Source organism: Streptomyces melanogenes, assembly GCF_014649795.1.
GTDB lineage: Bacteria > Actinomycetota > Actinomycetes > Streptomycetales > Streptomycetaceae > Streptomyces > Streptomyces noboritoensis.
In genome coordinates this window covers 1-46,189 of sequence record NZ_BMTS01000011.1, presented here as the reverse complement: position 1 = coordinate 46,189, position 46,189 = coordinate 1, and the positions used below count along the sequence as shown (strand labels likewise).

Genomic DNA, 46,189 nt, shown 5'->3' with positions numbered 1-46,189 from the left:
GGCAAGGAGTACGACACCAAGGAGTGGAAGCCGGAGAACGCCAACGCCAACATGGAGGGCGCGATCTCGGCCCTGGGCAAGGACAAGATCATCGGCGTGTACTCGGCCAACGACGGCATGGCGGGCGGCATCATCACCGCCCTCAAGGCCGCCGGCCTGCCCAAGCTCCCCCCGGTCACCGGCCAGGACGCCGAACTCGCCGGAGTCCAGCGCATCGTCGCGGGCGAGCAGTTCATGAGCGTCTACAAGCCCTACGTCCAGGAAGGCCCGATCGCGGCCGAGATGGCCGTCGCGCTGGCCAAGGGTGAGAAGCTGGACTCGATCGCGAAGTCCAAGGTCGACAGCCCGACCACCAAGGGCGTCCCGTCGGTGATCCTCCCGGTCGTGTCGCTGACCAAGGACAACATCAAGGACACCGTCATCAAGGACGGCATCTACAAGGTCGACGAGATCTGCACCTCGAACTACAAGGCCGCCTGCGACGCGCTCGGCCTGAAGTAGTCCCCCGCCGGAACCCGCGCACCCGCGGTGCGCGGGGCCCCGGCCCCCGAAGCCCCTCCGGCGCCCCGCCCTCCTTCTCAGCCCCCGCTATCGGGCGGGGTGCCGGACGGAACGCTTCTTCTCCCCGTTCTCTTCTGCTCAACCTCCGCGCCCCCCTCCTCGGGCGCGGCATCCCCGCCGGTCAGGCGGCGAAGGAGATGGTTCACGTGTCCGCTACGCCCGTGCTGGCGTTGCGCGGGGTCTCCAAGCGGTTCGGTGCCGTTCAGGCGCTCACCGACGTAGAGCTTGAGGTCCACGCCGGTGAGGTGGTCGCCCTGGTGGGCGACAACGGAGCCGGAAAGTCCACGCTGGTCAAGACGATCGCAGGGGTGCACCCCATCGATGACGGCGTCATCGAGTGGGAGGGCCGCGGCGTACAGATCAACAAGCCGCACGACGCCCAGGCGCTCGGCATCGCGACCGTCTACCAGGACCTCGCGCTGTGCGACAACATCGACGTCGTAGGCAACCTCTACCTGGGCCGGGAGCTGCGCAAGCGCGGCATCCTGGACGAGGTCGAGATGGAGCGCCGCTCGCGCGAGCTGCTCACCACGCTGTCGATCCGCATCCCCAGCGTCCGCATCCCGATCGCGTCGCTCTCCGGCGGCCAGCGCCAGACCGTCGCCATCGCCCGTTCGATGCTCGGCGAGCCCAAGCTCGTCATCCTCGACGAGCCGACCGCGGCCCTCGGCGTCGAGCAGACCGCGCAGGTCCTCGACCTGGTCGAGCGGCTGCGCGAGCGCGGCCACGCCGTCATCCTCATCAGCCACAACATGGCCGATGTGAAGGCCGTCGCGGACAAGGTCGCCGTGCTGCGCCTGGGCCGCAACAACGGCGTCTTCGACGTCAAGACCACCTCGCAGGAAGAGATCATCTCCGCCATCACCGGCGCCACGGACAACGCCGTGACCCGCCGTGCGGCGCGCAACGCGGAGGTTCAGAAGTGAGCACCGACAAGACCTCCCCCGCGGACAAGGCCGACCCGACCGAGCCCATCCACCTGGACAAGCCGCACGAGGCCCCCGTGGACGCGCCGCCCGCCGCGGGCGAGGCGGTCACCGCCGTCGACCCCCGCCTGCTCGTGCGCGAGCAGGGCTTCGCGGGCTACCTGTCCGAGTTCAAGCGCAAGATGAAGGCGGGCGACCTCGGGTCGCTGCCGGTCGTCGTCGGCCTGATCGTCATCATGGCGATCTTCCAGAGCCTGAACTCGAACTTCCTGACCGCCGGCAACCTCTCCGACATCAGCGTCGCCATGGTCGGCACCGGCATGATCGCCACCGGCATCGTCTTCGTGCTGCTGCTAGGCGAGATCGACCTGTCGGTCGGCTCGGTCAGCGGTGTCGCGGGCGCCACCTTCGCGGTGCTCAACGTCACGCACGGCATGTCCGAGTGGCTGGCCCTGGTCCTGGCGATCCTGACCGGTACGGTCGCGGGCGCCATCCACGGCTTCGTCTTCGCCCGGATCGGCGTCCCCGCGTTCGCCGTGACCCTGGCCGGTCTGCTGTTCTGGAACGGCTTCATGCTCCAGGTCCTGGGCAGCAACGGCACGATCAACCTGGACTCCGAGGGCCTGGTCGCCAAGCTGACCAGCTACTACTTCAGCGATGTGGCGGCCGCCTACGGCCTGGCCGCGGTCGCGGTGGTGGCCTTCTTCCTCACCTCGTTCCTCGACAGCCGGCGCCGCGAGGCGGCCGGCGTGCCGTCCCGGCCGCTCAGCGAGATCGTGCTGCGCACGGTGCTGCTCGCCGTCCCGGCCGTCGGCGCCGCCGCCGTCTACAACCAGTACAAGGGCCTCCCGCTCGCCGTGGTGCTCTTCCTGGCGGTCCTGGTGCTCACCGACTTCGTGCTCCGGCGCACCGCGTACGGCCGCAAGGTCTTCGCGCTCGGCGGCTCCATCGAGGCCTCCCGCCGGGCCGGCATCAACGTGGTGATGATCCGCACCTCGATCTACGCCATCTCCGGCACCTTCGCGGCCATCGGCGGCCTCTTCCTCGCCTCGAAGATCACCGCGGCCAACCAGGGCGCGGGCAGCGGCGAGCTCCTGATGAACGCCATCGCGGCGGCCGTCATCGGCGGCACCAGCCTCTTCGGCGGCCGCGGCCGCACCTGGAACGCGCTGCTCGGTGTGCTGGTGATCACCTCGATCCAGTACGGCCTGGCCCTGCAGGGCATCGCCTCGCCGATCCAGTACATGATCACGGGTGGCGTACTGCTCGCGACCGTCGTGATCGACGCGGTCACCCGCAAGACCCAGAAGTCCGCGGGTCGCGCCTGACCCGCGGCCCCCACCTCCTCGCGCCCCTTGCGGGGCAAGGGGAGGAACCCCGGACGTGCCCGGTGCCCTCGCGGCGCCGGGCACGTCCGTGCGCGGGCGCGGATGTCAGCCATTCGCGTGACGCGGAACGCACCGCCCGATGACCGCCGTCGGAGTAGGAACATTAGACTCGGCTGAATCGGCATGCTCGACCAGCACGGATGCAAGGAGGCACGGGTGCCGCTGCTTACCCGTATCAGGGGACCGCGCGATCTCGACCGGCTCAGCCCGGAGCAGCTGGACCAGCTGGCCGCTGAGATCCGGACCTTTCTCGTCGACGCGGTCTCCAAGACCGGCGGGCACCTCGGCCCCAACCTGGGCGTCGTGGAGCTCACCATCGCGCTGCACCGCGTCTTCGAGTCGCCCAAGGACAAGGTCCTGTGGGACACCGGCCACCAGAGCTATGTGCACAAGCTGCTCACCGGCCGCCAGGACTTCGCCAAGCTGAAGATGAAGGGCGGCCTCTCCGGCTACCCCTCGCAGGCCGAGTCCGAGCACGACGTCATCGAGAACAGCCACGCCTCCACCGTGCTGGGTTGGGCCGACGGCCTGGCCAAGGCCAACGAGGTCCTCAAGAAGGACGACCACGTCGTCGCGGTGATCGGCGACGGCGCGCTCACCGGCGGCATGGCCTGGGAGGCGCTGAACAACATCGCCGCCGCCAAGGACCGCCCGCTGGTCATCGTGGTCAATGACAACGAGCGCTCCTACGCGCCGACCATCGGCGGCCTCGCCAACCACCTGGCGACCCTGCGCACCACCGACGGCTACGAGCGCTTCCTGGCCAAGGGCAAGGACCTCCTGGAGCGCACCCCGGTCGTCGGCAAGCCGCTCTACGAGACGCTGCACGGCGCCAAGAAGGGCCTCAAGGACTTCATCGCCCCGCAGGGCATGTTCGAGGACCTGGGCCTGAAGTACGTCGGCCCGATCGACGGCCACGACATCGAGGCCCTGGAGTCCGCCCTGACGCGCGCCAAGCGCTTCGGCGGCCCGGTCATCGTGCACTGCCTCACCGAGAAGGGCCGCGGCTACCAGCCCGCCCTGGCGGACGAGGCCGACCGCTTCCACGCCGTCGGCAAGATCCACCCCGACACCGGCCTGCCGGTCTCCACCTCGGGCCTGGACTGGACCTCGGTCTTCGGCGAGGAGATGGTCAAGCTCGGCAAGGAGCGCGCCGACATCGTCGCGATCACCGCGGCCATGCTCCAGCCGGTCGGCCTCGACAAGTTCGCCAAGGCCTTCCCCGAGCGGGTCTACGACGTGGGCATCGCCGAGCAGCACGCCGCGGTCTCCGCGGCGGGCCTGGCCACCGGCGGGCTGCACCCCGTCTTCGCCGTCTACGCCACCTTCCTCAACCGCGCCTTCGACCAGGTCCTGATGGACGTGGCCCTGCACAAGTGCGGCGTGACGTTCGTCCTGGACCGGGCCGGGGTCACCGGCACCGACGGCGCCTCGCACAACGGCATGTGGGACATGTCGATCCTCCAGGTCGTCCCGGGCCTCAGGATCGCGGCCCCGCGCGACGCCGACCAGGTGCGCGCCCAGCTGCGCGAGGCCGTCGAGGTCGAGGACGCCCCGACCGTCGTGCGCTTCTCCAAGGGCGCGGTCGGCCCGGCGGTCCAGGCCGTCGGCCGGATCGGCGGCATGGACGTGTTGCGCCGCGCCGAGGCCGAGCGGCCGGACGTGCTGCTGGTCTCGGTGGGCGCGCTCGCCCCGATGTGCCTGGAGATCGCCGACCTGCTGGACGCCCAGGGCATCTCGACCACCGTGGTCGACCCGCGCTGGGTCAAGCCGGTCGACGAGGCGCTGGCGCCGCTCGCCGAGACGCACCGGGTCGTCGTCACCGTCGAGGACAACAGCCGCGTCGGCGGGGTCGGCTCGGCCGTCGCCCAGGCGCTGCGCGACGCGGGCGTCGACGTGCCGCTGCGCGACTTCGGTATCCCGCCGCGCTTCCTCGACCACGCCTCCCGCAAGGAGGTCATGGCCGAGATCGGGCTGACCGCGCCGGACATCGCGCGCCAGGTCACCGGCCTGGTCGCCAAGCTCGGCGGGCTGGAGAGCGAGAGCGCCGTGGAGCCCGCGCGCGACTGACGAAGGCGCCGGTGAACATCCGGCGACCGGTCAATGGGCCGGTCCGATCGCCCTGTACGGGTGGTTGGACCGGCCCATCCGCGTGAATTACCGCCGCAGCCCGGTACCCGTACCGCCCCTCGTCCCGATCATGGCGGGGACATGAGCTAGCGGAGGTGCACAAGGTGGCTGGTACCGGTCTCTTTCGGACCAAATCAATCGAGAAGTCCATCGCGGACACAGAGGAGCCGGAGCACGCACTCAAGAAGTCGCTGTCCGCGCTCGATCTGACGGTCTTCGGCGTCGGCGTCATCATCGGCACCGGCATCTTCGTCCTCACGGGCAAGGTCGCCAAGGAGAACGCGGGCCCGGCGGTCTCCCTCGCGTTCGTGGCGGCCGGCGTCGCCTGTGCGCTGGCGGCTCTCTGCTACGCGGAGTTCGCCTGCACGGTCCCGGTGGCCGGGTCCGCCTACACGTTCTCCTACGCCTCGCTCGGCGAGCTGCCCGCCTGGACCATCGGGTGGGACCTGGTGCTCGAATTCGCCCTGGGCACGGCGGTGGTGGCCGTCGGCTGGTCGGGGTACGTGCGCTCGCTGATGGACAACGCGGGCTGGCACCTGCCGGACGCGCTGGGCGGGCGCGAGGGCGCCGACGGCTTCGGCTTCGACATCCTCGCCGCCGCCCTCGTCCTGGTGTTGACCGCGATCCTGGTCCTCGGGATGAAGCTCTCCGCACGCGTGACCTCGGTCGTCGTGGCCATCAAGGTCACCGTCGTCCTCATCGTGATCATCGCGGGCGCCTTCTTCATCAAGTCCGAGAACTACAAGCCGTTCATCCCCAAGGCGCAGCCGCAGAAGGCGGGGGGCAGCCTCCAGGCGCCGCTCATCGAGCTGATGTCGGGGTACGCGCCCACCAACTTCGGCGTGATGGGCATCTTCACCGCCGCCTCCGTCGTCTTCTTCGCCTTCATCGGCTTCGACATCGTGGCGACCGCCGCCGAGGAGACCAAGAACCCGCAGCGGGACATGCCGCGCGGCATCCTGGGCTCGCTCTTCATCTGCACCGCGCTGTACGTGGCGGTCTCGATCGTCGTCACCGGCATGCAGCACTACTCCGAGCTCTCCATCGACGCCCCGCTCGCCGACGCCTTCAAGGCCACCGGGCACCCCTTCTACGCCGGTGTCATCAGCTTCGGCGCCGCCGTCGGCCTCACCACGGTCTGCATGATCCTGCTGCTCGGCCAGACCCGGGTGTTCTTCGCGATGAGCCGCGACGGGCTGCTGCCCCGCTTCTTCTCCCGCGTCCACCCCAAGTTCCGCACTCCGCACCGCCCGACCATCCTGCTCGGCGGGATCATCGCGATCCTCGCGGGCTTCACCAGCCTCAGCGAACTCGCCGAGCTGGTGAACATCGGCACCCTCTTCGCCTTCGTCATCGTCGCGATCAGCGTGATCATCCTGCGCCGCACCCGGCCCGATCTGCACCGCGCCTTCCGCACCCCGCTGGTGCCCTGGGTGCCGATCCTGTCGGTGGCCGCCTCGCTGTGGCTGATGCTCAACCTGCCCGCCGAGACCTGGCTGCGGTTCGGGATCTGGATGGTGATCGGCTTCGTCGTCTACTTCCTGTACGGGCGGTCCCACAGCCGCATCGACGTGGAGTGACGTCCAGCGCTTCCCGGAGTTGATCGCACGGCCCCGTATGTCCCGCTTCGATGGGAACTGCGGGGCCGGATAGCGTGCACCCCGTGCACCGTACGCCCACCGACTCCCTCGCCCCGTCACCCTCCGTACGCACGTCACGGGTGCCGCGGCCGCGTGCGGAGCCGGTGCCCGGGCGCGGCAGCGGGTACTGGACGCGGCTGCTGCCCGCGCTCGCCGCCCTGGCCGTACTGACCCGGCTGCCCTCCTTCCGGCATCCCCTGTGGAACCCCGACGAGGGCTATCTCGCCGTCCAGGCCCGCCAACTCGCCGCCGGGGGAGCGCTGTACGACACGGTCGTCGACCGCAAGCCGCCCCTGCTGCCCTGGCTGTACGAGGCCGCCTTCGCGGTGTTCGGCGACACCTCGCTCGGCCCGCTGCGGGTCGCCGCGGTCGGCGCGCAGCTGCTCACCGCCGTGCTCCTCGCCTCCACCGCCCGCCGCCGCTGGGGCGACCGGGCGGGCCGGGTCGCGGGCGTGCTGCACCTGCTCGTCTCCGTCGGCCTCAACCCCGAGGACACCCAGGCGGCCACCTTCGAGGTGTTCATGCTGCCGTTCACGGTCGCCGCCGTGCGCTGCGCCGACCGGCGCCAGTGGGCCCGCGCGGGCCTCGCCGTCGGCGGGGCCTTCCTCACCAAGCAGACCGGCGGCGCGGCGCTCGTCCCGGTGCTGTGGCTGATGTGGCGCTCGGCCACGCCGCGCCGCTCCGCCCTGCTGCGCACCGGCGCCGGGCTCTGCGGCCCGGTGCTGCTCGGCGCGCTGCTCACCGGCCCGGCCCGGTTCCTGTTCTGGACGGTCACCGGCTCCGGCGCCTACGCCTCCTTCACCGGCTCCGAACTCCACGTCCTGGCCAGGGGGTTGGCCAACACCGCACTCCTCGCGTTCGCCTGCGCCGGGCTGCTGCCACCGGTGGTGCGGGTGCTGCGGATCGCCAGGACCGGCGCCGCGGACGTATGGCTGTGGCTCGCCTCCTCGGCCGGAGCCGTCCTCGTGGGCTTCCACTTCTTCGGCCACTACTACCTCCAGCTCGTCCCGCCGCTGGTGCTGCTCGCGGCGGCCGCGCTCCAGATCCTCCCACCGCACCGGCTGACCGGCGCGCTCCTCGCCTCCGCCTGCGCCTGCGCGCTCTTCCTCGTCTGGGGCCTGCTCGCCCCGCGCCCCGAACTGGCCCACGCCGAGCGCCTGGCGGCCGCCGTACGGGCGCGCTCGGCGCCGCACGACCCGGTCCTGGTGTGGGGCATACACCCCGAGACGTACTGGCTCTCCGGCCGTGCCCCCGCCACCCGCTATCTGACCGCCGGACTCCTCACCAACTTCAGCGGCGGTCGCGACGGCCCCCAGGTGGGCGAGAAGTACGGCGTGGAGGGCTCCTGGCCGGTCTTCCGCACCGAACTGGCCGCGCGGCCACCCGTGCTGATCGTCGACGACTCCCGGGGCGCCCCCTACGCCCCCGAACGCCTGCCGAGCCTGCGCCGCCTGCTCGCGGCCCGCTACGAGCCGCTGGTGGGGACGGTCGACGGGGCGGTGTTCTACGTACGGACTCAGCCGTCCGCGTCCTCCGCCTCCCCGGCGGGGTGACGCACCGCCCGCGGCCCCACGCACCGCGCCCCGTGCGCCTCCACCCGGCGGCGCAGCTCGCGGTCGGCCGTCACCACCAGGCAGGGGCGGTCCGGGGCGCGCCCGGCGGCCAGCTCCACGATCCGGTCGTCGCCGCTGCCGGGCGCGGCATCCACCCGTACGCCCGCCACCGGCGCCACCCCGCGGGCCGCGCCCTCGACCACCAGGACCAGCTCGACGGGGCCGGGAAAGCCCGGGAGCCCGGCCTCGGCGTACCCCACCAGGCGGTCACGCAGGCGTTCGGCGGCGCCGTGCCGGTCGCGCCACCAGCCGTCCGGCACCGAGCCCACCACATTGGCCGCGTCCACGATCACCAGCGAGGTCGTCCCCATCCCGGCAGCGTGCCACGGGAGTCGGGAAAATCGCACGTCGGGCCGGGGAAATCCCGCGAAATCCGGGCCCGGGACCGAGTGTTATTGTCGCTGGGTCTCATGGTGTGTCGCATCTTGCCGCTCATCGCGGATCTGGTAGGGAAAGGCGGTCGGTGAGCCATGGCGTTCAAGCCTGCGCGTGCGTCGAAGGGGCAGGCGGGCCCGGAGCACGAGACCCCCACCGCCGCACCCGCCGCCGTCAGCGCGCCCGGCCTCGTCCCCTCGCCCGCCCTGCCCGACGGCTCCCCGGCGGTCACCGGCTGGCTGCTGCGCGGCAAGGACGGACGGCTGACCGCGTACGCGCCGGGCGCGGGCGGTGTGCTGCGCTGGACCGAGACGCACCCCGGCGGCCCCGAGTGGACCGGACCCGAGCTGGTCGTCCCGGCGCCCGGGCTCGGCCCGCGCCTCACCGTGGCCCAGGGCGCCGACGGGTACGTCCACTTCCTCGCGCTGCAGCAGAACAAGACGGCCGCCGGTGACCCGCACTACGACGTCGTCCACGCCGTCCAGTACCAGTCGGGCCGCCCGGTCAAGGACTGGTATCCGCTGGGCACCCCCTACCGCGACCAGACCAGGGCCGCCAAGGTCGGCCACCCGGCCGCCGTCGTCGACTCCGCCGACAACCTGAACGTCTTCATCCGCAACGCCGGGACCGGCCTGTGCGCCCGCGTCCAGCAGACGTCGGGCAGGTGGAGCAACTGGCTCGACCTGGACGGCTCCGGCTCGTACGGCGCGGTCTGCGCGGGCGCGGCCGAAGACGGCAGGGTCGACGTCGTGATGCCGGCCAAGCGCGGGGTGATGCGCTGGACGCGGGCCGCCGGGAGCGCCACGTACGAGCGGGTCTCCGACCTGGAGATCCAGGTGGCGGACGGCTCGGTGAGCGCCCAGCACACCGGCGAGGGCCGGATCACCTTCTTCTGGCGCGAGGCCGAGGGCGACGACGTGCACGCCTTCCGCGCCGACGACCCCGCCGTACCGCTCGGCGGCGCCGCGAGCGGCCCGGTCGCCGTGCTGCGCACGCCGGTGGATGGCCACGACTGCACCCTGCTGGCCCAGCGCGGCCCAGACGGCCGCCCGGCGCTCGCCGCCTACCCCACGGAGGCCGAGTCGGCCGGTGCGGTGTGGGCCTCCACGGGCGAGGTCTGCGAGGGCGTACCGGCGCTCGCCACCGACGCCGCAGGGCGGGTCGTCCTCGCCGCCTTCGGCACCGACGGACGGCTGCGCGTCACCCGCCAGAAGACCAGCGAGCCCGGCCTGGCCCTGGAGCCCTGGACGGTCGTCTGACGCCCGCCCGCCCCCCGGCGGGCCCGAACACGCCAGAAGGCCCCCCGCCGCTGCGGGGGGCCTTCTGCGTACTGCTAGGGGCGTTACGCCGGGACGCTCGCCACGCCCTGCGCCAGGAACTTCTTCCCGTTCACGCGCTCCGAGACGCCCTCGCGGTCCAGGTACGGCGTGATGCCGCCCAGGTGGAAGGGCCAGCCGGCGCCGGTGATGAGGCAGAGGTCGATGTCCTGGGCCTCGGCCACGACACCCTCCTGAAGCATCAGACCGATCTCCTGCGCCACCGCGTCCAGGACGCGGGCGCGGGTCTGCTCCTCGGTCAGGACGACATCGCCCTGCTTGAGGAGGGCCGCGACCTCCGGGTCCAGCTCCGGCTTGCCGGAGTCGTACACGTAGAAGCCGCGCTTGCCCGCCTTCACGACGGCCGCGAGGTTCTCGGAGACCGTGAACCGCTCCGGGAAGGCGCGGTTGAGGGTCTCGGACACGTGCAGACCGATGGCCGGGCCGACCAGCTCCAGGAGCACCAGCGGCGACATCGGCAGACCCAGCGGCTCGACCGCCTTCTCGGCGACCTCGACCGGGGTGCCCTCGTCGATGACGTTCTGGATCTCGCCCATGAAGCGGGTCAGGATGCGGTTGACGACGAACGCCGGGGCGTCCTTCACCAGGACCGCGGTCTTCTTCAGCTTCCTGGCGACGCCGAACGCCGTGGCCAGCGCCGCGTCGTCGGTCTGCTCGCCGCGCACGATCTCCAGGAGCGGGAGGATCGCGACCGGGTTGAAGAAGTGGAAGCCGACGACCCGCTCGGGGTGCTTCAGCTTCGACGCCATCTCGGAGACCGACAGCGAGGAGGTGTTGGTGGCGAGGATCGCGTGCGCCGGGGCGACCGCCTCGACCTCCGCGAACACCTGCTGCTTGACGCCGATCTCCTCGAAGACCGCCTCGATGATGAAGTCGGCGTCGGAGAAGCCCTCGGCCTTGTCCAGCACACCGGAGACCAGGCCCTTGAGGCGGTTGGCCTTGTCCTGGTTGATACGGGACTTGGCGAGCAGCTTGTCGATCTCGGCGTGGACGTAGCCCACACCCTTGTCGACGCGCTCCTGGTCGATGTCGGTCAGCACGACCGGCACCTCCAGGCGGCGCAGGAACAGCAGCGCGAGCTGCGAGGCCATCAGGCCCGCGCCCACCACGCCGACCTTGGTGACCGGGCGCGCGAGCGACTTGTCGGGCGCACCCGCCGGACGCTTGGCGCGCTTCTGCACCAGGTTGAACGCGTAGATGCCGCTGCGGAGTTCGCCACCCATGATCAGGTCGGCGAGCGCCTTGTCCTCGGCGTCGAACCCGGCCTGGAGGTCGCCGTCCTTGGCCGCCTCGATGATGTCGAGCGCGCGGTAGGCGGCCGGGGCCGCGCCGTGCACCTTGGAGTCGGCGATGAACCGGCCCTTGGCGACGGCCTGGTCCCAGGCCTCGCCGCGGTCGACCTCGGGGCGCTCGACGGTGACGTCGCCCTTGAGGACGTTCGCGGTCCAGATCAGCGACTGCTCCAGGAAGTCCGCGCCCTCGAAGATCGCGTCCGCGATGCCGAGTTCGAAGACCTGCTTGCCCTTGAGCTGGCGGTTCTGGTTCAGCGAGTTCTCGATGATGACCGAGACCGCGCGCTCCGCGCCGATCAGGTTCGGGAGCAGGGCGCAGCCGCCCCAGCCCGGGACCAGACCGAGGAAGACCTCGGGCAGCGAGAAGGCCGGGATGGCCTTGGAGACGGTGCGGTACGAGCAGTGCAGACCGACCTCGACACCGCCGCCCATGGCCGCGCCGTTGTAGTACGCGAAGGTCGGCACGGCCAGCGCGGCGAGGCGCTTGAAGACCTCGTGGCCGCTCTTGCCGATGGCGAGCGCGTCCTCGTGCTTCTTGAGGATCTCGACGCCCTTGAGGTCGGCGCCGACGGCGAAGATGAACGGCTTGCCGGTGACACCGACGCCGACGATCGCGCCCTCGGCCGCCTCCTTCTCCACCTGGTCGACAGCGGCGTTCAGGTTCGCCAGCGAGCCCGGGCCGAAGGTGGTCGGCTTGGTGTGGTCGAAGCCGTTGTCCAGCGTGATCAGCGCGAACCTGCCCGCGCCGAACGGCAGGTCGAGGTGGCGCACGTGCGCCGAGGTGACGACCTCGTCCGGGAACAGCTCGGCCGCACCCTTCAAAAGCTCAGCGGTGGTGCTCACTTGCTGCCTCCGGCGTCCTTGTGGTGCGGGTTCTCCCAGATGACCGTGGCGCCCATGCCGAAGCCGACGCACATGGTGGTGAGGCCGTAGCGGACCTCCGGCTGCTCCTCGAACTGCCGCGCCAGCTGCGTCATCAGGCGTACGCCGGAGGAGGCGAGCGGGTGGCCGAACGCGATGGCGCCGCCGTACTGGTTGACGCGGGCGTCGTCGTCGGCGATGCCGTAGTGGTCCAGGAAGGAGAGGACCTGGACGGCGAAGGCCTCGTTGATCTCGAAGAGGTTGATGTCCTCGATCGACAGACCGGCCTTGGCCAGCGCCTTCTCGGTCGCCGGGATCGGGCCGTAGCCCATCACCTCGGGCTCGACGCCCGCGAAGGCGTACGAGACCAGGCGCATCTTGACCGGCAGGCCGTTCTCGCGCGCGAACTCCTCGGACGCGATGATCGACGCGGTGGCGCCGTCGTTGAGGCCGGCCGCGTTGCCCGCGGTGACGTTGCCGTGGACGCGGAACGGCGTCTTCAGGCTCGCCAGGCTCTCCAGCGTGGTGCCCGGGCGCATCGGCTCGTCGGCGGTGACCAGGCCCCAGCCGGTCTCGCCCACCTCGGCGTTGGTGTTGCGCACCGAGATCGGGACGAGGTCCTGCTGGATCTTCCCGTTCGCGTACGCCTTGGCCGCCTTCTCCTGCGAGCGCACGGCGTACTCGTCGGCGCGCTGCTTGGTGATGTGCGGGTAGCGGTCGTGCAGGTTCTCCGCGGTCATGCCCATGAACAGGGCGGACTCGTCGACCAGCTTCTCGCTGACGAAGCGCGGGTTCGGGTCGACGCCCTCGCCCATCGGGTGGCGGCCCATGTGCTCGACGCCACCGGCGATCACCGCGTCGTACGCGCCGAAGGCGATGGAACCGGCGACCGAGGTCACGGCGGTCAGCGCGCCCGCGCACATACGGTCGATGGAGTAGCCCGGCACGGACTGCGGCAGACCCGCGAGGATGCCGGCGGTGCGGCCGAGGGTCAGACCCTGGTCGCCGATCTGCGTGGTCGCGGCGATGGCGACCTCGTCGATCTTCTTGGGGTCGAGGGCCGGGTTGCGGCGCAGCAGCTCCCGGATCGCCTTGACGACGAGATCGTCGGCCCGGGTCTCGTGGTAGATGCCCTTCGGGCCCGCCTTGCCGAACGGGGTGCGGACGCCGTCGACGAAGACGACGTCCCTGACGGTACGAGGCACGATGGCTCTCCTCCAGGGTGCGGGGTGGCACTGCTGCGCGTGGCGCACTCGCCTGAGCGCGCGCTCACCCCGCCATGCTACTTGCGGGTAACCAAACTGCCCAGTCCCCCCGGCAGGAGCGGCGAAGGTCACACTCCGCCGGGCCCTCTCATGGCCGTACCCCCTGATGACCGAGGTCGTCAGGGGGTACGTGGGTGCCGTGCGGCTCAGCTGTTGGCGGCCAGCGCGGCCGCGAGCAGCGGCGTCACCTGCTCGACCTGCCAGCGCCGCGCGCCGTACGCGGTGAGCGCCTCGGCCACCGCGGCCTCGGACCGGTCGCCCGGCGGCTCCCAGCACACCCGGCGGACGGTGTCCGGGGTGATCAGGTTCTCCTGCGGCATGTTCAGCCGCTCGGCCAGCTCCGAGACCGCCGCCCGCGCGGCGGAGAGCCGGGCCGCGGCGGCCGGGTCCTTGTCCGCCCACGAGCGCGGCGGCGGCGGGCCAGCGACCGGCTGCCCGGGCTGCGGAAGCCCGGAGTCCGGCAGCGCCCGCGCCCGGTCGACGGCCGCCTGCCACTGCTCCAGCTGGCGCCGCCCCATCCGGTGCCCGTAGCCGGGCAGGGCCATCAGGGCCTGCACGTTCAGCGGCATCGCCAGCGACGCCTCGATGATCGCGGAGTCGCTGAGCACCTTGCCCGGCGAGACGTCACGGCGCTGGGCGACCTTGTCCCGGGCCGTCCACAGCTCGCGCACGGCGGCCATCTGACGGCGTCGGCGGACCTTGTGCATGCCGGAGGTGCGCCGCCAGGGCTCCTTGCGCGGCGGCGCGGGCGGCGCCGCGGCGATCGCGTCGAACTCCTGGCGGGCCCAGTCGAGCTTGCCCTGCCGGTCGAGCTCCTTCTCCAGCGCGTCGCGCAGGTCGACGAGGAGCTCCACGTCGAGCGCCGCGTACCGCAGCCAGGGCTCGGGCAGCGGCCGGGTCGACCAGTCCACCGCGGAGTGGCCCTTCTCCAGGGCGTACCCGAGGACGCTCTCGACCATCGCGCCCAGGCCCACGCGCGGGAAGCCCGCGAGGCGCCCGGCGAGCTCCGTGTCGAAGAGCCGGGACGGCACCATGCCTATTTCCCGCAGGCACGGCAGGTCCTGGGTGGCGGCGTGCAGGATCCACTCGGTGTCGGCGAGGGCGTCGCCGAGCGCGGAGAGGTCGGGGCAGCCCACCGGGTCGATGAGCGCGCTGCCCGCGCCCTCGCGGCGGAGCTGGACGAGGTAGGCGCGCTGGCCGTACCGGTAGCCGGAGGCGCGCTCGGCGTCCACGGCCACGGGGCCGGTGCCGGCCGCGAACGCGGCGACGACTCCGGCGAGCTCTTCGTCGGTGGCTACGACGGGCGGAATGCCGTCACGCGGCTCCAGCAGGGGAGTCGGCTGCCCATCGACCGGGACGTCGTCGTCCGGGGGGGCGCCCCCGGTGGTTCGCAGTGCTGTCTCTGCTGCGGTCTTTTGGGCGTCGGTCACCTGTCAAGGGTACTTGTGTATATGCCGCGCCCGTCGACGGAACGTTCCGTCGACGGGCGCGCGAGGGGCGCACGGCGCCTTGTGGGGGGAGCATGCCCCTCGGGACCCCTGGGTCAGTGGATGATTCCGGTGCGCAGGGCGACGGCCACCATCCCGGCCCGGTCGCCCGTGCCGAGCTTGCGCGCGATCCGGGCGAGGTGGCTCTTCACGGTCAGCGCGGAGAGCCCCATGGACACCCCGATCGCCTTGTTGGACTGGCCCTCGGCGACCAGCCGCAGCACCTCGACCTCGCGCCCGGAGAGCTCGCGGTAGCCGCCCGGGTGGCTCGGGGCACCCGGGGGGCGGCGGTGCATACGGGCCGCCGCGGCGCCGATGGGCGCGGCGCCGGGGCGGGTGGGGTGGCCGATGTTCGTCCGCGTACCGGTGACGACATAGCCCTTCACGCCGCCCGCGAGGGCGTTGCGCACGGCGCCGATGTCGTCGGCGGCCGACAGGGCCAGACCGTTGGGCCAGCCCGCCGCGCGGGTCTCGGACAGCAGGGTGAGCCCGGAACCGTCGGGCAGATGGACGTCGGCAACGCAGATGTCGCGCGGGTTGCCGACGCGGGGACGTGCCTCCGCGATGGACGACGCCTCGATGACGTCCCGTACTCCGAGGGCCCACAGGTGGCGCGTGACGGTGGAGCGGACTCGGGGGTCGGCGACGACGACCATGGCCGTCGGCTTGTTCGGGCGGTAGGCGACCAGGCTTGCGGGCTGCTCAAGAAGAACGGACACCAGGCCTCCTGGGGGGGAAGGTGCGGGACGGAGCCGGCTCGGGGATGAAGCCGGGGCGAACCGTGCAGATAGGGTCACAGACCTCTTCGGCAGGGTGCCCGCCCGGCTTTAGGGAATGATCACGATTTGGTGAGAAACATTTAGGGCAATTCGGACTGGTGGTCGAGCGGGGCGCGACCGGTCGATAGGGACCGACTTTCTGTCTTTCGACAGAGGGCCGCACCTCACGTCCCTGGACGGCCCCGCACCCCTAGGGGCGCGGGGCTGTGACATGTGCGGCTCCGCCGCGTGGGCGCGACCAGCCACAGACGGTCCGCAGACGAACGAACGCACCCCGAATCGCTCAGCGAGGATCCCGCCGCTGAGGCAGACTCACCACACCCGCGTCAGCCGCAGGCACCGGCGGCAACCCAGCGACCTGGCACAACAGATCGCACCACGCGGCCAGGTGCGAGGCCGTGTCCGGCACCCCCCCGTGCCCCTCGCGCGGCGTCCACGACGCCCGGATCTCGATCTGCGTCGCGGGCAGCCGCTGGGCGAGCCCGCCGAAGTAGTACGAGCCCGCCCGCGTCACCGTGCCGCTCGACTCCCCGTACGAGAGCCCGCGCGCCTCCAGCGCACCCGTCAGCCAGGACCAGCACACCTCGGGCAGCAGCGGGTCCGCCGCCATCTCCGGCTCCAGCTCCGCCCGTACGAGCGTGACCAGGCGGAACGTTCCCTGCCAGGCGTCGTGCCCGGCCGGGTCGTGCAGCAGCACAAGGCGGCCGTCCGCGAGGTCCTGGTCGTTCTCGACGACCGCCGCCTCCAGCGCGTACGCGTGCGGCGCCAGGCGCTGCGGCGGCCTGGTCGGGTCGACCTCGATCTCGGGGCGCAGCCGCGCGCCCCGCAGCCCGTCGACCGCCTGGCGGAAGGCGAGCGGAACGGTCCTGCCGTCCGCACTGTCCGTGCCGCCGGCGCCATCCGAAGTTCGTCCCTGAGCGGCAGCCATGCGGGGAAGACTAGGCGGAACGGGCGCCCGGCGCCGGTAGGGACACCCGGGCCCGGCCGTCGGCTTCCGGGCACGTGCGAAGATTCTGGGCGTGAACGCCAACGTACGCCCCTCGGGCCCGCCGACACAGACCTACGACTCCGCCTTCCTCAAGGCCTGCCGCCGCGAGCCGGTGCCGCACACGCCGGTCTGGTTCATGCGGCAGGCGGGGCGCTCGCTGCCGGAGTACCTGAAGGTCCGCGAGGGCATCCCCATGCTGGAGTCGTGCATGCGGCCCGAGCTGGTCACCGAGATCACGCTCCAGCCGGTGCGCCGCCACAAGGTGGACGCGGCGATCTACTTCAGCGACATCGTGGTCCCGCTCAAGGCCATCGGCGTCGACCTCGACATCAAGCCCGGCGTCGGCCCGGTCGTCGCGGAGCCGATCCGCACCCGCGCCGACCTGGAGCGGCTGCGCGACCTCACGCCCGAGGACGTCCACTACGTCACCGAGGCCATCGGCATGCTGACCGCCGAGCTCGGCGAGACGCCGCTGATCGGCTTCGCGGGCGCGCCCTTCACCCTGGCGAGCTACCTCGTGGAGGGCGGCCCGTCCCGCAACCACGAGCACACCAAGGCGCTGATGTACGGCGACCCGCAGCTGTGGGCCGACCTGCTCGACCGCCTCGCCGAGATCACCGGCGCCTTCCTGAAGGTCCAGATCGAGGCGGGCGCCTCGGCCGTCCAGCTCTTCGACTCCTGGGTGGGCGCGCTGGCCCCCGCCGACTACCGCCGCTCGGTGATGCCCGCCTCCGCGAAGGTGTTCCGCGAGGTCGAGAAGTACGGCGTGCCGCGCATCCACTTCGGCGTCGGCACCGGTGAACTGCTCGGCCTGATGGGCGAGGCCGGGGCGGACGTCGTCGGCGTCGACTGGCGCGTCCCGCTCGACGAGGCCGCGCGCCGCGTCGGCCCCGGCAAGGCGCTCCAGGGCAACCTGGACCCCGCGGTCCTCTTCTCGACGCCCGAGGCGGTCGAGACGAAGACCCGCGAGGTCCTGGACGCGGCGGCGGGCCTGGAGGGCCACGTCTTCAACCTGGGCCACGGCGTCCTGCCGACGACCGACCCGGACGCGCTGACCCGTCTCGTGGACTACGTCCACACGCAGACGGCACGCTGAAGCTAGTTCCCCGCCGCCCGCACCGCCGACACGGCCTTGCGGGCGGCGACCAGGACCGGGTCCCAGACCGGTGAGAACGGCGGGGCGTACCCCAGGTCCAGCGTGACCACCTGCTCCACGGTCATGCCCGCCGTCAGCGCGACGGCCGCGATGTCGACGCGCTTGGCGGCGCCCTCGCGGCCGACGATCTGGACGCCGAGCAGCCGTCCCGTACGCCGCTCGGCGAGCATCTTCACCGTCATCAGGGCGGCCCCGGGGTAGTACCCCGCGCTGTTGGTGGACTTGATCGTCGCGGTGACGAACTGGAGCCCCGCCTCGCGCGCCTCGCGCTCGCGCAGCCCCGTGCGGGCGATCTCCAGGTCGCAGACCTTGCTCACCGCCGTACCGACGACGCCCGGGAACGTCGCGTAGCCGCCGCCCACGCCCGAGCCGATGATCTGGCCGTGCTTGTTGGCGTGCGTGCCGAGCGCGATGTGGCGCTCGCGGCCCGACACCAGGTCGAGGACCTCCACGCAGTCGCCGCCCGCCCAGATGTCGTCGTGGCCGCGCACCCGCATCGCCAGGTCCGTGAGCAGCCCGCCGTGCTCGCCGAGCGGCAGCCCGGCCTTGCGGGCCAAATCGGTGCGCGGCTCGACGCCGATGCCGAGGACCACGACGTCCGCCGGGTACTCGGCGTCCTTCGTCGCCACGCCCCGCACCCTGCCGTCCTCCCCGGTGAGGATCTCGGTGACCTCGGCGCCGGTGACCGTGGTGATGCCCATGCCGTCCATCGCCTCGTGGACCAGCCGGCCCATGTCCGGGTCGAGCGTGGACATCGGCTCCCTGCCCCGGGTCACCACCGTCACCTCGTAGTCGCGGTGCAGCAGCGCCTCGGCCATCTCCACGCCGATGTAGCCCGCGCCCACGATCACCGCGCGGCGGCCTCCGGTCGCGTTCAGCGTGTCGAGCAGGGCCTGTCCGTCGTCGAGGGTCTGCACCCCGTGGACGCCCGGCGCGTCGATCCCCGGCAGCTGTGGCCGCACCGGCCGGGCGCCGGTGGCGACGACGAGCTTGTCGTACGCCGTCCACGACTCCTCGCCCGACTCCAGGTCGCGGGCGCGCACCCGCCGCCCGGCCGTGTCGATCTCCAGCGCCTCGGTGCGCATCCGCAGGTCGATGCCGCGCTCGCGGTGCTCCTCGGGGGTGCGCGCGATCAGCTCGTCGCGCTCCGCCACGTCGCCGCCCACCCAGTAGGGAATGCCGCAGGCGGAGTACGAGGTGAAGTGGCCGCGCTCGAACACCACGATCTCCAGGTCGTCCGGCCCCTTCATCCTGCGGGCCTGCGACGCGGCGGACATCCCCGCCGCGTCGCCCCCGATGACCACCAGTCGCTCCGCCGCCATTGCGCACCCCTCGCTCGGTCCGTCCCGCTCTTCCTTCGGAAGATACGTGCGGGAGCGCCCGGGGATTCCCCGGGCGCGCCACTCGGCGCGGGGCTGTCCGTGGGGTCTGAGAGAGTGGACGCATGGACAACTCGGCCGTCAGCGCACCGCACATCGTCGTCGTCGGAGGCGGCATCTCCGGGCTCGCCGCCGCCCACCGCCTGCTGGAGTCCGGCGCGCGCGTGACGGTCCTGGAGGCCACCGACCGCCTCGGCGGCAAGCTGTACGCGGGCGAGGTCGCGGGCGCGCGCGTGGACCTCGGCGCCGAGTCCATGCTGGCGCGCCGCCCCGAAGGCGTCGGCCTCGCGCGCGAGGTCGGCCTCGGCGACCAGTTGCGGCCGCCCGCCGCGACGGCGGCGATCTGGACCCGGGGCGCGCTGCGCCCGATGCCCAAGGGGCATCTGATGGGCGTCCCGGCCGACCCCGCCTCGCTCGCCGGGATCGTCTCCGCCGAGGGCCTGGCGCGCATCGCCCAGGACCGCGAACTGCCGCCGACCGAGGTCGGGGACGACATCGGCGTCGGCGAGTTCGTCGCGAGCCGCGTCGGCCGCGAGGTCGTCGACCGGATGGTGGAACCGCTCCTGGGCGGGGTGTACGCGGGCGACGCCTACCGGATCTCGATGCGCGCCGCCGTGCCCCAGCTCTTCGCCGCCGCGCGCGACAACGCCTCGCTGCTCGACGGCGTCGCCCGGATCCAGGCGAAGGCCGCCGCCGCGCCGCAGGACGGCGGCCCGGTCTTCCTGGGCCTCGACGGCGGCATGGGCACCCTGCCGCTCGCGGTCGCGGACGCGGTCCGGGCCAAGGGCGGCTCGATCCGCACCGAGACGCCGGTGCTCGCCCTGACCCGCACGGCCACCGGCTGGCTGGTCCGGACGGACTCGCCACAGGCGCCCGCGATCGAGGCGGACGGGGTGATCCTGGCGTCCCCCGCCTGGTCCGCGTCCGCGCTGCTCGCCGCCGAGTCCCCGGCCGCAGCGGCCGAGTTGGCCACCGTGGAGTACGCCTCGATGGCCCTGGTCACCATGGCCTTCCGGCGTACGGACCTGGAGCGCCTGGAGCGCAGCTCCGGCTTCCTGGTGCCGTCCGTCGACGGCCGCACGATCAAGGCGTCCACCTTCTCCTCGTACAAGTGGCAGTGGGTCACCGACCGGGCCCCCGACCTCTTCGTGCTGCGCACCTCCATCGGGCGGTACGGCGAGGAGGAGCACCTGGAGCGCGACGACGCCGACCTGGTCGACCTGTCGCTGGGCGACCTCGGGGAGGCGGTGGGCCTCGCCGCCAAGCCGGTCGCGACCGAGGTGACGCGCTGGATCGGCGGCCTGCCGCAGTACCCGGTGGGCCACCTCGCGCGCGTGGCCCGGGTCCGCGCCGCCGTCGCGAAGCTGCCCGGGCTGCGGGTCTGCGGGGCCGCCTACGACGGCGTCGGCATCCCGGCGTGCATCTCCGGGGCCCGTCTCGCCGCGGACGAGATCATCGCCACGTCGACCCTGGCGCAGAACACTCAGCGTGACGCGGGACAATAGCCACATGAGTGCACCGGAAAAGATCCCGAACGCAGGGAAGAAGGCGAAGGACCTCAACGAGGTCATCCGCTACACGCTGTGGTCCGTCTTCAAGCTGCGCGACGTGCTGCCCGAGGACCGCTCCGGCTTCGCCGACGAGGTCCAGGAGCTGTTCGACCAGCTCGCCGCCAAGGACATCACCGTCCGCGGCACCTACGACCTCTCCGGGTTGCGGGCCGACGCCGACCTCATGATCTGGTGGCACGCGGAGACGGCCGACGAGCTCCAGAGCGCGTACAACCTCTTCCGCCGCACCAAGCTGGGCCGCGCCCTGGAGCCGGTCTGGTCGAACATGGCGCTGCACCGCCCCGCCGAGTTCAACAAGTCGCACATCCCGGCGTTCCTCGCCGACGAGACCCCGCGCGACTACGTGTCGGTGTACCCCTTCGTGCGCAGCTACGACTGGTACCTGCTGCCCGACGAGGACCGCCGCCGCATGCTCGCCGACCACGGCAAGATGGCCCGCGGCTTCCCGGACGTGCGCGCCAACACGGTCGCCTCGTTCTCGCTCGGCGACTACGAGTGGCTGCTCGCCTTCGAGGCCGACGAGCTGTACCGCATCGTCGACCTCATGCGTCATCTGCGCGCCTCCGAGGCCCGGATGCACGTCCGCGAGGAGGTCCCGTTCTACACGGGTAGGAGGAAGTCCGTTGCGGATCTCGTCGCCGGGCTCGCCTGACGGCCCCCGGCCGGGGGTCCGGGGGTTGTCCCCCGGGAGATGCAGCACGGGCCGCCGCAAGTCGGTCGCGGACCTGGTGGCGGGCCTGGCCTGACGGCCGCCCCCACCGCGTATGCCCGGTGACCGGGCCCGCCCAGAGCGGGCCCGGATCCACCCCTGACCCGGAAGATCAGAGAGCGGACGGCCGCTGCCCAGCCCTGGGCGCCGACCGCTCGTCCAGCGACACCGGGTTCGGCTCCGGGTGCGGCGCGCACGCAGCGCGCCGCACCGGCGTCCGTCCGTTCAGCAGGTAGTCCACCAGGTAGCCGTTCACGCACTGGTTGGGACCGCCGCCGATGCCGTGCGTACCGGCGTCCTTCTCGGTCACCAGGACCGACCCCGGCAGTCTGCGCTGGAGCTCCAGCGCCCCCGGGTACGGCGTCGCCGCGTCCCGCTCGGCCGCCAGGATCAGCGTCGGCGGTAGCGCCCCGTGCTCCGCCCGTACGTCCACCGGCTTCTGCCGGGGTGCCGGCCAGTAGGCGCACGGCAGGTTCATCCACGCGTTGTCCCACGTCTCGAACGGGGCGATCTCCGCGAGCTCGCTGTTGTCGCGGTCCCAGGTGGCCCAGTCCGTCGGCCAGGGCGCGTCGTTGCACTCGACCGCCGTGTACACCGCGTTCCCGTTCTCGTCGTCCCACGCCCCCTCCGGGCGCGGCGCCGCCTGCGCGATCAGCGGCTTGGGGTCGCCCTTGAGGTACGCCGAGAGCGCGGTCGCCCGCATCGCCCAGTAGTCGTCGTAGTACCCGGCTTTGAGGAACGCGCCCTGGAGCTGGGCCGGTCCGACCTTGCCGCCCGCGGGCTCCTCGGCCAGCCTGGCGCGCACCTTCTCGAAGTTCTCCAGGACCTGCTCGGCCGTGGTGCCCAGGTGGTAGACGCCGTCGTGCCGGGCGACCCAGGCGCGGAAGTCCTCCCAGCGGCTCTCGAACGCCAGCGACTGGTCGAGGTTGTTGCGGTACCAGATCTGCGCCGGGGCGGGGTCGACCGCCGAGTCGAAGACCATCCGGCGCACGTGGGAGGGGAAGAGCGTGGCGTACACCGCGCCGAAGTACGTCCCGTAGGAGGCGCCGACGAACGTCAGCTTCCGCTCGCCGAGCGCGGCCCGCAGCACATCGAGGTCGCGCGCGTTGTTGAGGCTCGTGTAGTGCCGCAGCGCCGCGCCCGCGTTCCGCGCACAGCCCTGCGCGTACGCCTTGGCCTGCGCGATCCGCTCCATCTTGTACGAGGGCGAGGGGTCGGTCGGGGACTGCGTGGGCGCCTTGGTGAAGTCCTTCGGGTCCTGGCAGGACAGCGGCGCGGAGCGGCCCACCCCGCGCGGGGCGTAGCCGACCAGGTCGTACGCCCCCGCGATCCGCTTCCACTCGGGCAGGTTCGCGACCATCGGGAAGTACATGCTGGAGGCGCCCGGGCCGCCGGGGTTGTAGACCAGGGAGCCCTGGCGCACGGCCCGCTTGCCGGTGGACCGCACCCGGCTGACGGTGAGGGAGATCTGACGGCCCCTCGGTTTGGCGTAGTCGAGCGGGACCCGGACCGTGCCGCACTGGACGGAGTCGGGGAGCATCTCCACTTTGGGGCAGCGGCCGAAGGCGATCCCGGTGGCGGCCGCGCGCTGGGCGGCGACCACGGTGCCGCGTGCCTCGGCGGTGAGCGGATCCACGCCGCCGGCCGGTGCGGCGGCCAGGGTGGAAAGAACGAGGGAACCGAGCGTTCCGTACAGCGCTGCTGCTCTCATCGCACATCCCTTTGCGGTCCATCCGGCACGACAGGCCCGGTATAAAAGGGATGATTAGCGGAGTAATTGATGAAGTAAAGCACCGGCGTGCGGTGCGCCGGGATCAAAGTCCGAGATCACCGGCGTCGAGCGACGTGCGGGTCAGGCCGCCCGTCGGCCGCTCAGGGCGGTCCGTAACGCCGGGTCGTCCACCGCGCTCACGCCTCGTACCGCGACGGCGGTGAGCGGGTCGCCGGCCGGGTCGATCCGGCCGAGCAGGCGCTGGCCGTCGGGGGAGGCCCAGCGGGTGTGCGGATGGACCTCGAAGCGGGCGATGAAGAGGCAGCCCAGCGTCAGGACCAGCGGCAGCGAGAACCAGGCGGCGATCTCGGCCTGGGTGGCGCGGTCCTGACCGGGCATCAGGAAGGCGATCACGCCCAGGGCGAGGGTGAGCGCCGCCGCGCCGCGCACGGCCCGTACGGAGGCCGTGACGCCCGTCCTGGTCGCGTCCGGCACGGCGAGCCCGGCGGCCGCCAGCCGGTCGGCCAGGGCGTGCACCGCGTCGGCGGCGGCCGTGGCCGACCGGATCGACGCTATCCGGGCCTGTCCGCCCGGGCCGATCGCGCCGATCACCGACCGCTCCAGGTCGTCGCGGCCCTCCGGGTCGACGACCGTGGCCCAGCCGGTGTGCGCGAGCAGCAGCCGGCGGGCGCGGTGCATGGTGACCAGGGTCAGATCGGTGACCCGGAACGGGCCGCCCGCCAGGAACGCCGCCTCGTACAGCGAGAGGCCGAGTTCCGGGTCCCGGGTGACCGGACCCTGGTCGGCCGCCGCGGACGCGGCGAGGCAGAGCCGCGCGCACGAGAGCGCGGACGCGAGGCACGCGGCGACCAGGAAAAGTACCCAGAACATGGCCGAGTTGTATGCGAAGCGGTCAGCTCGGCGCCATGCCTTTCCCATGATGTGGACATGGAGTTATCGGTTCGTTACGGAGTGTCGGTGGGGTTGGCGCGGCTGGCGGCGGGCGGCAGCGGGAACGACGGGGTGACCGGTACGGGGGAGGCGGGAGTGGCGCCCGGCGTGGGCGGGGGCGGTCCGCTCGGGGACGCGGTGGTGTTCGCGACGCTGTCCCGGGCCAGCGCGTCGAAGTCGACGAGGCCGGTCGCCTCCAGCATCCGGATGTGGTCCAGGACCGTCGTGTTGGCGTCGTCGGCGAGCGCGCGCACCAGCGAGTTGCGGGTGTTGGCGCGGACCTGCGCGACCAGCGAGAACACCTTCCCATGCGCCGAGCGCAGGATGTTGGCGAAGTCCTTCTCGTACGTGCTGCCGCTCTCCGACGTCAAGGTCCGCAGCCACCCCTGCTGTTGGGCGTTGGGCTGGTCGGGCAGCTCCATCCCGAGCTGGGCCGCGACCTCGCGCACGCGCGCGTCGAGGAAGGCGTGCCCGTCGACGAGGTGGTGCCCGGCGGCCGTCACGGCCGCGCTGGGCGCCCGCTCGACGGCCTGCTGCCCGGCGGGCAGCTCCCACAGCCCGGCCAGTCTGACCCGTACGACGAAGTCCCGGTCGGCGGCCGACAGCGGCCCCCAGCGGGTGGGCACGGACCCGGCGTTGAGATTGGCGAGCCCGGTGCCCGAGCGGTCGGCGTAGGACCAGACGGGGAAGAGCAGGGCGGCGATGGTCGCGGTCAGGGCGACGACGACCAGGCCGGTACCGGAAAGGATTATCCGACGCATGAAAGCCTCCAAGTGCGGTGCGCACGGTAATGCGGAGGCGGGTGATCCGGGGAGTCTTTTGAGGAAAACAGTGACGGGACCGTGTGGGAGGCATCACGAGTTGGACGAGGCGGCCACGGGGGGTGGCGGCGGCTGGTACTTTGCCCGCCCTCGTCTAGGCGGCCCTCACGAGCCCCTTCAGGAAGCGGGCGGCGCGCCCCTGCGGGCGGGTGCCGGCGCGCTCCTTCCACCACCGCCCCAACTGCCGTGCGACGTCGGTGTCGAGGCCGTCCTCCTTGAGCAGCGACTCCACGAAGTCGAGGGCGTCGCGACGGTAGCCGTCGCGCATCGGGCGGCTCCTGGCGTACGCGAGATACGCCGGCCGGTACGCGTCCCCGAGGATCCGGGGCAGCTCCGGCGCCACCTTCGCGACGACGTCGGCGCGCTTGGCGGCGAGGGCGCGGGCCTGGACGCGGAGCCGGGTGGGGTCGAACCCTTGGGGGACGGGGGTGCCGGCGACGAGGGCGGAGAGGAGGGAGGTCTGAGCGAGAGCGACCCGAAGCCGGGCGTCGGCCCCGGCGGATTTTCCCCCACCCCGCCCCTTCCCGGCTGTGACATGTGCGGCTCCGCCGCGTGGCCTCTGGCGGGCAGCCTCGTTTGTCGGCTGCGAGCCGGTGGGGGCTGGTCGCGCAGTTCCCCGCGCCCCTAGGTGTCTCCGGCCCGGGCGGCACGGAAATTCAGCCCCTCCGGCGTTTGAGGAGCGGGGTCCGGGGCGGAGCCCCGAGCGGGGTGCAGGGGCCGCAGGCCCCGCTGGGGGTGCAGGGGGCGTAGCCCCCGGCAGACCTTCCTCAGCCACTCCCCACCCCCGGAGGGTTTCGGGAAGGGGTGGGATGGGGGAATTCCCCGCCAGCACGGCGCGGATCGCCCCCAGTTCCCCCGCCAGCTCCGCCTCCGGCGGAAACGCCTCGTCCCGCTCCAGCAGCACCCCCGGAGGCGAAACCCGCGACACCAGCTCGGCCAACACATCGAGCACCTCCACCCCCACCGGATGCGCATGCGTGTCGTGCCACACCCCGTCCTTCTCGACGCCCCCGGCGACATGCACGTACGCGATCGCCTCCACCGGCAGCTCGGCGAGGGCCTTCACCGGGTCCTCCCCCCGGTTCACCCGGTTCGTGTGGAGGTTCGCCACGTCGATGAGGAGCCGCACCCCCGTACGCTCCACCAGCTCCGCGAGGAACTGGCCCTCCGTCATGTCCTCGTCCGGCCAGTTCACCAGCGCCGCTATGTTCTCCAGGGCGAGCGGCACCGGCAGGCCGTCCTGCGCGATGCGGACGTTCTCGCAGAGCACCTCCAGCGCGTCCCAGGTGCGCGGCACCGGCAGCAGGTGACCGGCCTCCAGGCGCGGCGACGCGGTGAGGGCGCCCCCGGCCCGTACGAACGCGATGTGCTCGGTGACCAGCGGAGCCGACAGCGCCTCCGCCCGCGCGGCCAGGTCTGCCAGGCGCCCCGGGTCGGGCCGGTCGGCGCCGCCGAGGCCGAGCGAGACGCCGTGCGGCACGACCGTGACCCCGCGCCGCCGCAGCCGTACCAGCGACTCGGGAAGGTGGCCGGGGCAGAGGTTCTCGGCGACCACCTCCACCCAGTCGACGCCCGGCAGCCGCTCGACGGCGTCGGCGATCTCGGGCCGCCAGCCGATACCGATGCCCAGCTCCATGGTTCGCCCCCCGGCGGTTCGAAGTCGAAGTCGATGTCGTGGCGTCGTCGACGACGTGTGGTGGAGTGGTCATGGCCCCGCCACGCCCGCGCCAACCCGCCGTGCCCCACCTTCAGAGCTTCATTTGAGGTTGGCGCGGCCAAACCAAGCCAGGCCGAGCCGACCACGGCCAGGGCTGCCTCTGCCTACTTCTGCGTCACCAGCGCGTCGTAATCCACCATCCCTGTCGCCTCCAGCATGTTGATGTGGTCCAGCACGGTCTGGTTGGCGTCCTGCGCCAGGTCCCGTACGAGGGAGTTGCGGGTGTTGGCACGCACCTCGGCGACCAGGTTGAAGACCTTGCCGTGGGCGCGCCGCAGCAGGTTCGCGAACTTGACCTCGTAGTCGCGCCCCTGCGCCGCCGTCAGCTCCTTGAGCCACCCCTGCTGCTGCTCGTTGGGCTGGTTGGGCAACTCGACGCCCAGCTGCGCGGCGACGTCCCGGACGTGCTTGTCGAGCGCGGTGTGGCCGGTCACGAGGTGGTCCCCGGCCATCTTGACCGCCATGCTGGGCGCCCGCTCCTGCGCCTGCTGCCCGGCGGGCAGCTCCCACAGCCCGGCCAGGCGCACCTTGGTCACGAACTCCCGGTCGGTGGGCGAGAGCGGGCCCCAGCGGGTCGACACGGACGCCGCGTCAAGGTTCGACTTGTCCGTGCCGAGCCGGTCGGCGTACGACCAGACGGGGAAGGCCAGCGCCCCGATGGTGGCGGCGAGCGCCACGATGATCAGTGCCGTTCCGTTGAACCGGCCGAGGATCCCGACTCCTTCGGTCCGGTCCGTCCGTCGGATGCGTCCCACAACATGCCTCCCAGGCAGGCAACTTGGCAGTACCGGGAGGTACGGACGGGACGCGTGTTGCGTTCAGCCCTTTCGGACGATCCGCGATCAGCGGCCCCGCAGCCCCGGATGGTCCGCCACCACCGTGCAGGACCCCGGCGCGATCTCCGTGAACCCCGCGTCCCGCACCACCGGCAGCCCACTGGCCGTCAGCGCCGCCCACTCCCCGCGCGGCGCCACCCGTACCGAAAGCGCGAAGTCCGCCTCCCGCCACGCCGTGCGCTGCTCCTGCGACAGCTCCCACCACGCGAGCTGCGCCCCGTGCCCGGCCTGGGCCATCGCCTTGCCCGCCGACATGTCGAGCTCGGGGTTGAGCCACAGCACAGGCGCGAGCAGGTCGGGCGCGCCCGGCTCGGCCGGGTCGTCCAGGTCCGTGCCGGAGACCTGGAGCTTGACCAGCTCCTTGGGCCAGCCGTCGAGCGGGACCGGCGGGAAGACCCGCACTTCGGCGGACTTCCCGGTGACCGTGATGCCCGGCAGCGCCGAGGCCTTGCGCCACTCCGCGCCGCGCGCCCGCCGCACCACCTTGCGGATCCTGGCGTCCTGCCAGTCCCGCATCGCCGCCGCCCACTCCCCGTCGCCGAGCGAGCGCTCGTCGCTGAGCATCACCAGCACGGCCCGGGCCGCCGTCTCCAGTGCGTCGGTGCGGGCCGGCGGCTCCGCCTTCTCGATGCGGACGACCATCGGGAGGACGTACTGAGGGGCCTCGTCGCGAGGGTTCGGCTCCTGGTGGAACGGGCTCGTCGCGGGGGTCACGGGGGTCTCTTCACTGCTCACCCGACCAGTCTGCCAGCCGTCGATTCCCGGATTCTTGGCGGAAGGAACTGTTCCGGGACAGGATGCCTGCCATGAAGAGCGATCTTTTCTCATCGGAGCACATGGCGCAGCCGGCCACCGAGGCCGGAATGACCCTGCAGAACGCCAAGTCCATCAAGTACGCGGTCAACGGCGAGATGCTCGCGCGCCAGGGTGCGATGATCGCCTACCGCGGAAACCTCCAGTTCGAGCGCCGCGGCCAGGGCATAGGCGGCATGCTCAAGCGCGCCGTCACCGGCGAGGGCCTGCCGCTGATGGCCGTCAAGGGCCAGGGCGAGGCGTGGTTCGCGCACGAGGCGCAGAACTGCTTCGTCGTCGACATCGAGCAGGGCGACGTCCTGACGGTCAACGGCCGCAACGTCCTCTGCTTCGACGCGTCCCTCTCGTACGAGATCAAGACCGTCAAGGGCTCCGGCATCGCCGGTGGCGGCCTCTTCAACAGCGTCTTCACCGGCTGGGGCCGCCTCGGCCTGGTCTGCGAGGGCAACCCGCTGGTCATCCCGGTCACCGCGCAGCAGCCGGTGTACGTCGACACCGACGCGGTGGTCGGCTGGACCGCGAACCTCAGCACCTCGCTGCACCGCTCGCAGTCCATCGGCTCGATGATCCGCGGTGGCTCCGGCGAGGCCGTGCAGCTGATGCTCCAGGGCGACGGCTACGTCATCGTCCGCCCGAGCGAGGTGACCCCGAAGAAGGCGGAGCAGCACTGAGCCCCGCAGCAGGACCGAACGCCGTACGCACCCTGAGCTCGGTGGGCCGCCGGTACGGGATCGGCGGCCCCTGGGTGCTGCGCGGGGTCGACCTGGAGCTGGCCGTGGGCACCCTGGTCCGGGTGGAGGGCACCAACGGCACCGGCAAGTCGACCCTGCTGCGCCTGCTGGCGGGGATCGACGCGCCCACCGAGGGCCGCGCCCTCGGCCGCCCGCGCACCGCGTACGTCCCCGAGCGCTTCCCCGCCGCCCTGCCGTTCACGGCGGTGGGCTACCTCACCCACCTCGGGCGCATACACGGCCTGTCCCGGCGGACCGCGGCCACGCGCGCGGGGGAGTGGCTGGAGCGGTTCGGGGCGGGCGCCCACGCTCGTACCCCGCTCGCCGAGCTCTCCAAGGGCACCAGCCAGAAGGTCGCCGCCGCCCAGGCCCTGGTCGCCGCGCCCGAACTCCTCGTGCTCGACGAGGCCTGGACCGGCCTGGACACGGCGGCCCGCGCCGAACTGGACCGCGCGGTCGCCGAACGCGTCGCGGACGGCGCGGCGGTCGTCTTCGTCGACCACGACCCCCGGCGGCTGGTGGACGCGGTGGACACGCGGTACGCGGTCGAGCGCGGCGGCCTGGTCCGCCGTACGGAAGCGGCGCACCCGGCGGTGAGCCCGCTGGTCCGCGTCCACGTCGTCGGACCCGTGCCTCCCGAGGGGCTGCCCGGCGCGCCCACGCTGACCCCGGGCCCGGACGGCGCGCACACGCACACGCTCACGGTCGCGGCCGCGCACTCCGACGCGCTGCTGCGCGCGCTCCTCACCGCACAACCGCCCTGGCACATCCGAGGGGTGTCGCGCCCATGAGCGCGCTCGTCCGCTACCAGACCGCCCTGCTGCTGCGCTCCCAGCGCTGGCTCGCGCCCGTCCTCTTGTACGTGGCCTTCGTCGCCGTCGGCGTCCAGCCGGGCAACCCGGTCCTCGACTCGCTGGGGTACGCGGCCGCCGGGCTGCTCCCCGTCGGCGCCTGGCTCGCCCGGCTCTGCGTCACCCAGGAACCGGCCGCCGCCCGTGAGTGCGCGGCCGCGGCGGCGGGCCCCGGCCGGGTCCACCTCGCGGCCCTCGCCACCGCGCTCGGGACGACCGTGCTGCTGGGGGCCGCCGGGACGCTGTACGTCGTGGCGGTGGGGGATCCGGCCAGTGCCGACCACCGGGTCGCGGTGCCGCTCGGCCCCGCCATGGCGGCCGGGCTGCTGGCGAGCGCGGTGTGCGCGCTGCTCGGCGCGGCGGTCGGAGCGCTCGGCAGCCGCCCGCTGCTGCACGCGCGCGGCTGGTCGCTCTGCCTCACCGCGCTGGCGGCGCTGCTCGCCCTGGTGGCCAAGGGGTCACCCGCCAGGTACGCCGTCAACGGCCTGGTCAACGGGTCGCGGACCGGTGACGTGCACCTGGCGGTGGTCCCGCTGATCGCGGCGGCGGCGCTGACCGCCGCGGCCTGGGCGGCCGTCTGCGCGCTCACTTCCCGGCGCGGGTGACTAGCCTCGTAGATATGGACGACGACGAGACGTACTGCGCGCCCGCCCCCGAGCGGCCCGCCCCGGCCGACGGGCCTCCGTACGCCGAGTGTGTGCTGTGCCGTGAGCCGACCGAGTATCCGGAGTCGGTCGTGGGCATCACGCTCTGCCCGGTGTGCGAGTGGCAGGAGGCCCAGCGCACCGCCTGCTCCGGCTGACGACGGGCCCGGGGGCTACTTCTTGGCGGCCGAGCCGATCAGGTCGGACACCTTCACGAAGCGGTAGCCGCGCTTGCGCAGCTCCGGCACGATCCGCTGGATCGCCCGGTCGGTGACCGGCGCCGCGCTGCGGGTGCAGTGCATGACCACCAGCGAGCCCGGCTTCACCCCGGCGAGCACCTGCTCGGCCACCGCGTCCGCGTCGTGCGCGAACGCGTCGCCGCTCACCACGTCCCACTGCACCGCCGTCATCTTCAGCGGGGCCAGCGTCCGCAGCACCTCGTCGTTGTAGCAGCCGCCCGGGAAGCGGAAGTACGGCACCGCGTTGCGCACCCCCGCCTTGGCGAAGGAGGCGGTCGCCTTCTCGACGTCGGCGCGCATCTCGTCCCTGGCGACGACCGGCAGCCCGTAGCAGGGGGACTTGAAGGCGTAGTGGCTGTACGAGTGATTGGCGACCTCGAAGTTCGGGTCGGTCCCGATCGCGCGCGCCTCGGCCGGGTACTCGTCGGCCCAGCGGCCCGTCATGAAAATCGTGGCGGGCACCTTGAGCCGCCGCAGATCGGCGATGAGCGCGGGGTTGTCGAAGCGCTCGCCGCCCGCCGCGCGCGGCCCCTGGTCGGCGGTCATGTCGGCGTCGAAGGTGAGCGCGACGACCTTCTCCGCGCCCTTGCCGCCCTTGGGGGCGCGGCTGAAGACGGGGGTGAGACCGCCGGGGCCGGGCGCGAGGGTGGGCGCCTGGGCGGGGGCGCGCGGAGTGGCGGAGGCGGGGGGCGCCGAGGGCGCGGTGGACGGCTTGCTCGCGCCCGGCGCCGCCTTCGCGCCACGGTCGGCGGGGGCGGGATCGGAGCTGCAGCCCGCGAGCGCGGCACCGAGAACGGCAACCGCCAGCAGCTTTCGTACAGAAATGGTCACTTGCGGAAGCTATCCGATCATTCGCTGAGCAGAGGTGTGCGCCGCCGTGGGGCCGCATACGTTTCCGGCCAATGAGTGAACCGGACGGAACCGGTCCGAGAACCCGGCGCAAGGGAGCGTATTCGGGGGCGTCGAGTCGCCTCGGCGGGGTGCCCGGGCCCGGCCGCGCGCTGCCGTCCGCCCTGCGCGCGCCGGGTCCGGTTCGCCGCCGGGAAGGTGAATATGCCGGAGCGGGCGCACGATCCGGCGTGTTCGGACGGGGTGTTCGCCGCAGCGAAGCAGGGGAGCGGGATCCGGCCGACGGCTCCGGTCGCGCAGGACGCGCTCATTCCCCTTGTCCCGCACCGCAGTTGGTAAGAGCCGCCGCCCGCGCGGGAACCCGTACAGAGCAATCGGTTTCTTTGCCGAGCGCTTACAGAGTTCAATTCCGGCCTCGACGGCAGAGCCCTTGTCGCTCCGGCGGACCCGTGGTTAGGCTCCCGCTCGCTTCAATTCCTGCACACTTTCTTCGCAACCTGACCAACTGTGGGGTGGCTGTGCGTGAACCAGGGTTTCCGGCGTGCGCGGGGCTGTTACGGCCGTTACCGCAGTCGCCGGAGTTAGCTCTGTCGCCCGTGGGGCGCTGATGGGTTCCGCCACCGAGGCGCCCGGCAAGGCCGTCGTCCGTCGGCCGCTGTCCCGGGACGTCCGGCTGTTCTGGTGCGCGAGCGCCACCGACGCGCTCGGCTCCCAGGCCTCCGGCGTCGTGCTGCCGCTGCTGCTCCTGGGCCTCGGCCACTCGGCCGCGACCGTCGGGCTCGTCGCGGGCGTGTCCACCGCCGCCGGGCTGCTCCTCGCCCCGATCGCCGCCGTGCCCGCCGACCGGGGTGCGCGCAAACCGGTGATGCTCTGGTCCGCACTGGTCTCGGCCCTCGCCATGGGCGGGGTGGCAGTCGCCGCCACGGGCCGCCCGCCGGTCGCCCTGCTCCTGGGCGCCGTCCTGGTGGAACGATTCTCCACCGCCGTGTACGAGGCGGCCGCAGCCGGCACCGTGGCCCTGATCGCCCCGCCCGCCGACAGTCCCCGGGTGGTGGCCGGGCTCTCGGCCGCCGACCAGGGCGCGCTCGTCGTCGGCCCGGCCCTGGGCGGCGCCCTCTACCAGGCCTCCCGCGCCCTGCCCTTCGTCGCGGACGCGGTGTCGTACACGGTCGCGGCGGTCTGCGTGGGCGCGCTGAAGTCGGACCTGCGGCCGGGGGAAGAGGCGGTGGCTGTCGGGGGAGCGGCCCAGCAGCCGAAGCAGGGCGCGCCCGGCGCCCAGGGCCCGGCCGACCCCCGCCCAAGCCGCCCGCCCCGCCCCGCCCTCCGCGCCGAACTGGGCGCCGGGCTCGCCCTCGTCCGCACCTCGCCCTTCCTCCGGCTCGTCCTGATCTGGACGACCACCGTCAACGGCGTGATCGTCGCGCTGTACTACGGCGCCGTCTTCACCCTCCAGAAGGGCGGCCACGGCGGCGCCCCGATGGGTCTTGTCCTCGCGCTCTCCGGCGCCGCCGGGCTCGTCGGGTCGCTGGCCGCGCCGCACCTCGCGGGCCGGATCAGCGCCGCCCGGCTCCTGGTCACCGTCTCGTGGCTGCTGGTGCCGCTCGCCGCCGCGCTCGCCACGGTGCGGGGGCCTTGGGCGTACGGCGGTCTGTTCGGGGTGTTCTGCCTGCTGATGCCGCTGGTCACCGTGGTGCTCCAGTCCCGGGCGATCCAGGAGACCCCGCCCGCCCTCCAGGCCCGTACCGGCGCGGTCCTCTCCTCCGCCGTCGGCGGCTCCGCCGCCCTCGCGCCCGTCGTCGCGGGAGTGTGCGCCTCCCGCGCGGGCACCGCCGCGCCCGCCGTCGCGAGCGCGGCGGTGCTGACGCTGCTCGCCTGCTGGACGACGTACGTACGGGTCCCGGCGCGGGAGGTCGCCGTATGACCGGCCGCTACCAGGTCTACCGGGCCGCCCTGCCCGAGGTGTGCGCCGCCGACCCGGCGCGGATGGCGTTCACCGCCGACGCCGAGGGCCGCTGCGAGGTCTTCACCTGGGACGCGCGGACCGGACGGACCCGCCAGGTCACCGACCGCCCGCAGGGCACCTTCCACCACGCGATCGACCGCGACGGCCAGGTGTGGTGGTTCGACGAGGACGAACACGGCGCCGGGCACTGGCGGTTCCAGCCCTTCGACGGCGGCGCCGACCGCCCCGGCCTGACCGGACCGGCCCCGGGCGAGCCGCGCGGCCTCGCCGTCGGCGACAACGCGACGGTCGCGATGGGCCTCGGGGACGCCCGCACCACCGCCGTCCACATCGGCCCGCGCGGCGGCCCGGCCCGCGAGGTGACGCGCGTCGACGGCCATGTCACCCTCTCCGGCATCACCCCCGACGGCCGCCTCCTCGCCGTCAGCGGCGCGGCGGGCTCGGCGCGCGCCGTGACCGTCCTCGCCGACGACGGCACCACGCGCGCGGTGCTGCCCGGCGACGGCGAGCACGGCAGGCTCTGGTCCCTGGGCTTCGCCCCCACCGGCGACCGCGCCGAACTGCTCCTCGTCCGCGAGGCCGACGACCGCTATCTGCTGGCGAGCTGGCGCCCGGAACACGAGCCCCACGGTCCCCAGGCAGGCCCGGCTGCCGCGTCCGGCATCACCACCCACACCTGGTGCGCCTTCGACACCGAGATCACCGCCCGCTGGCACCCCGACGGCCGCTCCGTCCTGGTCCGCCAGGACCGCCACGGCCGCAGCACCCTGCACCGCGTCGACCTGGGCGCACGCACGGTCGAGCCGGTGCCGGTGCCGCGCGGCACCCTCCTGGACGCCGCGCCCCGCGCCGGGACCGACGTCCACTACCTCTGGACGGACACCGCGAACCCGCCCCGGATGGGCTCCACCGCCGGGACGCCGCTGCCGCCCACGCACGGCATCCCCGCCCCGGTGCCCGGCGAGCACCGCGACCTGTGGACGCCCGGCCCCGACGGCCCGGTGCACAGCCTGCTCAGCCTGCCCGAGGGCCGCCGGGGCGCCGTCCCCGCGGTGTTCCTGGTGCACGGCGGGCCCGCCGACCACGACCGGGACGCCTACGACGGCGTGGTCCACTCGCTGGTCGCCTCCGGCTTCGCCGTCGTCCGCGTCAACTACCGCGGCTCCACCGGCTACGGGCCGCGCTGGCGCCGCGCGTTCGGCCAGGGCGTCGGGCTCACCCAGGTCGACGACCTGGCCGCGGTGCGCGCGGACCTCGTGGCGCGCGGCGTCGTCCGCGCCGACGCGGCCGGGCTGTGGGGCACCTCCTGGGGCGGCTACCTCGTCCTGCTCGCCCTCGGCGTGCGCCCGGACCTGTGGCAGGCGGGCGTCGCCGTGAAGCCCGTGGCCGACTGCGCCGCCGCCTACCGCACCAGCACCCCGGCCCTGCGCGCCCTGGACGAGCGGCTGTTCGGCGGCACCCCCGACGAGGTGCCCGAGCGGTACGAGCGCAGCTCGCCCCTGCGGTACGCGGCCGCCGTGCGCGCCCCGCTGCTGGTGGCCGCCGCGACCCGGGACGCCAAGTGCCCGCCCGGCCAGGTGCGCGACTACCTCGCCGCCCTGCGCCACGCGCGCGTACCGCACGAGTCGATGTGGCTGGAGACCGGCCACGACGGCTACCAGGCGGACGACCACGTGGCGGTCCTGCGCCGCGCCGTGGTCTTCCTCGACCGCGAGCTGCGCGGCCCCGGCCGCACGGCCGCCCCCAAGACTCCCCGCTCGGACCGGAGCGGGGATTCCGGACGGGTCCGCACCACGGCCCCCGCCGGAACAGGCACCACCCGACACGATGAGAGGAGTTCCCATGCAGAAGGACATCATCCAGAACGACCCGCTCGCGGGTGACGAGGAGAACCGCAAGCCCAGCGTCGGCGTGACCATCAAGGTTCCGTTCCGTAACGCCGAGGACGGCGAAGAGGACTGATCCTCGCCGGTCGGCCCGGCGGTCTCCTCGACCGCCGGGCCGGCCGGTGCCCCGCTGTCCCACCTCTTGCGCACCCTTACCGCTCTTACTCCCTTACGTCGCCGTACCCGCGAGGAGCCCACATGCGTGTTCTGCTGGTCAACATGCCCTGGTCGCCCATCGACCTGCCGTCGCTGGCCCTGGGAATCCTCAAGCGCAGCGTCGACGAACGCGTGCCGGGCGCCAAGGCGGAAGTGCTGCACGCCAATCTCGAATTCACCGACTGGATCACCGAGCGCACCGAATTCACCGCCGACGACTACGAGTACTACGCGCTCTCCTCCTATTTCATGGGCTGCGGCGACTGGGTGTTCTCCTCCGCCCTCTACGACGACCCGGCCTGGCGCGACCAGGAGTTCGCGGATGCGATGAAGGGCAAGCTGCGCAAGTCCCGGCTGCGTATGTCACAGGAACTGCACCGCGCCGTACCGGAGTTCGTGGAGATGATCGCCGAGCGGATCGTGGCGTACGGGCCCGACGTCGTCGGCTTCACCTCCACCTTCCAGCAGAACACCGCGGCCCTCGCCGCCGCCCGGCACGTCAAGCGGCTCGCCCCGCACATCGTGACCGTGATGGGCGGCGCCAACTGCGACGGCGAGCAGGGCGAGGCCGTCCACCGCAACTTCGCGTTCGTCGACCACGTCATCCGCGGCGAGGGCGAGACGGCCTTCCCGCAGCTGCTCACCGCCATCGGCGAGGGCTCCGACCCGGCCGCGCTCGCCGCCGTGCCGGGCCTGTGCCACCGCGCCGCCGACGGCACGCCCGTGGTCAACCCGATGGCCACCAGCCCGATCCCGCCCGTCGCGATCCTGCCCCCCGACTACAGCGGCTACTTCGAGCGGCTCGGCACCTCGGTGGCCCGCAACTGGGTCGAGCCGAAGCTGGTCGTCGAGGGCGCCCGGGGCTGCTGGTGGGGCGAGAAGCACCACTGCACCTTCTGCGGGCTCAACGGCTCCTTCATGCAGTACCGCTCCAAGACCCCCGAGACGTTCTACTCGGAGATCATGGAGCTGGCCCGCCGCCACCGGGTCCTCGACATGTACCTCGTCGACAACATCCTCGACATGGGCTACCTCTCCACGGTGCTGCCGCGCATCATCGAGAGCGGCTACGACCTGCGCATGCACATCGAGATCAAGGCCAACATGCGCCGCAGCCAGCTCCGTACGCTCGCCGAGGCCGGACTGATCTACGTCCAGCCGGGCATCGAGAGCCTCAACAACCGGGTGCTCGACCTGATGGACAAGGGCGTCAGCGGCTGCCAGAACGTCCGGATGCTCCGCGACGGCGCCGAGACCGGGCTCTCGGTGGCCTGGAACTACCTGCACGGCTTCCCGGGCGAGACCGCCGAGGACTACGACCCGGTGATCGCCCAGATACCGGCGCTCGAACACCTCAACCCGCCGGTCGACCTCTCGGCGCGCATCGCCATCGAGCGCTTCAGCCCCTACTTCAACCGCCCCGAGCTCGGCTTCGACGGCCTGCGCCCCGAGGAGCACTACCGCTTCACCTACGACCTGCCCGAGTCGGAGCTCTACGACCTCGCGTACGTCTTCGAGGCCCCGCAGCGCGGCATCGGCGAACCCACCGTCACCGCGCTCAACGACGCCATCGACGCCTGGAAGAAGCACCACGCGGACGCCCGGCTCACCCACACCGACCTCGGTGACCGCATCGTCCTGGTCAGCCGGCGCCGGACGTTCGCGTGGCGCGCGATGGAGCTGACCGACCCGTACGAGCTGGTCGCCTTCCGCCTCCTGGACCAGCCGCACACGGCCGCCGCGCTCACCCGCAAGGCCGCCGCCCGCGCCAAGGACGCCCCCGCCCGCGACGAGAGCGAGGTGCAGCGCCTCCTCGACTCCTGGCTCGCGCTCGGCCTCGTCTTCACCGACGGCGGCCAGTACGTCCACATCGCGCCCTCGGCCGTCAACGAGGACCTGCTGCGCCTGGACTTCATGCGCCACGCCCACGCAGCCCTCGACGCGGCCGAGCAGCCCGCCCGCCCCGAGCCCGCCCACGTATGACGGCCACGACCGCCGACCGCGAAGACCGTACGAGCCGGAGGACCAGCCCGATGAGCACCGCCCTCACCACGCGCACCGCGGCCCTCACCGTCGCCGCCTGGCGCGACTACGACCCCGACGCCTGCGCCCTGCCCGGGATGCACCTCGGCGACCTCGAACTGACCGGCCCCGCGGGGGAGGAGGCCGACCGGCTGTGGGAGACGGGCGTGCGCCGCGTCCGCCTCGCGGAACCGGTCGACCTCGCCGACCTGAGCGCCCCGGGCGCCGCCCACCGGGCCGTCCGCGCCCTCAGCCTCGTGCGGGACCTCACCGCCCGCGCGGTGCTCGTCGAGTGGCGGCTGCTGCTCGACCCGGCGGCGGACGCGGACACCTGGCAGGTGCTGAGCCACCTCCAGCCGCCGCAGCGCCTGGAGGGGCCCGCCGACGCGGCCGAGGCGCTGCGCCGGTGGCGCGACGGCCACTACCTGTGCAAGTGCCTGTGGCGCCAGGGGCCCGGCTTCGTCCAGATCCGCGACCGCCGCTGGGGCGACCTGCGCCGCTTCACCGCGGACGAGCCCGAGTACCACCAGGTCATCGAGGCCCTGGTGCCCGGCGCCCCGGCGGACTCGGTGCCGCCCGCGGTCCTGGCCGACTTCCTCTCCGAGAAGCTGGTCCTGGAGGTGGGAGACCTGGCGTGGTGGCTGCCGTACCGGGTGAACCGCTGGATCCAGGAGGCCATGGCGATCTGACGGGCCATCAGGCGGGTCAGGTCAGCAGCCGCGTCCGGCACTCCTCCACGTCGAAGTCGCCCTTCGGATACTGCGGATCGAGCTCCCGCAGCTGCTCCAGGAGGAGTCGGCTGATCGCCCAGTTCCGGTACCACTTGCGGTCGGAGGGCACCAGGTACCAGGGGGCGGCGTCCGTCGAGCACCGCTCCAGGGCGATCTCGTACGCCTCCTGGTACGCGGGCCACAGCGCCCGCTCGTCGATGTCGCCCGGGTTGAACTTCCAGTGCTTGTCCGGGTTGTCGAGGCGCTCCAGGAGTCGTCGGCGCTGCTGCTCGTAGCTGATGTGCAGGAAGACCTTGACCACGCTCACGCCGTCGTCCACGAGCGACTGCTCGAACCGGCTGATCTGCCCGTAGCGGCGGCCCAGCTGGCGGCGCGGGACCAGCTCGCGGACCCGGGCGATCAGCACGTCCTCGTAGTGCGAGCGGTCGAAGATGCCGATCTCGCCGGGCTGCGGCAGCGCCCGCATGATCCGCCACAGGAAGGGGTGGTTCAGCTCCTCGCGGGTGGGCGCCTTGAACGCCTTGATGCGGCAGCCGGACGGGTTGAACAGGCCGATGACGTGCTTGACCGTGCCGCCCTTGCCGCTGGTGTCCATGTCCTGGAGCACCAGCAGCACCCGGCGCCGGTCGCCCGCCGTGCTCGCCGCGTACAGCCGCTCCTGCAGACCGGCGAGCTCCTCGCCCATTCGGGCGGTCGCCGCCAGCCCCTCCGCCTTGTCCTTCGGCCCGGCCGGGGTGGCGTCGGCCGGGTAGGAGGCGAGGTCGACGCGCTCGCCCCGGGGGATGCGCAGCAGCCGACGCAGATCCCGCTGCTCGGGCTTCTTCCCGCCCTTGCCGCCTTTGCTGCCCTTCTTGGCCACTGCGCACCCCTTACGGTCGGTTCCCTCGATCGTGCGACGGAACAGGACGCGGCGCGAGCGCTACCGTACGAAAGGCCCCGTCACCGCGAAGGTCGTCCCCGGCGTGTAGCAGTTGACGTACATCGTGCGCCCGTCCGGGGCGAAGGTGACCCCCGCGAACTCGCCCCATTCGGGGTTGCCGGGCTTGCCGATGTCCTGGCGGCCGCGTGCCATGGCGTACACCTCGCCGCGCCGGGTCAGCCCGAAGACGTGCTGGGCGCCGTTGCCGTCCTCGCACACCATCAGGCCGCCGTCCGGCGCGAGCGTGATGTTGTCCGGGGACTCGCCGGGCAGCTGGATGTCGGTCGACGGGCCGAAGACCACCACCAGGGTGAGGCGGCAGCGCCTCGGCTCGTACCGCCACACCTGGCCGAAGTGGTCGGCGCCCGAGCCCTCGGCCACGCGCGCGTAGCTGGAGACGAAGTAGACGCAGTCGCCGCTCCAGTAGCAGCCCTCCAGCTTCTGCGCGTGGGTGATGCCGCCCCGGCCGAAGTCCTGGAGCCGGACCGGGGTGCGCCGGGCCGACGGGTCGGGCACCGGCACCCACTCGATCCCGGTGAAGCACGCCCCCGGCTCCTGCACCACCGACAGGTCGGGCACGTCCGGGACGCGCATCGCCTCCAGTGCGCCGCCCGCGCGCAGCGAGCCCGTACCGCCCAGCGGCCGGTTCGGCAGGAAGCGGTAGAAGAGCCCGAAGGGCTTGTCGAAGGCGTCCTCGGTCTCGTACACGACACCGTGGTGCGGGTCGATCGCGATCGCCTCGTGCTGGAAGCGGCCCATCGCGGTGAGCGGGACGGCCCCGGTGCGGCGCGGGTCGGCGCCGTCGACCTCGAAGACGTAGCCGTGGTCCTTGGTGTACCCGTTGGTACCGGCCCGGTCCTCGGTCTCCTCGCAGCTCAGCCAGGTGTTCCAAGGGGTGCGGCCGCCCGCGCAGTTGACGGCGGTGCCGCTGAGGGCGACCCGCTCGGACAGCACCCGGTTCTCCGCGTCGAGCTCCAGGGCCGTACACCCGCCCTTGCCCATCGGGTCGTACACCAGCCCCTCGGCGTGCGGCACCGGGATCGCGGCGGTGACCCGGTTCTCGTGGTTGCGCACCAGCCGGACGCCGCCCCGGCGCCCCGCGAACGCGGCCATGCCGTCGTGGTTGCTCGGCACCCGGCCCTCGCCGGAGCGCAGCGGGTCGCCCTCGCGCGAGAGCACCCGGTAGCGGAACCCCTTCGGCAGGTCGAGCAGCCCGGCCGGGTCGGGCACCAGCGGCCCGTAGCCGCGCCGGCTGGGGGCGGCCACGGCCGGGCCCCCGCTGAAGAGTTCGGAGACCGCGCCCGTGAAAGCGATCGCGGCGGCGGAGGCGCCGGTGCGGGCGAGGATCTGGCGTCGTGTTGCTCGCGCTTCGGACATGAGGCAACTCCCCTGTTGGCGGACAGGTATGACGAGACCCGCATGATCCATCACGCGATCAGGTGATAGGCGGATCATGCGGGTCGTGTCGCCGCACATGGCCGAAAACGGCCGGAGAGTCGTCCGGACAGCGCGGGAGAGCCGCCCGGGCGGACAGCCGGAGCGTCAGGCGAGCTCGGCGGTCAGCGTGATCGTCGTGCCGGTGAGCGCCTGGCTGACCGGGCAGTTCTTCTTGGCGTCCTCGGCGGCGGCCGCGAAGCCGTCCGCGTCCAGCCCCGGCACCTCGCCGCGCACGGTGAGGTGGATGCCGGTGATGCCCTCGCCCGGCTGGAACGTGACGTCCGCCTTGGTCTCCAGGCGGGTGGGCGGGTTGCCCGCGCCGGCCAGACCGTGCGAGAGGGCCATGGAGAAGCAGCTGGAGTGCGCGGCCGCGATGAGCTCCTCCGGGCTGGTCTTGCCGTTGGCCTGCTCGGCGCGGGACGGCCAGCTGACCGGCTGCGAGCCGATGCCGGACGAGTCGAAGGTGACGGTCCCCGAGCCCTTGAGGAGCTCGCCTTCCCAGACCGTGTGCGCCGTACGCGTGGTGGCCATGATGTATCCCTTCTGGTGGCTAAGGGGGTTTGCGGCCCCCTGTGCGCCAAACCTACTGCTCCACAAGCCCCTTCGCGTCCCGCGCGAGGGCGGTGAGCCGGGAGATGGCCCGGAAGTACTTCTTCCGGTAGCCGCCGTTCAGCATTTCTTCACTGAACAGCAGGTCGAAGGGGACCCCGGACGCCAGCACCGGCACCTCGCGGTCGTACAGCCGGTCGGCGAGCACCACGAGCCGCAGCGCGGTCGACTGGTCGGGCACCGGCTGCACATCGGTGAGGCACACCGCCTTCACCCCGTCGGTCATCGCCCCGTACCGGCTGGGGTGGACCCGCGACAGATGGCCGAGCAGCCCGGGGAAGTCGTCGAGCGCCGCGCCCTCGGTCGCGTACGCGGCCTTGGTGACCTGCTCGTCCGAGTACGGCGCCGGAGCCTCCGGCAGCCCCCGGTGGCGGTAGTCCTCGCCGTCGATCCGCAGCGGGCGGAAGTGCGCCGACAGGCCCTGGATCTCGCGCAGGAAGTCGACGGCCGCGAACCGGCCCTCGCCCAGCTTGCCCGGCAGCGTGTTGGAGGTCGCGGCCAGCGCCACGCCCTGCTCCACCAGCTTGCCCAGCAGCGACGACACCAGGACGGTGTCGCCCGGGTCGTCCAGCTCGAACTCGTCGATGCAGAGCAGCCGGTGCCCGCTCAGGGTGCGCACGGTCTGCTGGAAGCCCAGCGCGCCGACCAGGTTCGTCAGCTCCACGAAGGTGCCGAACGCCTTGAGCGCGGGCTCGGCCGGGGTGGCGTGCCACAGCGAGGCCAGCAGATGGGTCTTGCCGACGCCGTACCCGCCGTCCAGATAGACCCCGCGCGGTGCGGCGGGCGCGGCCGGCTTCCTGGCGAACCACTTGCGGCGCCCGCTCCCGGTGGCGTGCGCCCCGCCCAGACCGGCCGCGAAGGAGCCGAGCACCTTGACGGCCTCGCTCTGGCTGGGCTGGTTCGGGTCCGGTACGTACGTCTCGAAGCGGACCGAGTCGAACCGCGGCGGCGGCACCATCTCGGCGACCAGACGGTCGGCGGGGACATGCGGCTCGCGCGCGCAGAGCGACAGCGGGGCCGCTTCGGTTATGGGACTGGTCGACACAGTTCCCCACTGTAAGCGCCGTGTAAGACTGCACGGATGCGACGCCTGTTCCCTGTGACCGACCAGACATCCGCCTCCGACCAGGGCGAGTGGTCGTTCGACGCACTGGCCGAGGCCTATGCGTACCCCGAGACGGACGGCTCCTGGCTGCGAGCCAACATGGTCTCCTCGCTGGACGGCGCGGGCCAGCACGAGGGCCGCTCGCAGCCCCTCTCCTCCGCCACCGACATGCGGATCTTCGGCACCCTGCGGGCGCTGTCCGACGTGATCGTGGTGGGCGCGGAAACGGTACGCCAGGAGGGCTACCGCCCGGCCCGGGCGCGGGATGCCTTCGCGGCCCGGCGCGCGGCCGCGGGCCAGGGCCCGGTCCCGGTGATCGCGGTGGTGACGGCCAGCCTCGACCTGGACTTCGGCCTGCCGCTGTTCACCTCGCCGCAGGTGCCCACCCTCATCCTGACCGGCGCCGCCGCGCCGCCGGACCGGGTGCGCGAGGCCGAGCGGGCCGGCGCGGAGGTCGTGGTCGCGGGCGACGGGCCGGGCGTGGAGCCCGTCAGGGCCGTCGCGGCGCTGGCCGAGCGCGGGCTGCGCCGGATGCTGACGGAGGGCGGGCCCCGGCTGCTCGGCCAGTTCGTGGCCGCCGGAGTGCTCGACGAGCTGTGTCTGACGGTGTCGCCGATGCTCACCGCGGGCAGCGCCCAGCGCATCGCCGGAGGGCCCTCGGTGACCGCTCCTGAGCACTTCCGGCTGGAGTTGCTGCTGGAAGAGGCCGGGTTCCTCTACACGCGTTACCGTCGAATCTGACAATCAGCGGAATTTGCCGTTCCGGTTAGCTTCCGGTGGGCACACTTACTCACGCAGACCCCGTGCGGTCACGGGGAAGGATGGTTTCCGCAGGGGCGGGTAACCACGTCGAGGCCCCGCGGCCTCGCGGGGCACCGGCCGGAGTGAAGAGAAGGGCGTTTGTCGTGTTCACAAGCGTATTGATGATCGAGAAGCCCCTGACCTCCGTGGACGTGGAATTCGTCACCACCCTGCACGGCGACGAGTCCGTCTCCTTCGTCGTGCTCATGCAGCCCCGGGGCGACCAGGACCGCCTGCTGCGCGCCATCGACGACGTGGCCCTCGGCGAACTCGACGAGGCCGTCCACGAGACCGGCGACCAGGGCCCGGCCGCCGCCGTACGCGCCCTGGAGCACTCCCTGGCGTCCCTGCGCGCGACCGGCAGCCAGGCTGTCGGCCAGATCGTCGAGGACCACCCCCTGGACCTGCTGAAGTCCGTCGTCGACGGGGTGAACGCCGACGAGGTCATCGTGCTGACCGCACCGCACTACGTGGAGGAGTTCTTCCACCGCGACTGGGCCTCCCGGGCCCGCCACAAGGTCGGCGTCCCCGTCCTCAAGCTCTTCGCGCACAGCGAGGAGGCGCACAGCGAGTAAGGGGAGGGGCGCCCGCGCGAGGTGCGTCGGGCCGATGCCCCGTGCGCCCGCCGACCGGCGAATAGGGCGAGCGCCGCCCAGCGAATAGGCTGAGGCCGAACCGAACTCCGTACGTCGCACCCCCCGGGAGACACACGCAATGGCACCCGCGATTCCCACCGCCATGGAACGGCCGCACTTCATCGGCATCGGCGGTGCCGGAATGTCGGGGATCGCGAAGATCCTGGCCCAGCGCGGCGCGAAGGTCGCGGGCAGCGACGCCAAGGAGTCCGGCACGGCCGAGGCGCTGCGCGCGCTCGGCGCGACCGTCCACATCGGACACGCCGCCGAGCACCTCGCCGCCGACGCCAGCAGCGTCGTCGTCTCCAGCGCCATCCGCGCCGACAACCCGGAGCTGGTCCGCGCGGCCGAGCTCGACATCCCCGTCGTCCACCGCTCCGACGCGCTCGCCGCGCTCATGGGCGGCCTGCGCGCCATCGCCGTCGCCGGCACCCACGGCAAGACGACCACCACCTCGATGCTCGCCGTCGCCCTGACCGAGCTGGGCCTCGACCCCTCGTACGCGATCGGCGGCGACCTCGCCGGACCCGGCACCAACGCCCGCCACGGCGAGGGCGACATCTTCGTGGCCGAGGCCGACGAGAGCGACCGCAGCTTCCAGAAGTACGACCCCGAGGTCGCCATCGTCCTCAACGTCGAACTCGACCACCACGCCAACTACGCCTCGATGGACGAGATCTACGACTCCTTCGAGACCTTCGTCGGCAAGGTCGTCCCCGGCGGCACCCTCGTCATCTCCGCCGACCAGGCGGGCGCCGTCGAGCTCACCCGCCGGGTGCGCGACCTCTCATCGCTGAAGGTCGTGACGTACGGAGCGGACGAGCACGCCGACGTACGCGTCCACAAGGTCACCCCGCGCGGACTGACCAGCGAGGTCACCGTCCTGCTCGGCGGCAAGTACCTGACCTTCACGGTCTCGGTCCCCGGCCGCCACTACGCCCTCAACGCGGTCGCCGCGCTCGCCTCCGGAGTCGCGCTGGGCATCCCGGCGCACAACCTGGCCTCGGCCCTCGGCAAGTACACCGGCGTCAAGCGCCGCCTCCAGCTCAAGGGCGAGGCCGCGGGCGTCCAGGTCATCGACTCGTACGCGCACCACCCGACCGAGATGACCGCCGACCTGGAGGCGATGCGGGCCGCTGCCGCGGACTCCCGGCTGCTCGTGGTCTTCCAGCCGCACCTCTTCTCCCGCACCCAGGAGCTGGGCACCGAGATGGGCCGCGCGCTCGCGCTGGCCGACGCCTCGGTGGTCCTCGACATCTACCCCGCGCGCGAGGACCCGATCCCGGGCGTCACCAGCGCGCTGATCATCGACGCGGCCGGCACGGCCGGCGCCGACGTCACCGCCGTCCACGACAAGACGACGGTGCCGGACGTGATCGCGGGAATGGCCAGGCCCGGCGACCTCGTTCTCACCATGGGCGCGGGCGACGTGACGGACCTGGGCCCGGAGATCCTGGCGCGGTTGAGCTGAGGGAGTGCCTTCGATGTCGTACGAGGTCGAGAAGCCGGACGAGCAGTGGCGGGCGGAGCTGAGCCCCGCGGAGTACGCGGTGCTGCGGCAGGCCGGTACGGAGCCCGCGTTCGTCGGTGAGTACACGGACACCAAGACGAAGGGCGTCTACTCCTGCCGGGCCTGTGGCGCGGAGCTCTTCACCTCCGAGACGAAGTTCGAGTCGCACTGCGGCTGGCCTTCCTTCTTCGACCCGAAGGACACGGACGCGGTGGAGCTCATCGCCGACCGGTCGCACGGGATGGTCCGCACGGAGGTGCGCTGCGCCCGCTGCGGCTCGCACCTGGGCCATGTCTTCGAGGGCGAGGGTTACCCGACCCCGACGGACCAGCGGTACTGCATCAACTCGATCTCGCTGAAGCTGACGGCGGACGAGGACTGACGACGACTGGCGCGCTCACCGGCCCGAGTTGACGTCGGGTACGGGAGTGCGTAGTGTTCTCCGAGTTGTCGCGGGGCCGTAACGGTTCTGCGACAGCCGTCCGCCGCAGACTTGCGGCAACCCAACCCAGCACGACCTCCCGAACGGGATGGATTTCGGCATGCCGAATTTCATTTCGAATGGGCGGGTGGGAGTGGATGACTCGAACGGCCCCGATTAGGAGCCGCCCGGAAAGTCCGCTAGAGTCTGGGACGTCGGAACGGCCCAACAGCCGGAAAGACAAAACGACTTGACCCGGGAGACCGGGAATCGGACACGAAAGAGTCTGATAGAGTCGGAAACGAAGGAAGCGCCCGGAGGGCCCGGAAACGGGAACGAAGGAAGCGTCCGTACCTTGAGAACTCAACAGCGTG

The 46,189-nt window shown here is 72.5% G+C and carries 39 protein-coding genes and 1 pseudogene; 22 read left to right on the top strand and 18 right to left on the bottom strand.

What is annotated here, in order from left to right:
• The 6 genes from IE252_RS23605 to IE252_RS23580 all read left to right on the top strand — a co-directional run.
• A partial coding sequence (locus IE252_RS23605) for a substrate-binding domain-containing protein (RefSeq protein WP_190091471.1) occupies window positions 1–501 on the top strand: 501 nt, incomplete at its 5' end.
• Window positions 502–698: 197 nt separating this feature from the next.
• Window positions 699–1,487: an ATP-binding cassette domain-containing protein gene (locus tag IE252_RS23600; RefSeq protein WP_190091470.1), complete on the top strand. Its 789-nt coding sequence runs from the start codon at window positions 699–701 to the stop codon at window positions 1,485–1,487.
• A complete protein-coding gene (locus tag IE252_RS23595) occupies window positions 1,484–2,815 on the top strand; it encodes a sugar ABC transporter permease (RefSeq protein ID WP_190091469.1) in 1,332 nt (443 codons plus the stop codon). Before IE252_RS23600 ends, IE252_RS23595 begins: the two co-directional genes overlap by 4 nt.
• Before the next feature lie 216 nt (window positions 2,816–3,031).
• Window positions 3,032–4,945, top strand: a complete 1,914-nt coding sequence (gene dxs, locus IE252_RS23590; RefSeq protein ID WP_190091468.1) for a 1-deoxy-D-xylulose-5-phosphate synthase — start codon at window positions 3,032–3,034, stop codon at window positions 4,943–4,945.
• 164 nt (window positions 4,946–5,109) lie between these two features.
• Window positions 5,110–6,585, top strand: a complete 1,476-nt coding sequence (locus IE252_RS23585; protein ID WP_190091467.1) for an amino acid permease — start codon at window positions 5,110–5,112, stop codon at window positions 6,583–6,585.
• A 50-nt stretch (window positions 6,586–6,635) separates the two neighbouring features.
• Window positions 6,636–8,198: an ArnT family glycosyltransferase gene (locus IE252_RS23580; RefSeq protein WP_190091466.1), complete on the top strand. Its 1,563-nt coding sequence runs from the start codon at window positions 6,636–6,638 to the stop codon at window positions 8,196–8,198.
• On the opposite strand, the gene IE252_RS23575 is transcribed toward IE252_RS23580, so the two are convergent.
• Window positions 8,162–8,569 (bottom strand): PIN domain-containing protein, encoded by a 408-nt coding sequence (locus IE252_RS23575; protein ID WP_190091465.1) that lies wholly within the window; start codon window positions 8,567–8,569, stop codon window positions 8,162–8,164. The genes IE252_RS23580 and IE252_RS23575 overlap by 37 nt on opposite strands.
• Window positions 8,570–8,728: 159 nt before the next feature.
• On the opposite strand from IE252_RS23575, the gene IE252_RS23570 reads away from it, so the two are divergent.
• On the top strand, window positions 8,729–9,892 hold the full coding sequence (locus IE252_RS23570; RefSeq protein WP_229848754.1) for a DUF8189 domain-containing protein: 1,164 nt from the start codon (window positions 8,729–8,731) through the stop codon (window positions 9,890–9,892).
• A gap of 83 nt (window positions 9,893–9,975) precedes the next feature.
• Here the strand turns inward: IE252_RS23570 and IE252_RS23565 are convergent, their stop codons facing one another.
• The 5 genes from IE252_RS23565 to IE252_RS23545 all read right to left on the bottom strand — a co-directional run bounded on the left by IE252_RS23565 (window position 9,976) and on the right by IE252_RS23545 (window position 16,582).
• Entirely contained in the window at window positions 9,976–12,105 is a 2,130-nt protein-coding gene (locus IE252_RS23565) for a 3-hydroxyacyl-CoA dehydrogenase NAD-binding domain-containing protein (RefSeq protein WP_190091464.1), read from the bottom strand.
• Window positions 12,102–13,328 (bottom strand): thiolase family protein, encoded by a 1,227-nt coding sequence (locus tag IE252_RS23560; RefSeq protein WP_190091463.1) that lies wholly within the window; start codon window positions 13,326–13,328, stop codon window positions 12,102–12,104. Before IE252_RS23560 ends, IE252_RS23565 begins: the two co-directional genes overlap by 4 nt.
• A 206-nt stretch (window positions 13,329–13,534) precedes the next feature.
• Complete coding sequence (locus IE252_RS23555; RefSeq protein ID WP_190091462.1) at window positions 13,535–14,818, bottom strand: HRDC domain-containing protein; 1,284 nt, start codon at window positions 14,816–14,818, stop codon at window positions 13,535–13,537.
• A gap of 113 nt (window positions 14,819–14,931) precedes the next feature.
• Complete coding sequence (locus IE252_RS23550; protein WP_101390672.1) at window positions 14,932–15,594, bottom strand: helix-turn-helix transcriptional regulator; 663 nt, start codon at window positions 15,592–15,594, stop codon at window positions 14,932–14,934.
• A gap of 343 nt (window positions 15,595–15,937) precedes the next feature.
• Window positions 15,938–16,582, bottom strand: coding sequence for a DUF3000 domain-containing protein (locus tag IE252_RS23545; RefSeq protein ID WP_190091461.1), 645 nt, complete (start codon window positions 16,580–16,582; stop codon window positions 15,938–15,940).
• 91 nt (window positions 16,583–16,673) lie between these two features.
• Between IE252_RS23545 and hemE the strand changes: the two genes are divergently transcribed.
• Window positions 16,674–17,738, top strand: a complete 1,065-nt coding sequence (gene hemE, locus IE252_RS23540) for a uroporphyrinogen decarboxylase (RefSeq protein ID WP_190091460.1) — start codon at window positions 16,674–16,676, stop codon at window positions 17,736–17,738.
• A gap of 2 nt (window positions 17,739–17,740) precedes the next feature.
• Here the strand turns inward: hemE and IE252_RS23535 are convergent, their stop codons facing one another.
• The gene (locus IE252_RS23535) at window positions 17,741–19,120 is read right to left on the bottom strand and encodes an FAD-dependent oxidoreductase (protein WP_190091459.1); all 1,380 of its coding nucleotides are present in this window, start codon (window positions 19,118–19,120) and stop codon (window positions 17,741–17,743) included.
• A 122-nt stretch (window positions 19,121–19,242) separates the two neighbouring features.
• Between IE252_RS23535 and hemG the strand changes: the two genes are divergently transcribed.
• Window positions 19,243–20,682: a protoporphyrinogen oxidase gene (hemG, locus tag IE252_RS23530; protein ID WP_190091458.1), complete on the top strand. Its 1,440-nt coding sequence runs from the start codon at window positions 19,243–19,245 to the stop codon at window positions 20,680–20,682.
• Between the two features lie 4 nt (window positions 20,683–20,686).
• Window positions 20,687–21,400, top strand: a complete 714-nt coding sequence (gene hemQ / locus IE252_RS23525) for a hydrogen peroxide-dependent heme synthase (RefSeq protein ID WP_190091457.1) — start codon at window positions 20,687–20,689, stop codon at window positions 21,398–21,400.
• A gap of 169 nt (window positions 21,401–21,569) precedes the next feature.
• Here the strand turns inward: hemQ and IE252_RS23520 are convergent, their stop codons facing one another.
• From IE252_RS23520 to IE252_RS23495, 6 genes and pseudogenes are all read right to left on the bottom strand, one after another.
• On the bottom strand, window positions 21,570–23,168 hold the full coding sequence (locus IE252_RS23520) for an alpha/beta hydrolase (protein ID WP_190091456.1): 1,599 nt from the start codon (window positions 23,166–23,168) through the stop codon (window positions 21,570–21,572).
• A gap of 141 nt (window positions 23,169–23,309) precedes the next feature.
• Entirely contained in the window at window positions 23,310–24,059 is a 750-nt protein-coding gene (locus IE252_RS23515) for a TIGR04222 domain-containing membrane protein (RefSeq protein WP_190091455.1), read from the bottom strand.
• Between the two features lie 74 nt (window positions 24,060–24,133).
• The gene (locus IE252_RS23510; protein WP_190091454.1) at window positions 24,134–24,880 is read right to left on the bottom strand and encodes a DUF4142 domain-containing protein; all 747 of its coding nucleotides are present in this window, start codon (window positions 24,878–24,880) and stop codon (window positions 24,134–24,136) included.
• A gap of 154 nt (window positions 24,881–25,034) precedes the next feature.
• Entirely contained in the window at window positions 25,035–26,576 is a 1,542-nt protein-coding gene (locus IE252_RS23505) for an MbnB/TglH/ChrH family RiPP precursor modification enzyme (RefSeq protein WP_190091453.1), read from the bottom strand.
• 191 nt (window positions 26,577–26,767) lie between these two features.
• A pseudogene (locus IE252_RS23500) lies at window positions 26,768–27,370 on the bottom strand (DUF4142 domain-containing protein); the annotation flags it as partial.
• A gap of 129 nt (window positions 27,371–27,499) precedes the next feature.
• Complete coding sequence (locus IE252_RS23495; protein WP_229848753.1) at window positions 27,500–28,228, bottom strand: peptidyl-tRNA hydrolase; 729 nt, start codon at window positions 28,226–28,228, stop codon at window positions 27,500–27,502.
• Window positions 28,229–28,299: 71 nt separating this feature from the next.
• On the opposite strand from IE252_RS23495, the gene IE252_RS23490 reads away from it, so the two are divergent.
• Genes IE252_RS23490 through IE252_RS23480 form a run of 4 tightly spaced genes read left to right on the top strand, consistent with a single transcriptional unit; the run spans window position 28,300 to window position 30,690 of the window.
• Entirely contained in the window at window positions 28,300–28,977 is a 678-nt protein-coding gene (locus tag IE252_RS23490) for an AIM24 family protein (RefSeq protein WP_190091451.1), read from the top strand.
• Window positions 28,978–29,009: 32 nt separating this feature from the next.
• Window positions 29,010–29,828: an ABC transporter ATP-binding protein gene (locus IE252_RS43405; protein WP_373298603.1), complete on the top strand. Its 819-nt coding sequence runs from the start codon at window positions 29,010–29,012 to the stop codon at window positions 29,826–29,828.
• Window positions 29,825–30,493 (top strand): ABC transporter, encoded by a 669-nt coding sequence (locus tag IE252_RS43400; RefSeq protein ID WP_229848751.1) that lies wholly within the window; start codon window positions 29,825–29,827, stop codon window positions 30,491–30,493. Before IE252_RS43405 ends, IE252_RS43400 begins: the two co-directional genes overlap by 4 nt.
• Before the next feature lie 14 nt (window positions 30,494–30,507).
• Complete coding sequence (locus IE252_RS23480) at window positions 30,508–30,690, top strand: hypothetical protein (RefSeq protein WP_190091450.1); 183 nt, start codon at window positions 30,508–30,510, stop codon at window positions 30,688–30,690.
• Window positions 30,691–30,705: 15 nt separating this feature from the next.
• On the opposite strand, the gene IE252_RS23475 is transcribed toward IE252_RS23480, so the two are convergent.
• Window positions 30,706–31,602 carry a polysaccharide deacetylase family protein gene (locus tag IE252_RS23475; protein ID WP_190091449.1) on the bottom strand — a complete coding sequence of 299 codons (897 nt, stop codon included), beginning with the start codon at window positions 31,600–31,602 and terminating at the stop codon, window positions 30,706–30,708.
• 625 nt (window positions 31,603–32,227) lie between these two features.
• Here IE252_RS23475 and IE252_RS23470 point away from each other — a divergent pair.
• From IE252_RS23470 to IE252_RS23455, 4 genes are all read left to right on the top strand, one after another.
• Window positions 32,228–33,541, top strand: a complete 1,314-nt coding sequence (locus tag IE252_RS23470; protein WP_190091448.1) for an MFS transporter — start codon at window positions 32,228–32,230, stop codon at window positions 33,539–33,541.
• On the top strand, window positions 33,538–35,466 hold the full coding sequence (locus IE252_RS23465) for a S9 family peptidase (protein ID WP_190091447.1): 1,929 nt from the start codon (window positions 33,538–33,540) through the stop codon (window positions 35,464–35,466). Before IE252_RS23470 ends, IE252_RS23465 begins: the two co-directional genes overlap by 4 nt.
• A gap of 201 nt (window positions 35,467–35,667) precedes the next feature.
• Window positions 35,668–37,608 (top strand): RiPP maturation radical SAM C-methyltransferase, encoded by a 1,941-nt coding sequence (locus IE252_RS23460; RefSeq protein ID WP_190091446.1) that lies wholly within the window; start codon window positions 35,668–35,670, stop codon window positions 37,606–37,608.
• 50 nt (window positions 37,609–37,658) lie between these two features.
• The gene (locus IE252_RS23455; RefSeq protein ID WP_190091445.1) at window positions 37,659–38,336 is read left to right on the top strand and encodes a DUF5825 family protein; all 678 of its coding nucleotides are present in this window, start codon (window positions 37,659–37,661) and stop codon (window positions 38,334–38,336) included.
• Window positions 38,337–38,352: 16 nt separating this feature from the next.
• On the opposite strand, the gene IE252_RS23450 is transcribed toward IE252_RS23455, so the two are convergent.
• The 4 genes from IE252_RS23450 to zapE form a co-directional block, all read right to left on the bottom strand.
• Window positions 38,353–39,237, bottom strand: a complete 885-nt coding sequence (locus tag IE252_RS23450) for a PPK2 family polyphosphate kinase (RefSeq protein ID WP_190091444.1) — start codon at window positions 39,235–39,237, stop codon at window positions 38,353–38,355.
• A 60-nt stretch (window positions 39,238–39,297) separates the two neighbouring features.
• Entirely contained in the window at window positions 39,298–40,674 is a 1,377-nt protein-coding gene (locus IE252_RS23445) for an alkaline phosphatase PhoX (protein WP_190091443.1), read from the bottom strand.
• 165 nt (window positions 40,675–40,839) lie between these two features.
• Complete coding sequence (locus IE252_RS23440; RefSeq protein ID WP_190091442.1) at window positions 40,840–41,265, bottom strand: OsmC family protein; 426 nt, start codon at window positions 41,263–41,265, stop codon at window positions 40,840–40,842.
• A gap of 52 nt (window positions 41,266–41,317) precedes the next feature.
• Window positions 41,318–42,388 (bottom strand): cell division protein ZapE, encoded by a 1,071-nt coding sequence (zapE, locus tag IE252_RS23435; RefSeq protein ID WP_229848750.1) that lies wholly within the window; start codon window positions 42,386–42,388, stop codon window positions 41,318–41,320.
• Between the two features lie 36 nt (window positions 42,389–42,424).
• Here zapE and IE252_RS23430 point away from each other — a divergent pair, with 36 nt between their 5' ends.
• The 4 genes from IE252_RS23430 (at window position 42,425) to msrB (ending at window position 45,776) form a co-directional block, all read left to right on the top strand.
• Window positions 42,425–43,189: a pyrimidine reductase family protein gene (locus tag IE252_RS23430; RefSeq protein ID WP_190091441.1), complete on the top strand. Its 765-nt coding sequence runs from the start codon at window positions 42,425–42,427 to the stop codon at window positions 43,187–43,189.
• Between the two features lie 164 nt (window positions 43,190–43,353).
• Window positions 43,354–43,824: an indole-3-glycerol phosphate synthase gene (locus IE252_RS23425; RefSeq protein ID WP_190091440.1), complete on the top strand. Its 471-nt coding sequence runs from the start codon at window positions 43,354–43,356 to the stop codon at window positions 43,822–43,824.
• A gap of 139 nt (window positions 43,825–43,963) precedes the next feature.
• Window positions 43,964–45,355 carry a UDP-N-acetylmuramate--L-alanine ligase gene (gene murC, locus IE252_RS23420; RefSeq protein ID WP_190091439.1) on the top strand — a complete coding sequence of 464 codons (1,392 nt, stop codon included), beginning with the start codon at window positions 43,964–43,966 and terminating at the stop codon, window positions 45,353–45,355.
• Window positions 45,356–45,368: 13 nt separating this feature from the next.
• Entirely contained in the window at window positions 45,369–45,776 is a 408-nt protein-coding gene (gene msrB, locus IE252_RS23415; protein WP_101390695.1) for a peptide-methionine (R)-S-oxide reductase MsrB, read from the top strand.
• Window positions 45,777–46,189: the final 413 nt, after the last annotated feature.

Coding starts and splice junctions, on each gene's coding strand:
- IE252_RS23600 (WP_190091470.1), top strand. CDS start 699: ATGGTTCACGTGTCCGCTACGCCCGTGCTGGCGTTGCGCGGGGTCTCC.
- IE252_RS23580 (WP_190091466.1), top strand. CDS start 6,636: ATGGGAACTGCGGGGCCGGATAGCGTGCACCCCGTGCACCGTACGCCC.
- IE252_RS23575 (WP_190091465.1), bottom strand. CDS start 8,569: ATGGGGACGACCTCGCTGGTGATCGTGGACGCGGCCAATGTGGTGGGC.
- IE252_RS23570 (WP_229848754.1), top strand. CDS start 8,729: ATGGCGTTCAAGCCTGCGCGTGCGTCGAAGGGGCAGGCGGGCCCGGAG.
- IE252_RS23545 (WP_190091461.1), bottom strand. CDS start 16,582: ATGGCTGCCGCTCAGGGACGAACTTCGGATGGCGCCGGCGGCACGGAC.
- IE252_RS23535 (WP_190091459.1), bottom strand. CDS start 19,120: ATGGCGGCGGAGCGACTGGTGGTCATCGGGGGCGACGCGGCGGGGATG.
- hemG (WP_190091458.1), top strand. CDS start 19,243: ATGGACAACTCGGCCGTCAGCGCACCGCACATCGTCGTCGTCGGAGGC.
- hemQ (WP_190091457.1), top strand. CDS start 20,687: ATGAGTGCACCGGAAAAGATCCCGAACGCAGGGAAGAAGGCGAAGGAC.
- IE252_RS23520 (WP_190091456.1), bottom strand. CDS start 23,168: ATGAGAGCAGCAGCGCTGTACGGAACGCTCGGTTCCCTCGTTCTTTCC.
- IE252_RS23515 (WP_190091455.1), bottom strand. CDS start 24,059: ATGTTCTGGGTACTTTTCCTGGTCGCCGCGTGCCTCGCGTCCGCGCTC.
- IE252_RS23510 (WP_190091454.1), bottom strand. CDS start 24,880: ATGCGTCGGATAATCCTTTCCGGTACCGGCCTGGTCGTCGTCGCCCTG.
- IE252_RS23505 (WP_190091453.1), bottom strand. CDS start 26,576: ATGGAGCTGGGCATCGGTATCGGCTGGCGGCCCGAGATCGCCGACGCC.
- IE252_RS23490 (WP_190091451.1), top strand. CDS start 28,300: ATGAAGAGCGATCTTTTCTCATCGGAGCACATGGCGCAGCCGGCCACC.
- IE252_RS43400 (WP_229848751.1), top strand. CDS start 29,825: ATGAGCGCGCTCGTCCGCTACCAGACCGCCCTGCTGCTGCGCTCCCAG.
- IE252_RS23480 (WP_190091450.1), top strand. CDS start 30,508: ATGGACGACGACGAGACGTACTGCGCGCCCGCCCCCGAGCGGCCCGCC.
- IE252_RS23470 (WP_190091448.1), top strand. CDS start 32,228: ATGGGTTCCGCCACCGAGGCGCCCGGCAAGGCCGTCGTCCGTCGGCCG.
- IE252_RS23465 (WP_190091447.1), top strand. CDS start 33,538: ATGACCGGCCGCTACCAGGTCTACCGGGCCGCCCTGCCCGAGGTGTGC.
- IE252_RS23460 (WP_190091446.1), top strand. CDS start 35,668: ATGCGTGTTCTGCTGGTCAACATGCCCTGGTCGCCCATCGACCTGCCG.
- IE252_RS23455 (WP_190091445.1), top strand. CDS start 37,659: ATGAGCACCGCCCTCACCACGCGCACCGCGGCCCTCACCGTCGCCGCC.
- IE252_RS23445 (WP_190091443.1), bottom strand. CDS start 40,674: ATGTCCGAAGCGCGAGCAACACGACGCCAGATCCTCGCCCGCACCGGC.
- IE252_RS23440 (WP_190091442.1), bottom strand. CDS start 41,265: ATGGCCACCACGCGTACGGCGCACACGGTCTGGGAAGGCGAGCTCCTC.
- IE252_RS23430 (WP_190091441.1), top strand. CDS start 42,425: ATGCGACGCCTGTTCCCTGTGACCGACCAGACATCCGCCTCCGACCAG.
- murC (WP_190091439.1), top strand. CDS start 43,964: ATGGCACCCGCGATTCCCACCGCCATGGAACGGCCGCACTTCATCGGC.
- msrB (WP_101390695.1), top strand. CDS start 45,369: ATGTCGTACGAGGTCGAGAAGCCGGACGAGCAGTGGCGGGCGGAGCTG.